At 67.4% G+C, this 55,155-nt stretch carries 54 protein-coding genes, 1 tRNA gene, 1 rRNA gene and 1 pseudogene; 18 read left to right on the forward strand and 39 right to left on the reverse strand.

Annotated elements, in window-relative coordinates; all coding sequences use genetic code 11:
- Together GH2_RS21475 and GH2_RS20375 are read left to right on the forward strand one after the other, a co-directional pair.
- The coding region (locus GH2_RS21475) for a transposase (protein ID WP_244885451.1) at nucleotides 1–285 on the forward strand (285 nt) is incomplete at its 5' end.
- Between the two features lie 682 nt (nucleotides 286–967).
- On the forward strand, nucleotides 968–1,264 hold the full coding sequence (locus tag GH2_RS20375) for a DUF503 domain-containing protein (RefSeq protein WP_066172286.1): 297 nt from the start codon (nucleotides 968–970) through the stop codon (nucleotides 1,262–1,264).
- Between the two features lie 28 nt (nucleotides 1,265–1,292).
- Here the strand turns inward: GH2_RS20375 and GH2_RS20380 are convergent, their stop codons facing one another.
- The 4 genes from GH2_RS20380 to GH2_RS20395 all read right to left on the reverse strand — a co-directional run bounded on the left by GH2_RS20380 (nucleotide 1,293) and on the right by GH2_RS20395 (nucleotide 6,952).
- Nucleotides 1,293–1,643: a VOC family protein gene (locus GH2_RS20380; RefSeq protein WP_066172288.1), complete on the reverse strand. Its 351-nt coding sequence runs from the start codon at nucleotides 1,641–1,643 to the stop codon at nucleotides 1,293–1,295.
- A gap of 65 nt (nucleotides 1,644–1,708) precedes the next feature.
- Nucleotides 1,709–3,103 carry an MFS transporter gene (locus GH2_RS20385; RefSeq protein ID WP_066172294.1) on the reverse strand — a complete coding sequence of 465 codons (1,395 nt, stop codon included), beginning with the start codon at nucleotides 3,101–3,103 and terminating at the stop codon, nucleotides 1,709–1,711.
- Nucleotides 3,104–3,172: 69 nt separating this feature from the next.
- The gene (locus tag GH2_RS20390; protein WP_157086176.1) at nucleotides 3,173–5,587 is read right to left on the reverse strand and encodes a Tex family protein; all 2,415 of its coding nucleotides are present in this window, start codon (nucleotides 5,585–5,587) and stop codon (nucleotides 3,173–3,175) included.
- 63 nt (nucleotides 5,588–5,650) lie between these two features.
- A complete protein-coding gene (locus GH2_RS20395; RefSeq protein ID WP_157086180.1) occupies nucleotides 5,651–6,952 on the reverse strand; it encodes an MFS transporter in 1,302 nt (433 codons plus the stop codon).
- Nucleotides 6,953–7,072: 120 nt separating this feature from the next.
- Between GH2_RS20395 and GH2_RS20400 the strand changes: the two genes are divergently transcribed.
- Nucleotides 7,073–8,092, forward strand: a complete 1,020-nt coding sequence (locus GH2_RS20400; protein ID WP_066172304.1) for a zinc-dependent alcohol dehydrogenase family protein — start codon at nucleotides 7,073–7,075, stop codon at nucleotides 8,090–8,092.
- Here the strand turns inward: GH2_RS20400 and GH2_RS20405 are convergent.
- Complete coding sequence (locus tag GH2_RS20405) at nucleotides 8,056–8,910, reverse strand: ABC transporter ATP-binding protein (RefSeq protein ID WP_066172307.1); 855 nt, start codon at nucleotides 8,908–8,910, stop codon at nucleotides 8,056–8,058. The two genes, GH2_RS20400 and GH2_RS20405, sit on opposite strands and share 37 nt — an antisense overlap.
- Nucleotides 8,911–8,950: 40 nt before the next feature.
- Entirely contained in the window at nucleotides 8,951–9,391 is a 441-nt protein-coding gene (locus GH2_RS20410) for a winged helix DNA-binding protein (protein ID WP_066172405.1), read from the reverse strand.
- A gap of 162 nt (nucleotides 9,392–9,553) precedes the next feature.
- Here GH2_RS20410 and GH2_RS20415 point away from each other — a divergent pair, with 162 nt between their 5' ends.
- Nucleotides 9,554–10,981: an MFS transporter gene (locus GH2_RS20415; protein ID WP_066172408.1), complete on the forward strand. Its 1,428-nt coding sequence runs from the start codon at nucleotides 9,554–9,556 to the stop codon at nucleotides 10,979–10,981.
- Between the two features lie 16 nt (nucleotides 10,982–10,997).
- Here the strand turns inward: GH2_RS20415 and GH2_RS20420 are convergent, their stop codons facing one another.
- From GH2_RS20420 to GH2_RS20430, 3 genes are all read right to left on the reverse strand, one after another.
- Entirely contained in the window at nucleotides 10,998–11,993 is a 996-nt protein-coding gene (locus GH2_RS20420; protein WP_066172309.1) for a glutathione S-transferase family protein, read from the reverse strand.
- A gap of 26 nt (nucleotides 11,994–12,019) precedes the next feature.
- Nucleotides 12,020–12,622, reverse strand: coding sequence for a hypothetical protein (locus GH2_RS20425; RefSeq protein ID WP_239589198.1), 603 nt, complete (start codon nucleotides 12,620–12,622; stop codon nucleotides 12,020–12,022).
- A 216-nt stretch (nucleotides 12,623–12,838) separates the two neighbouring features.
- Entirely contained in the window at nucleotides 12,839–13,366 is a 528-nt protein-coding gene (locus GH2_RS20430) for a M15 family metallopeptidase (RefSeq protein ID WP_239589197.1), read from the reverse strand.
- Nucleotides 13,367–13,473: 107 nt separating this feature from the next.
- Between GH2_RS20430 and GH2_RS20435 the strand changes: the two genes are divergently transcribed.
- Nucleotides 13,474–14,019 (forward strand): hypothetical protein, encoded by a 546-nt coding sequence (locus GH2_RS20435; protein WP_066172315.1) that lies wholly within the window; start codon nucleotides 13,474–13,476, stop codon nucleotides 14,017–14,019.
- Here GH2_RS20435 and GH2_RS22235 read toward each other — a convergent pair.
- The 3 genes and pseudogenes from GH2_RS22235 to GH2_RS20445 form a co-directional block, all read right to left on the reverse strand.
- The gene (locus GH2_RS22235) at nucleotides 13,961–15,388 is read right to left on the reverse strand and encodes a helicase domain-containing protein (protein ID WP_369692258.1); all 1,428 of its coding nucleotides are present in this window, start codon (nucleotides 15,386–15,388) and stop codon (nucleotides 13,961–13,963) included. The two genes, GH2_RS20435 and GH2_RS22235, sit on opposite strands and share 59 nt — an antisense overlap.
- Nucleotides 15,389–15,740: 352 nt before the next feature.
- Nucleotides 15,741–16,220, reverse strand: a pseudogene (locus GH2_RS22290) (AAA family ATPase); the annotation flags it as partial.
- A gap of 60 nt (nucleotides 16,221–16,280) precedes the next feature.
- Nucleotides 16,281–17,420 (reverse strand): alkaline phosphatase family protein, encoded by a 1,140-nt coding sequence (locus GH2_RS20445; protein ID WP_066172317.1) that lies wholly within the window; start codon nucleotides 17,418–17,420, stop codon nucleotides 16,281–16,283.
- A 95-nt stretch (nucleotides 17,421–17,515) separates the two neighbouring features.
- Here GH2_RS20445 and GH2_RS20450 point away from each other — a divergent pair, with 95 nt between their 5' ends.
- Genes GH2_RS20450 through GH2_RS20465 form a run of 4 tightly spaced genes read left to right on the forward strand, consistent with a single transcriptional unit; the run spans nucleotide 17,516 to nucleotide 20,100 of the window.
- Nucleotides 17,516–18,256: a uracil-DNA glycosylase gene (locus tag GH2_RS20450; RefSeq protein ID WP_066172320.1), complete on the forward strand. Its 741-nt coding sequence runs from the start codon at nucleotides 17,516–17,518 to the stop codon at nucleotides 18,254–18,256.
- A 26-nt stretch (nucleotides 18,257–18,282) separates the two neighbouring features.
- Nucleotides 18,283–18,798: a hypothetical protein gene (locus GH2_RS20455; protein WP_066172323.1), complete on the forward strand. Its 516-nt coding sequence runs from the start codon at nucleotides 18,283–18,285 to the stop codon at nucleotides 18,796–18,798.
- Between the two features lie 48 nt (nucleotides 18,799–18,846).
- Nucleotides 18,847–19,626, forward strand: a complete 780-nt coding sequence (locus tag GH2_RS20460) for a helix-turn-helix domain-containing protein (RefSeq protein WP_066172325.1) — start codon at nucleotides 18,847–18,849, stop codon at nucleotides 19,624–19,626.
- Between the two features lie 42 nt (nucleotides 19,627–19,668).
- Nucleotides 19,669–20,100 (forward strand): PaaI family thioesterase, encoded by a 432-nt coding sequence (locus tag GH2_RS20465; protein WP_157086177.1) that lies wholly within the window; start codon nucleotides 19,669–19,671, stop codon nucleotides 20,098–20,100.
- A 17-nt stretch (nucleotides 20,101–20,117) separates the two neighbouring features.
- Here the strand turns inward: GH2_RS20465 and GH2_RS20470 are convergent, their stop codons facing one another.
- On the reverse strand, nucleotides 20,118–20,432 hold the full coding sequence (locus GH2_RS20470; RefSeq protein ID WP_157086178.1) for a DMT family transporter: 315 nt from the start codon (nucleotides 20,430–20,432) through the stop codon (nucleotides 20,118–20,120).
- The gene (locus GH2_RS20475; protein ID WP_066172331.1) at nucleotides 20,429–20,782 is read right to left on the reverse strand and encodes a DMT family transporter; all 354 of its coding nucleotides are present in this window, start codon (nucleotides 20,780–20,782) and stop codon (nucleotides 20,429–20,431) included. Before GH2_RS20475 ends, GH2_RS20470 begins: the two co-directional genes overlap by 4 nt.
- A 168-nt stretch (nucleotides 20,783–20,950) precedes the next feature.
- Here GH2_RS20475 and GH2_RS20480 point away from each other — a divergent pair, with 168 nt between their 5' ends.
- Nucleotides 20,951–21,313 carry a hypothetical protein gene (locus GH2_RS20480; protein WP_239589191.1) on the forward strand — a complete coding sequence of 121 codons (363 nt, stop codon included), beginning with the start codon at nucleotides 20,951–20,953 and terminating at the stop codon, nucleotides 21,311–21,313.
- A gap of 39 nt (nucleotides 21,314–21,352) precedes the next feature.
- Here the strand turns inward: GH2_RS20480 and GH2_RS20485 are convergent, their stop codons facing one another.
- The gene (locus GH2_RS20485) at nucleotides 21,353–22,945 is read right to left on the reverse strand and encodes an ATP-dependent DNA ligase (RefSeq protein ID WP_244885452.1); all 1,593 of its coding nucleotides are present in this window, start codon (nucleotides 22,943–22,945) and stop codon (nucleotides 21,353–21,355) included.
- 58 nt (nucleotides 22,946–23,003) lie between these two features.
- On the opposite strand from GH2_RS20485, the gene GH2_RS20490 reads away from it, so the two are divergent.
- From GH2_RS20490 to GH2_RS20505, 3 genes are read left to right on the forward strand one after another with little or no spacing between them, the layout of a single operon-like run.
- Nucleotides 23,004–23,429 (forward strand): NUDIX hydrolase, encoded by a 426-nt coding sequence (locus tag GH2_RS20490; protein WP_066172333.1) that lies wholly within the window; start codon nucleotides 23,004–23,006, stop codon nucleotides 23,427–23,429.
- Between the two features lie 25 nt (nucleotides 23,430–23,454).
- Nucleotides 23,455–24,912 carry an ABC transporter permease subunit gene (locus tag GH2_RS21480; RefSeq protein WP_084247670.1) on the forward strand — a complete coding sequence of 486 codons (1,458 nt, stop codon included), beginning with the start codon at nucleotides 23,455–23,457 and terminating at the stop codon, nucleotides 24,910–24,912.
- Complete coding sequence (locus tag GH2_RS20505) at nucleotides 24,909–25,661, forward strand: amino acid ABC transporter ATP-binding protein (protein ID WP_066172335.1); 753 nt, start codon at nucleotides 24,909–24,911, stop codon at nucleotides 25,659–25,661. The genes GH2_RS21480 and GH2_RS20505 overlap by 4 nt, the downstream gene beginning before the upstream one ends.
- Here the strand turns inward: GH2_RS20505 and fdhD are convergent.
- The 4 genes from fdhD to GH2_RS20525 all read right to left on the reverse strand — a co-directional run bounded on the left by fdhD (nucleotide 25,645) and on the right by GH2_RS20525 (nucleotide 30,407).
- On the reverse strand, nucleotides 25,645–26,517 hold the full coding sequence (gene fdhD, locus GH2_RS20510; protein ID WP_066172338.1) for a formate dehydrogenase accessory sulfurtransferase FdhD: 873 nt from the start codon (nucleotides 26,515–26,517) through the stop codon (nucleotides 25,645–25,647). The two genes, GH2_RS20505 and fdhD, sit on opposite strands and share 17 nt — an antisense overlap.
- Before the next feature lie 364 nt (nucleotides 26,518–26,881).
- A complete protein-coding gene (locus tag GH2_RS20515) occupies nucleotides 26,882–28,234 on the reverse strand; it encodes an HNH endonuclease signature motif containing protein (RefSeq protein ID WP_066172341.1) in 1,353 nt (450 codons plus the stop codon).
- An 851-nt stretch (nucleotides 28,235–29,085) separates the two neighbouring features.
- Nucleotides 29,086–29,481, reverse strand: a complete 396-nt coding sequence (locus tag GH2_RS20520) for a hypothetical protein (RefSeq protein ID WP_066172343.1) — start codon at nucleotides 29,479–29,481, stop codon at nucleotides 29,086–29,088.
- A 245-nt stretch (nucleotides 29,482–29,726) separates the two neighbouring features.
- Nucleotides 29,727–30,407, reverse strand: coding sequence for a lysoplasmalogenase (locus GH2_RS20525; protein ID WP_066172347.1), 681 nt, complete (start codon nucleotides 30,405–30,407; stop codon nucleotides 29,727–29,729).
- A 258-nt stretch (nucleotides 30,408–30,665) separates the two neighbouring features.
- On the opposite strand from GH2_RS20525, the gene GH2_RS20530 reads away from it, so the two are divergent.
- On the forward strand, nucleotides 30,666–31,616 hold the full coding sequence (locus GH2_RS20530) for a mechanosensitive ion channel family protein (RefSeq protein ID WP_066172350.1): 951 nt from the start codon (nucleotides 30,666–30,668) through the stop codon (nucleotides 31,614–31,616).
- Nucleotides 31,617–31,706: 90 nt separating this feature from the next.
- On the opposite strand, the gene GH2_RS20535 is transcribed toward GH2_RS20530, so the two are convergent.
- On the reverse strand, nucleotides 31,707–31,988 hold the full coding sequence (locus tag GH2_RS20535; protein WP_066172353.1) for a nitroreductase/quinone reductase family protein: 282 nt from the start codon (nucleotides 31,986–31,988) through the stop codon (nucleotides 31,707–31,709).
- 89 nt (nucleotides 31,989–32,077) lie between these two features.
- On the opposite strand from GH2_RS20535, the gene GH2_RS20540 reads away from it, so the two are divergent.
- Complete coding sequence (locus GH2_RS20540) at nucleotides 32,078–33,109, forward strand: NAD-dependent epimerase/dehydratase family protein (RefSeq protein WP_066172356.1); 1,032 nt, start codon at nucleotides 32,078–32,080, stop codon at nucleotides 33,107–33,109.
- A gap of 12 nt (nucleotides 33,110–33,121) precedes the next feature.
- On the opposite strand, the gene GH2_RS20545 is transcribed toward GH2_RS20540, so the two are convergent.
- The gene (locus GH2_RS20545) at nucleotides 33,122–34,315 is read right to left on the reverse strand and encodes an MFS transporter (RefSeq protein ID WP_307825503.1); all 1,194 of its coding nucleotides are present in this window, start codon (nucleotides 34,313–34,315) and stop codon (nucleotides 33,122–33,124) included.
- A 243-nt stretch (nucleotides 34,316–34,558) separates the two neighbouring features.
- On the opposite strand from GH2_RS20545, the gene GH2_RS20550 reads away from it, so the two are divergent.
- On the forward strand, nucleotides 34,559–35,155 hold the full coding sequence (locus tag GH2_RS20550) for a recombinase family protein (RefSeq protein WP_066172362.1): 597 nt from the start codon (nucleotides 34,559–34,561) through the stop codon (nucleotides 35,153–35,155).
- Nucleotides 35,152–35,463 carry a hypothetical protein gene (locus GH2_RS20555; protein WP_066172364.1) on the forward strand — a complete coding sequence of 104 codons (312 nt, stop codon included), beginning with the start codon at nucleotides 35,152–35,154 and terminating at the stop codon, nucleotides 35,461–35,463. Before GH2_RS20550 ends, GH2_RS20555 begins: the two co-directional genes overlap by 4 nt.
- Nucleotides 35,464–35,567: 104 nt before the next feature.
- Here the strand turns inward: GH2_RS20555 and GH2_RS20560 are convergent.
- From GH2_RS20560 to GH2_RS20590, 7 genes are all read right to left on the reverse strand, one after another.
- Nucleotides 35,568–35,641 (reverse strand) — tRNA-Pro (locus GH2_RS20560).
- Nucleotides 35,642–35,820: 179 nt separating this feature from the next.
- Nucleotides 35,821–37,260 carry a ribosome biogenesis GTPase Der gene (gene der, locus GH2_RS20565; protein WP_066172367.1) on the reverse strand — a complete coding sequence of 480 codons (1,440 nt, stop codon included), beginning with the start codon at nucleotides 37,258–37,260 and terminating at the stop codon, nucleotides 35,821–35,823.
- On the reverse strand, nucleotides 37,257–37,955 hold the full coding sequence (gene cmk / locus GH2_RS20570; RefSeq protein WP_066172370.1) for a (d)CMP kinase: 699 nt from the start codon (nucleotides 37,953–37,955) through the stop codon (nucleotides 37,257–37,259). Before cmk ends, der begins: the two co-directional genes overlap by 4 nt.
- A complete protein-coding gene (locus tag GH2_RS20575; protein WP_066172373.1) occupies nucleotides 37,952–38,938 on the reverse strand; it encodes a pseudouridine synthase in 987 nt (328 codons plus the stop codon). The genes cmk and GH2_RS20575 overlap by 4 nt, the downstream gene beginning before the upstream one ends.
- Nucleotides 38,939–38,988: 50 nt before the next feature.
- Complete coding sequence (gene scpB, locus GH2_RS20580; protein ID WP_066172376.1) at nucleotides 38,989–39,693, reverse strand: SMC-Scp complex subunit ScpB; 705 nt, start codon at nucleotides 39,691–39,693, stop codon at nucleotides 38,989–38,991.
- Nucleotides 39,690–40,508, reverse strand: coding sequence for a segregation and condensation protein A (locus tag GH2_RS20585; RefSeq protein WP_066172379.1), 819 nt, complete (start codon nucleotides 40,506–40,508; stop codon nucleotides 39,690–39,692). Before GH2_RS20585 ends, scpB begins: the two co-directional genes overlap by 4 nt.
- Nucleotides 40,505–41,407, reverse strand: a complete 903-nt coding sequence (locus GH2_RS20590; protein ID WP_066172427.1) for a ParA family protein — start codon at nucleotides 41,405–41,407, stop codon at nucleotides 40,505–40,507. The genes GH2_RS20585 and GH2_RS20590 overlap by 4 nt, the downstream gene beginning before the upstream one ends.
- A gap of 240 nt (nucleotides 41,408–41,647) precedes the next feature.
- On the opposite strand from GH2_RS20590, the gene GH2_RS20595 reads away from it, so the two are divergent.
- The gene (locus tag GH2_RS20595; RefSeq protein ID WP_066172382.1) at nucleotides 41,648–42,550 is read left to right on the forward strand and encodes an LLM class flavin-dependent oxidoreductase; all 903 of its coding nucleotides are present in this window, start codon (nucleotides 41,648–41,650) and stop codon (nucleotides 42,548–42,550) included.
- 16 nt (nucleotides 42,551–42,566) lie between these two features.
- Here the strand turns inward: GH2_RS20595 and xerD are convergent, their stop codons facing one another.
- The 11 genes from xerD to rrf all read right to left on the reverse strand — a co-directional run bounded on the left by xerD (nucleotide 42,567) and on the right by rrf (nucleotide 54,973).
- Nucleotides 42,567–43,490 carry a site-specific tyrosine recombinase XerD gene (xerD, locus tag GH2_RS20600; RefSeq protein ID WP_066172385.1) on the reverse strand — a complete coding sequence of 308 codons (924 nt, stop codon included), beginning with the start codon at nucleotides 43,488–43,490 and terminating at the stop codon, nucleotides 42,567–42,569.
- 10 nt (nucleotides 43,491–43,500) lie between these two features.
- A complete protein-coding gene (locus GH2_RS20605) occupies nucleotides 43,501–44,127 on the reverse strand; it encodes an NUDIX domain-containing protein (RefSeq protein WP_066172430.1) in 627 nt (208 codons plus the stop codon).
- Between the two features lie 14 nt (nucleotides 44,128–44,141).
- Nucleotides 44,142–45,893 (reverse strand): CTP synthase, encoded by a 1,752-nt coding sequence (pyrG, locus tag GH2_RS20610; protein ID WP_066172388.1) that lies wholly within the window; start codon nucleotides 45,891–45,893, stop codon nucleotides 44,142–44,144.
- 165 nt (nucleotides 45,894–46,058) lie between these two features.
- Nucleotides 46,059–46,988, reverse strand: coding sequence for a copper transporter (locus GH2_RS20615; protein WP_066172393.1), 930 nt, complete (start codon nucleotides 46,986–46,988; stop codon nucleotides 46,059–46,061).
- Nucleotides 46,985–48,172 (reverse strand): putative cytokinetic ring protein SteA, encoded by a 1,188-nt coding sequence (gene steA / locus GH2_RS20620; RefSeq protein WP_239589192.1) that lies wholly within the window; start codon nucleotides 48,170–48,172, stop codon nucleotides 46,985–46,987. Before steA ends, GH2_RS20615 begins: the two co-directional genes overlap by 4 nt.
- Before the next feature lie 103 nt (nucleotides 48,173–48,275).
- On the reverse strand, nucleotides 48,276–50,018 hold the full coding sequence (gene recN / locus GH2_RS20625) for a DNA repair protein RecN (RefSeq protein WP_066172398.1): 1,743 nt from the start codon (nucleotides 50,016–50,018) through the stop codon (nucleotides 48,276–48,278).
- 7 nt (nucleotides 50,019–50,025) lie between these two features.
- Entirely contained in the window at nucleotides 50,026–50,994 is a 969-nt protein-coding gene (locus GH2_RS20630; protein ID WP_066172399.1) for an NAD kinase, read from the reverse strand.
- 14 nt (nucleotides 50,995–51,008) lie between these two features.
- Entirely contained in the window at nucleotides 51,009–51,911 is a 903-nt protein-coding gene (locus GH2_RS20635) for a TlyA family RNA methyltransferase (protein WP_066172435.1), read from the reverse strand.
- A gap of 39 nt (nucleotides 51,912–51,950) precedes the next feature.
- The gene (locus GH2_RS20640; RefSeq protein WP_066172402.1) at nucleotides 51,951–52,223 is read right to left on the reverse strand and encodes a hypothetical protein; all 273 of its coding nucleotides are present in this window, start codon (nucleotides 52,221–52,223) and stop codon (nucleotides 51,951–51,953) included.
- Nucleotides 52,224–52,235: 12 nt separating this feature from the next.
- Nucleotides 52,236–54,017 (reverse strand): HAD-IIA family hydrolase, encoded by a 1,782-nt coding sequence (locus GH2_RS20645; protein WP_084247671.1) that lies wholly within the window; start codon nucleotides 54,015–54,017, stop codon nucleotides 52,236–52,238.
- Between the two features lie 839 nt (nucleotides 54,018–54,856).
- Nucleotides 54,857–54,973, reverse strand: a 5S ribosomal RNA gene (gene rrf, locus GH2_RS20650).
- Nucleotides 54,974–55,155: the final 182 nt, after the last annotated feature.

A 55,155-nucleotide genomic window follows, 5' to 3' on the forward strand; every position in this document is an offset into this window, starting at 1 on the left:
ACCGCCAACAGCGGCCAAACCGTCAACCGTTACCGCCTCAACCGCTCCGGCAACCGCCAACTCAACTGGGCCCTGCACACCATCGTCTTAAGCCGAGCACGTCACGACCCCGCCACCCGCGCCTACATCGAACGCCGCACCGCCGAAGGAAAAACTCCCCGCGAGATCCGCCGCTGCCTCAAACGCTATCTCACCCGACAGCTCTACCGACTCCTCAACCAGCACTTAAGCCAGCCCGAGAAAACCGCCCTCACCACACCAGAAACCCCAGCTCAAGCCGCATAGAACCCCCACAAATCCGGCCTCTTGACAAACATAGGAGCGTCCGTCGCGAGTTTCGGTTGGGACCACGAGGCTTCGCGCTGCCATCGTGCGGTGATCTCAGGGCTTCGCCGACGGCTCTCGCTCTTCGACCGCCGCCGTGGCGCGGGGACAGGGATCGGTGTCAACGGGGCCAGGGAGGCATCGACGCACCAGTTCGCGTCGAGCCGCACCACGTCTCGCTCGCGCACTTGGTCGCGACCGAGTGCGGGAACCACAAATGGTGCGGCTCGCCGGGAAGTGGTGCGTGACAGTTTTTGCTGTGCACGGGTCGGCACGGGGCTGAATCGGGTGGGTGCCAGCGTTAGTTGCCGTGATCTCGATACGCCGCCGGCTCGCTGCGCTCGCGGGCGGCACTCGATCAGCGTGGGAGCGGCACCTCGATCGGCCTCGATCGTTGGCCGTACTGGCGAGTGTCAGTCGAGCGGGTTTCCGCCCTTTTCCTGAAGCGCCATCAGAGCCTGCCCCACGCTGGTCGAATGCCGCCGGCGAGCGGAGCGAGTCGGCGGTGGATCGAGACCGTCGCGAGTTCCGCTGGGTCGCAGGGTCTTCCGACACTGCGCGCAACTCTTGCCCGCGCCAGGCTCTCGTCCCCACGCGGAATTCGGTTGCGCCGATCCCGCGAATGCGTAGAGTCGACGTTCTCATGTGGATTGGTTCTCTGGAATTCGACATTCTTCTCGGCGACGTGCACTCCCTCAAGGGCAAACGCTCCGTGATTCGCCCGATCATCGCCGAGATCCGCCGACGGTTCGACGTCTCGGTCGCCGAAGTGGATCACCGTGACCTGCATCGCCGCAGTGTGATCGGCGTCGGAGTGGTCAGCGGCGACGCCGCACACGTCACCGAGATCCTCGACGCGGTCGAGCGATTGACGGCTGCTCGTCCCGAGGTGGAACTGCTGTCCGCCCGTCGACGCCTGGTCCAGACCGACGATCTGTAGGGGCGTTCGACGCCCCGGAGCCGAACCGTCAGTGAGTCGCGACGCAGAACTCGTTGCCGTCGGGATCGGCGAGCGTGGTCCAGACGAACCCGTCGCCCATGGATCGTTCCTCGATCACAGTGGCGCCTGCGGCGACCAGATCGGCGACGGCCGCCGTCCGGTCGTCGGCTTGCAGATCCAGATGGAGGCGGTTCTTCCCCGACGTCGGGTCGTCGACCTTCTGGAACGCCAACAGCGGTCGTCCCTCGCCGAGCGCCACGACGACGAACCAGCCGTCGTTCTCTTCGACGACGGTGCCACCGAGTGCGTCCGCCCACCAGGTGCCGAGTCGTCGGGCGTCGAGGGTGTCGGTCGTGATCATGCCGATGCTCAGGGTCATGCGTTCGAGCCTATTCGCTGTCCCTGTTCCGGGCCGGGCGTCGCACAGTTGCACTCCGCGGCAGTTCATTCCGCAGTCTGGTACGACGCGGACATCCGCCGATAGACCGACGTTCGGAAGGCGATGACGGCGATCAGGATCGTCACGACGCCGGTGATCGCGAAGATCAGCGCGATGCCGCGGGAATCGCCGTGGCCAAGCCAGGGAGCCAGGGCCGCCGCCCCCTCGTTCGACCGCGCCCACGGAATCACGAACTGCTCGGCCAGCGGGGCCACGACGAACGCGGTGAGCGGCGCGGCTGCCGCCTCCAGTGCACCGGCGAAGCCGAACACGCGTCCCTGCTGCGGCAGCGGGACCACCCGCTGGATCACTGTCTGCTCCGCCGCCTCCACTGCGGGCATCGTCAGCATGAACAACCAGACGCCGGCGATCGCCAGCCACGCCGATTCGCGGACCGCGAAGAGCGAACAGATCAGGCCGAGCGCGATCACGCCGAACAGCATGGTGCGGATCGGATTCGTCCCCAACCCGACGCGGCCGATCAGGGCGCCGCCGGCCAGGAAGCCGGTGGCGCCGAAGGCGAAGACCACACCCCACATCTGGACGGAGAACAACTCCAGGCCGTACGGGTCGAGCAGCGCCATGTAGACGCCGCCGGTGAAGTTGTTGAACATCGAGAACAGGATGAGGGCGATGAGACCGGGCACCGCGATGACGGCGACCCAGGCGCCGCGGACGTCGAACGCTCCGTGCGCGTCGCTCTCGGCGACGGTGTGTTCCTCCGGCATCCGGATCGTCAGCAGGTGCACCCAGCCGATCGCGGTGAGGACGACGGCGCAGACGATGGTCAACTCCATGCCGAGGAAGCCGATCGACAGCCCGGAGAACACGCTGGTGACGATGAACGTCAGTCCCTGCACCGCGCCGACGTACCCGTTCGCGTTGGCGCGACGGTCCGGGTGGATCAGGATCGTGACCGTGGTCGAGAGGGCGACGTCGCGCAAGACCTCGATCACCGCTCCGGCGAGAACGACGGCGGCGAACAGCCACAGCCAGGGCGAGGCCAACGACGCCATCTCGTCGCCCGCGACCGCGAACAACACGCCGGCGACGACGAACGCGACGGTCGTCGTCGCCGCCGACGCCCGCATCACTGTGAGCTTGCGATACCGATCGACGAAGGTGCCGAATGCCATGCTGCACACCGCGATCGTCAGCATGTAGCCACCGCCGATCACGCCCGTCGCGATCACGTTCCTGGTTTCGAGGTACACCCAGAAGGTGAGCGCGAAGAACAGGTAACTGGTCGTCAGATTCGCGACGGCGGTGTTGGCGAGAATCGCCGCGAACGTGCGGTGCCGTGCGTGCGCCGGTCGCGCGAACACGATGGCGTCCCCGGCGTCGGCGTCCCCGGCATCCGGGCGCTCGGCACCGTCGACGTTCACCGGCAGGTCAGGCATGCTCCCAGGGTAGGAGTCATCCGAACGTCCGACCAACCGATTTATCAGCGCATCGACGCGTCCGTCGGGTCAGCGACCGAATCCCGCGTCGCGTAGCGCCTGCGCCATCGACCCGCTCGCGGGCTTCTCGTCGCGCTGCTTGCCGCGGTTGGCGCCGCCGCGGTTGCCCGTGCGGTTCTTGCCGCCCTGGTTTCCGCCCTGATTGTCGCGGCGGTTTCCGCCCTGGTTTCCGCGCCCCTGACCGCCTCCGCCGCGGGCGCCCGCGCCGCGCTGGCCGCCGCCCTGCGCTTTGCCCCGCTCGGGATCGTCGTTCAGTCGCAACGACAGCCCGATGCGCTGGCGATCGACGTCGACCTCCATCACCTTGACCTTGACCACCTGCCCGGACCGCACCACCTCGTGCGGATCGGAGACGTACCGGTCGGCCATCGCCGAGACGTGGACCAGGCCGTCCTGGTGGACGCCGACGTCGATGAAGGCGCCGAACGCCGCGACATTGGTGACCACGCCCTCCAACACCATGCCGGGCTTCAGGTCGGAGACCTTCTCGACGCCGCTGGCGAACGTCGCGGTCGCGAAGGCGGGGCGTGGGTCGCGCCCGGGCTTCTCCAACTCGCCGATGATGTCGGTGACGGTGGGAACACCGAACTGCTCGTCGGCGAACTCGGCGGGCTTCAGGGTCCGCAGGGTCCGCGTGTCACCGATGAGCTCGGTGAGTTCGCGTCCGCTGCGGTCGAGGATCCGCCGGACGACGGGGTACGACTCGGGGTGCACGCCCGAGGCGTCGAGCGGGTCCGCGCCGTCACGGATCCGGAGGAAGCCTGCGCACTGCTCGAACGCCTTCGGTCCCAGGCGCGGCACATCGAGGAGCCCGGATCGGCTCTGGAACGCGCCGACTCGGTCGCGGTGCGCGACGATCGCGGTGGCCAGCGTCGCCGTCACTCCCGAGACGCGTGACAGCAGCGGGGCCGACGCGGTGTTGAGGTCCACGCCGACCGCGTTCACCGCGTCCTCGACCACCGCGTCCAGACTGCGGGCGAGGTTGGTGGCCGAGACGTCGTGCTGGTATTGGCCCACGCCGATCGACTTGGGGTCGATCTTCACCAACTCGGCGAGCGGGTCCTGCAGGCGGCGAGCGATGGAGACCGCGCCGCGGATCGAGACGTCGAGGTCCGGGAGTTCCTGCGACGCGTATTCCGATGCCGAGTACACCGACGCCCCTGCTTCGGAGACGACGGCCTTCACCGGTGCGGCGGCCCCCGATTTCGCGATGTCCGACACGAGTTCGGCGGCGAGCTGATCAGTCTCCCGCGAGGCGGTGCCGTTGCCGATCGCGATCAATTCCACACCGTGCCGGGCGATCAACGCGGCGAGCGTCGCCTTGGACTGGTCCCACTGCTGCTGGGGCTTGTGCGGGAAGATCGCGCAGTGATCGAGCACCTTGCCCGTGGCGTCGATGACCGCCACCTTAACGCCGGTGCGGTAGCCGGGATCGAGCCCCAGGGTCGCGCGGGTGCCCGCCGGAGCGGCGAGCAGCAGATCTTTGAGATTGGTGGCGAAGACGGCGACGGCGTCGTCCTCGGCGCGCGCCCGCAACTTCATGCGCGCGTCGATGGTCGCGGTGATCATCAGCTTGGTCCGCCACGCCCACCGCACCGTGCCTGCCAACCATTCGGTGGCGGCCCCCGGATCGGCGAGGTCGACGCCGAGGGTCGCCGCGACCATCGCCTGATAGACCTCGTCCTCGCCGCCGTCGAAGGCCAGGCTCAGCGCCTCCTCCTTCTCGCCGCGGAGCACGGCCAGGACGCGGTGCGACGGCATCTGCTCGAGCGGCTCGGAGAACTCGAAGTAGTCGCGGAACTTCTGCGCCGCGGGCGTGGCCTCCGCACCGGCCCGGACCTGCGTGCGCACGGTGCCGTCGGCCCAGAACTTCTCCCGGACCGCACCGACGAGTTCCGCGTCCTCGGATGCTCGCTCGATGAGGATGTGGCGGGCGCCGTCGAGCGCGGCCGCCGCATCGGCCACGTCGTCGCTCAGGTAGGCCGCCGCGGCCTCGGCCGGAGTCAGCGACGGGTCCGCGAGCAGCGCGTCGGCGAGCGGCTCCAGGCCGGCCTCCCGGGCGATCTGCGCCTTGGTGCGGCGCTTCTTCTTGTACGGCAGGTAGATGTCCTCGACGCGCGATTTGGTCTCGGCGGCGAGCAACGACGCCCGAAGCTCGTCGGTCAGCTTGCCCTGCTCCTCGATCGAGGCGATGACGGCGGCACGCCGCTCGTCCAACTCGCGCAAGTAGCGCAGGCGCTCGTCGAGCAGACGCAGCTGAGCGTCGTCGAGGCTGCCGGTCGCCTCCTTGCGGTAGCGGGCGATGAACGGGACGGTGGAGCCCTCGTCGAGCAGTTTCACCGCGGCGGCCACCTGGCCTTCACCGACGGACAGCTCCGTGGCGATTCGAGCGTTCACGGACTTCACGGGCACAGAGTTGGTCACCGCATGCAGGCTACCGAAGAGGGCGAGTCGGGTGTCGCACCGACCGGGCTGACGGGCGACCGCTCACGACATCGACGCGTCGCCTGCGGCGGGAATCTTGGCGAATCTGCCGAGCCTGCCGTCGGGTGACACTCCCCCGATCCCCTCCGACCGTCCGCGCTGGACTCGTGCGACCACCCAGGCCAGCACGACGGCGATCACCGCCACCTGCAGCACGCCGCCGCCGACCAGCGAGGCGCGGGGTCCGAACCACTCGGCGAACACGCCGAGCAGCGGGGCGCCGATCGGGGTGCCGCCCATCAGCATCGTCATGTACAGGGCCATCACGCGTCCACGGACCTGCGGATCGACGTTCATCTGGACGTACATGTTCGCGGCCGTCAACGACAGGAGCGCCGACAGTCCCACCAGCGGCAGCGCCAGTCCGTACGTCAGCGGCGTCGGTGCGAGACCGGACAGCACGTTGAACACGGCGAAGACCAGGGCCGCCGTGACGACGAATCGGAGTCCGGGCGCGGACTTCCGTCGCGCGGCCAGCAACGCACCGAGCAGCGATCCCACGCCCGACACGGTGCCGAGCAGGCCGTACATCTGCGCGTCGAGGTGGAACTCGTTGCGCACCATCAGCGCATTGGTCATCTGAAAGTTGAGCCCGAACGTACCGACGGCGAACGCGACGCCGAGTGCGATGAGCAGTTCGGCGCGACCGGCGACGTACCGGATGCCTTCGCGGACCTGGCCCTTGGCGCGCGGCAGCGGCTCGGTCTTGACCAGCTTCTTCTCGTTGAGCGCAAGCAACGCCACCAGGAAGGCGACGTAGCTGACACCGTTGGTCAGGATCGCCCAACCGCTGCCGAACGCCGCAATGATGAGGCCCGCGACGCCGGGGCCGATCAGTCGCGCGGTATTGAACGCGGAGCTGTTGAGTCCGATCGCGTTGGTCAACCGTTCGGTCCCGACCATCTCCGAGACGAAGGCCTGGCGGGCGGGCGCGTCGATCGCCGTCCCCATCCCGAAGACGACGGCGAACACGTACACATGCCAGGTCTGAGCCACGCCGGTCACGGCGAGGAAACCGAGGATCAGGGAACTGATCGCCATCCAGCTCTGGGTGACCATGAGCAGTCGCCGCTTGTCGAAGCGATCGGCGAGGAGTCCGCCGAAGGGCGAGAGGAACAGCGCGGGCGCGAATTGCAGCGCCGTGGTGATGCCGACCGCCATGGCCGACCCGCCGGACAACTGCAGCACCAGCCAGTCCTGCGCGACGCGCTGAACCCACGTGCCGATGTTGGAGACGAGGGCTCCGCTGACATAGGTGCGGAAGTTGGGTACGGAGAGCGAAGCGAAGGTCGATGATCCACGCAACGCTGCCAAATCTCCTCCTCGTGCCGACAAGTAAGTTCAACACCCGATCAGCGCTGAATATTCCGTACCGGCTCCTCGGGTCGCCGACACCGGAGGCCAGCAACACATAGGCTGAATCGCATGCGCGGAGTCATCATGCATTCACCCGGAAACGTCAGCGTCCAAGACCGGCCCGACCCGACCATCGAGAAGCCGACCGACGCGATCATTCGCATCGCCGCGACCTGTGTCTGCGGATCAGACCTGTGGCCGTACCGAGGCGCCAACGACGTCGACAACGCGCCCATGGGCCACGAGTACGTCGGATACGTCCAGGAGGTCGGCGCCGACGTCCGGACGGTGAAGGTCGGCGACTTCGTCGTCGGTTCGTTCATGGCGTCGGACAACACGTGCGAGATCTGCAAGGCCGGGTACCAGTCGCGCTGCGTGCACGTGGTGGGCATGGGCGGCGTCGGCACCCAGGCCGAGTACGCCCGGATCCCGTGGGCCGACGGCACGCTCGTCGCGACGCCCGAACCACCTGCCGAGGACTTGATTCCCTCGTACCTCGCCGCCTCCGACGTCCTCGGGACCGGGTGGTTCGCCGCCGACGCCGCGCAGGTGCGTCCCGGCAAGACGGTGGCCGTGGTCGGCGACGGCGCGGTGGGACTGTTGGGCGTGCTCGCCGCCCAGCAGATGGGCGCCGAGCGGATCATCGCGATGAGCCGTCACGCCGACCGGCAGGCACTCGCCCGCGAGTTCGGCGCCACCGACATCGTCGCCGAGCGCGGCGACGAGGGGGTGGCGGCGATCCGCGAGATGACCGGTGGGCTGGGCGCGCACTCGGTCATCGAGGCGGTGGGCACCCAGGAGTCGATGATGCAGGCCGTCCGATCCACCCGCGCAGGTGGGCACGTCGGCTTCGTCGGCGTCTCGCACGACGTCGAGTTGCCCGGCAACAAGCTCTTCTACTCCGCGGTGCACCTGCACGGCGGACCCGCACCGGTGCGCCGCTTCCTCCCCGATCTGATGGACCGCATCGCAAACCGCATGATCGATCCCGGCAAGGTCTTCGACATGCGGATCCCGTTGGAGCAGGCGGCCGACGCCTACCGCGCGATGGATCAGCGCGAAGCGATCAAGGTGCTGCTGACCGTCTGACCCCGGCGATCGCCGCGGACGGCGCGCGCACTCCATCGATGACCGTCGTACCCGACGTCGATCGGGTGGTCGAAGGCCTGTGTGATCACGTCCGAGGTGATGGTGGCGGCCGCCGGTCCGGCCGCGACCACCGTCCCGTCGCGGATCACGAGCGCGTGGCTCGTCGACTCCGGCAATTCCTCCAGGTGGTGCGTCACCAGCACCGACGCGACGGACGGTGCCGTGACGGCCAACGCGTCGACGGTCTCCAGCAGTTGCTCACGAGCCGCCACGTCGAGTCCGGTCGTCGGCTCGTCGAGCAGCAGGAGGTCCGGCGCGGCGATGAGCGCGCGAGCGATCAGCGCCCGGCCCCGCTCGCCCTGTGAGAGGGTGTGCCAGCCGGAGTCCGCCCGCGGGGTCATGCCGATGTCGTCGATCAGCGCCGCCGCCCGTGCACGTTGATCCTCCGTCGGCGCCCAGCGCATCGGCAGGTCGATGGTTCCGGTGACGCCGGTCAGCACCACCTCGGTGACGGTCAGATCGGTCTGCAGTCGGTGCCGCGGGTTCACGTGACCGATGTGCTTGCGGAGCACCGCCATGTCCACCCGCCCCAGCCGCTGTCCCAGCACATCGACCGTCCCGGACGTCGGGTGGGTCTGCGCGGCGCAGAAGCCGACGATCGTGGTCTTCCCCGCCCCGTTGCGACCCAGCAGCGCCCAGTGCTCGCCTGCGCGCACGGTGAGGTCGATGCCGTGCAGAATCTGTCGCCCGTTGCGGCGGAAGGTGACGCCCTCCAGGCGAAGCACATCCTCCTGCTGCGGTGCGGTGGGATCGGTCATGCGTGTGCCTCCTCGAGTCCGTCCAGGTGTCGTCGTCACCCTAGTCCTGGCGCTCGTAAGCGTCGTTGAAGGCTCGGAGTTGGGTCAGCAGGGCCTCCGGGTCGCCGGGTGCCAGATCGGCGAACACGCGGTTGAGCCGGTCGGCGCGACGCCGTCCGTCATGCCTGAACGCCTCGAGGCCGACGCTGGTGGGCCGATGCATCCAGCTGACGCAGCCGGAAACCTGGAAGCGCTCGAGGTAGCCCCGTCGCAGTGCGGCGTTGACCTGGCGATTGACGGTCGACTGCTCCAGATCCAGATCCACGCTCAACTCACGCAGGGTGCGCGCACGACCGTCCGACAGCAACCACAGAATCTGGAACGCCGACGAATCCAAGACCGCCTCCGGGTCGAGAACATGGCGTCGCCGACGCAGACGCAGCAGTTCCTCCACCACGTCGCGATGGACCGCGGAGGGCCAGATCTCGTCGCCGTTCTCCACCGATGTCACCCCGTTCCGGCATTCGCCGCAGTTCGGATTTCGAGTTGAGGATATGCACAGTGCATATGTAGGTTACATATTCTGATCGATTCTCCTGACACCACCGATGATGAAGGGCTCGTCATGACTCGCCCCACCGATCCGGCCGCCGCCGTCGACGCGATGCCGCCGAGCGCGCAGCCGAAACCGGGTGTGCCCGGCGCCGCACTCGCCACCGTCGTCACCCTCTGCCTCGGCGGCCTCGTCGCGTCGCTGATGCAGACGCTGATCATCCCGATCCAGCCGGAGCTCCCCCGGCTGCTGAACACGTCGATCTCGAACGCCTCCTGGGTCATCACTGCGACCCTGCTCGGCGGCGCGGTCGCCATGCCGATCGCCGGGCGTCTCGGCGACATGTACGGCAAGCAGCGGGTGATTCTCGCCAGCTCGCTCCTGCTGGTGGCTGGTTCGCTGATCTGCGCCGTCGGCGACACGCTGATCCCCATGCTGGTGGGCCGCACGGTCCAGGGGCTCGCCATGGGCTTCATCCCCGTCGGCATCAGCCTGATGCGGGAGGTGACTCCACCGCATCTGACGTCGATGGCGGTGGCCGCGATGAGCGCCACGCTGGGCGTCGGCGGGGCCATCGGGCTCCCGCTGTCCGCCTGGATCGCCCAGACCTGGGACTGGCACGCCTTGTTCTGGGCTTCCGCAGGCCTGGCTGCACTCATCACCGTTCTCGTCATCGTCGTGGTCCCACACGTCCCCGATCAAGCGGGTGGACGGCTCGACGTGGTCGGGGCGATCGGCCTCGCAGTGGGTCTGTGCAGCGCGTTGATCGCCATCTCGAAGGGCAAGGACTGGGGCTGGACGTCGGGCACCACCCTCGGCTTCTTCGTCGTCGGCATCGTCGTCCTGGTCGCGTGGGCCTGGTTCGAGCTCCGCCACGGCGACCCGCTGATCGACCTGCGCAGTTCCGCGAAACCGACGGTACTGTTGACGAACATCGCCGCCGTCGCGGTCGGCTTCGGCATGATGGCCCAGGCGATCGTGGTCCCGATGATGCTCGAGGTCCCCGCGGCCGCAGGCGGATTCGGCCAGTCGATTCTGCAGACCGGTCTCTGGATGGCGCCGGGCGGAATCATGATGATGCTGTTCGCACCGATCTCTGGCATGTTGATCAACAGACTCGGCGCCAAGCTGACCCTGGCGATCGGCGCCTCCGTCCTGGGCATCGGTTACCTGACGGCCTTCTTCCTGATGAATGCACCGTGGCAGCTCGCCGTCGCCTCGATCATCGCGTCAGCAGGCGTCGGCATCGGCTACGCCGCCATGCCGACCCTGGTCATGGGTGCCGTGCCACTCACCGAGGCCGGTGCTGCGGTCGGCCTCAACGGGCTCATGCGCGCCGTCGGCACCACGCTCTCGTCGGCGGTGATGGCCGTGGTCCTGGCGGCGTCGACCGTGTCCCTCGGCGGACACGCCATCCCGACGCACAGCGCGTTCAAGTGGTGCTTCCTGATCGGTGCAGTCGCCGCCTTCGTCGGCGTGGGCATCACGATGCTCATCCCGCGCGAGAAGGCGGCGATGCCGGAAGAGGCAGTCGCCTGACGCTCCCCTGCGGTGCTCAGCCGATCGGATCCGGCGCCGTCCCGTTCCCGAACGGACGACCCCCGAGGGATTCCCGACCGTGCGGCGTCTGCCAATTGGCGAGGTCGGGGCCCTTCGGCACGATGCCCGACGGGTTCACGTCGCGGTGCACCTCGTAATAGTGCGATTTGATGTGGTCGAAGTTGGTGCTGTCACCGAAGCCGGGAGTCTGGAACAGGTCCCGCGCGTACGCCCACAGGACGGGCATCTCCGAGAGCTTCTCCCGGTTGCATTTGAAGTGACCGTGGTAGACGGGGTCGAATCGGGCGAGGGTCGTGAACAACCGGACGTCCGCTTCGGTGATCGTGTCGCCGACCAGATAGCGCTGGTTCGCGAGTCGTTCGCTCAGCCAGTCGAGGCGCGCGAACAGCTGATCGTAGGCGGCGTCGTACGACGCCTGCGAGCCGGCGAAACCGCACCGGTAGACCCCGTTGTTCACGTCCCGGTAGACGACGGCGTTCACCTCGTCGATCTCACTGCGCAGATCCTCGGGATAGAGCTGCGGCGCGCCCGGCCGGTGGAACTCGGTCCATTCCAGTGAGAAGTCGATGGTGATCTGCGGAAAGTCGTTGGTGACGACCGCCCCCGACGGCACGTCGACGATCGCAGGCACGGTGATCCCCTTCGGGTAGTCCGGGAAGCGCGCGAAATAGGCGTCCTGGATCCGCGGGATCTTCAGCACCGGGTCCAGCCCTCCGGGATCGAGGTCGAACGTCCACGACCGCTTGTCGTGGGTGGGTCCGCACACGCCGAGTGAGATCGCGTCCTCCAAACCGAGCAGCCTGCGCACGATGATCGTGCGGTTGGCCCACGGGCACGCGTACGACACCACGAGGCGGTACCGACCCGGTTCCACCGGATAGCCGTCGGCTCCGTCTGCGGTGATGCGTGTCTCGATGTACTTGGTGTCGCGCTCGAACGACTGGTTCGGCACCACGTAGGCGGCCTGCTGCTGTGTCCCGTTGTCCGTCATGGCTCCAGGATGTCACCCTTCGGCGATCACAGCCCTTCGAATGCACGCCCCAATTCCACATCGACGTCGATCAACCGCGCTTTGCTCACTTCCGGCTTGTCGATCTCGGTCTCGACGAACCGCGCGATGACCCGACGGATCTCGTCGTCCACCTGTGCGAGGTTGCGGATGATCTCGCCGCGCATGTTCCGCGAGTTCACGTCGACGAACACGTCGCGGGGTCGGGGCGGGTCCACCTCGATCCGCAGTTGCAGCGGCGCGGCGCAACGGACGGTCATCGGCAGGGTGACGAGTCCGTCGACGTCGTAGCGGATCCGGTCCACTTTGAGGTCCACCGACAGCGCGATGTGCAGGGGCAGCTTCACGACGAAGGTGATCAGCTTCCCGACGTCACGGGTGATCTCCGGGTCTTCGACGCGAACTTTCGCGTGCACCTTGACCATGCCGCCCGGTCCGGAGGCGATGGGCCCGACCTCGAACTCCTCCCCCGCGATCGCGGTGAACGCGGTGCCGATGCGTTCCTCGGTGACAGCGATCTCGAAGAAGCTCCGGCCGAACTCCTCGTACGACATGTAGACCGGCTCGCCCTGGTCGGCGGGCTCGGCGTCGTCGACGATCGCCGCCTGCATGGATCCGACGGCCTCGACGACCTCGGCGACCTCGGCGTCGTTCAGTTCCGCCTGGTCGTCGACCTCGTCGGCGGGGTCCAAGGGTTGCGGGTTGGGCCCGGCCTGCTCGGCTGCGCTCTCCGGGTTCTCGTTCTCCGACACGGGTCCATCCTTACCTATCGGGCCCGAACTTCGTAGTCGGGGAAACGATCTCGATTCTCGTCGAACGGCGTCCGGTCAGCGATGGCTGGCGTCGGGGAGCCTGCGCGGGCACTGCGTGCCCGGCACGGCGACGAGCTCGAAGTGCCACCACTCGTTGTCGAAAGTTCGACACAGGCCCCATCGGATGCCGTTCCGCTGCAGCCACGCTGCACCGGCGCGCGGCCCCACGTCGATGGCCTCACCGGTGACGTGTGTCGACTCCCCGGGCGGGAGCACCCACCGCCGCGCGGCCTCCGGACTGCCGTACGTCCCGATGCCGTCCCGCCACAGGCGTGCCTGCTCGGCCCGCGACCGCTTGCCGGAGTTCACGTACATCGGCACTCCCGCCGCCTGCGCGGCTCGATGGGCGAGGGTGTACGCGATCCCCAACTGCGGTGTCAGCCCGGCGGTCCCGGGCGCCAACGGCACGCCGAGGACGTGCTGGCGGGCGGTGTCGGGTGCGGCCGCGGCCTGCGGTGCACACAGGCCGGCCACCATCAGCACAGCGGCGGCAGCGGACAGCAGCCGCGCCGCACGGGAACGGTTCCACATCCAGGTTCGCATCACGGATAGACGCTACTACGCGCGCGACCGCGATGCGCGGCCATCGTGATCCGCCGACCGCCCCCGGATCTCTTGCCTTCGAATCGCCCGGATGACACCGTGGACTGATGACCGTCACGCTGAGCAGCGAACGCATCGACACACCGAACACGTCGGAGTCTGCTCGGCTCGAACCATCGTCGACACGACGCCGGGTCGGCCGTTCGGTCGCCGGTCTCGCCGCCGCCATCGCGGTCGCCGTGGCGTACGTCGGTGTCGCGGCACCCGCGACGGCGGCGCCCGGTATTCCCGGTGTCACTGCGCATCAGGTGGCGAGCGCGCCGTACAGTGCGCTGTTCACCATGGGTGTCCAGGTGTACGAGCGGGTGCAGTACATCCCGGAGCCGGGCTCGCGATATCGCACCATGATCATGAAACGCCTCTACCGCCCGACGGACGGCAAACGCGGTAGCGCCCGCTACGCCTTCCTCGGCGACCGTCTGCCGTCGTCGTTCCTCGTCGCCGAACAGCCGAACAGCCATGGGCTGCCCGTCGGCCTGGCTGTGCCGTTACTCCGCGGTAAATCGCAGACGAACTGGAAGGCCATCGCCACGCTCACCGGCCGGGTCGGCGAGATCCGATCGATCGGCTGGGTCCACCGCTATCTGGGCTGAGCACCACCAGTTGCGACGTGGTCCGCGTCATCGCGACGTACCGGTCGACGGCGCCGGCGACGTCGGCACCGAACTGCGCCGGATCCACCAGGACCACCAGGTCGAACTCCAGTCCTTTGGCAGCGCTCGGCGACAGCGAGGCGACACGGTGATCGCCCGGGAACTGCGGGGCGCCGATCACGCACGCGGTGCCCTCCTCATTCGCCTCGGCCCAGTCGGCGAGGACGGCGGCCTGATCTGACATCGCGCGGAACGACACCGGAACGCCTGTTGCGCGAATCGATTCCGGAACCGCCACGCCCGGCAGCGCCTCGAGGATCCCCGGTCGCGCGACCTCCATCACTTCGATGGGCGTGCGGTAGTTCACCGTCAGGGTGGTGCGCCGTAGGGCTCCCACGCCGACGCGCTGCAACCGTTCCTCCCAGGTCTCCGGGAACCCGCTGCGCGCCTGCGCGCGGTCACCGACGATCGTGAAGCTCCGCGACGGGCACCGTGCCAGGAGCATCTGCCACTGCGCGTCGGTGAGGTCCTGCGCCTCGTCGACGACGATGTGCGCGAACGGCCCGGCCAGCGGATCGGCGTCGGACGCGGCCATGCCCGTCTCGTCGACGAGGACTCCGTCGATGTCCTCGCTGCGCAGCATGGTCACGAGGCCCTCGCCGTCGTCGCCGGCGATCAGTTCGTCGACCACGCGGGCGCGCACCCGACGCTGCTCGCCGATCTCGACGAGACGGCGCTGCCGCTGTCGTGCCGCTTCGGGATCGCCGAGCCGTCGCCGCGCGGTGTCGAGGAGCGGCAGGTCCGCGGTCGTGAACGCCGTCCCTTCGGGGCGCCGCAACAGGGCGGCCTGCTCCGCGGTGAGCCAGGGCGCGCAGAGGCGCAGGTAGGCGGGGACCGCCCACAGATCGGCGACGGTCTCGGTGGGGTCCAGCAGCGGCCAGGCTCGACCGATCGCAGCCTTCAGTTCGGGGTCGGCGCCCACCTCGGCCCGGACCCGTTCCGCGGCGACGTCGGCGCCCGTCGTCGTCTGAATCTTGACAGTGAGAACGTCCGCCAAGGCATCCCAGAGTTCGTCGCGAGCCTCGTTGTGCACGGTGCGACCGCCGACTGCGCTGAACACGTCGGCCCAGTCGTCGCCCGTCACCTCCACCTCGCCCCAGGCGGTCTCGACGTCGATCGTCTCGGTCGGCGGCTGCTCGTAGAAGCCGACCGCGGCGTCGATCGCCGCGACCATCCCCGCCGACGACTTCAATTCGGCGACGTCGGCGTTCGTTTCCGCCGCGAACTCCCGCTGCTCCGGGAACCAGATCGGCCAGCGTACAGGTGGCGACGCCCTCCTCCCCCAGGCTCGGCAGCACATCGCTGACATACGTCAGGTAGCTGCGATGCGGTCCGACGACCAAGATCTGACCGCGGTCGCCGCCCAGTCGCGGATCGGCGTACAGCAGATACGCTGCGCGGTGCAGTGCGACGACGGTCTTGCCGGTCCCGGGTCCACCGTCGACGACCAGCGGTCCGTCCGACGATGCGCGGATCGCCGCATCCTGATCCGCCGCGAGCGTGCCGAGGACCGACGACATCTTCGGCGAGCGCGTCGCTCCCAGACTCGCGATGAATCCCGACTGACTGTCGAGCGCCACGTCCTCCGGCAGCACGTCTGGGTGCAAGACCTCGTCCCAGTAGTCGACGATCGCCTCGCGCGACCACCGGTAATGGCGACGGCTCGCCACCCCCATCGGGTCGGCCAGCGTCGCCGCGAAGAACGGCGCCGCTGCCTCGGTACGCCAGTCGATCAACAGGTCGCCTCCGTCGGCGTCGGCGAGCCCCATCCGTCCGATGTAGGTGACGATGCCGTCCGCACGGACGACGCGGCCGAGGCAGACGTCGGCGCCGCTGCGCGAGAGCCTCCGGATCTGCGCGGACAGGCGCCGGATCTCGTGATCGCGCACGACTCCGGCCTCCACGCGCACATCGCTCGATCGGCGCTCGGCGTCGAGTCGGGCACGGGCCGTGGCGATCTGCTCGGCGATCCGGGCGTGAACGCGGGCCAGATGCGCCGTGTCGGCGGCGATGAGGTTCGGGCGGGCCTTGTCGGTGAGATGGTCGGGAAGTGCGAAGACGGCAGTGCGCAAGTCAACTCCGGTGCGGTGGGCGAGGACGATCCCTCGCGCCCGAACCCAGGCTGTCACCTGCGGATTCATGGCGCGAGGCGACCATTGTGCCTGCCGGTCGGGGCCTTGCCGCAAGCCCCGGGTGTCGCGTTATCCTGAAGTGGGAGCAGAAATCAACGGCACCAGTTGCTCATCGTCGGTCCACGCGCCGTGGTGGCCGGCCAGCGACGATTCCATCGGTTCACGCTCGGGTCGCACCAGAACACTGGTCCCCTGTGCCACCGCCATCACGTCACCGATCCGCGCGGCGATCGTCTCGATCGGCGGTGTGGCTCCGAACCAGTGTTCGTCGAGCGCCTGCTCGCGGGTCACCACCTGCGCGTGGTCGGCGAGCACCGTCGTCCAGACGGCCGCGACGTCGGCGACGGCATCGGTGCTGTCGGCGTACACGTGCCGCACCCGCGCCTCCCCGGAGATCAGTCGCACGTTCTGCTGGAGTCGGGGGTCGGCGTCCAGGTCCACGGCGTCGCCGACGGTGATCATGCCGTGGTCGCCCGTGATCAGCAGCGTGCACGTGGCGGGAAGGTCGGTCAGCAGCTCGGCGACCATCGCGTCGATGTCGGCGAGGACGCGCAACCACTCCGCAGACTCCGGGCCGTGCACGTGTCCGGCCGCGTCGAGCTGCGGGTAGTACGCGTACGCGAATCGGCGCGCGGTGTCTGGGTGCGCGGCGACGGACAGGATCCCGTCACGAACATCGTCCAGGTGCGGCGCGTCGTGCAAGGCTCCGGGCACGCCGAAGGCGGCGCGGGTCAATCCCGATCTCATCTGATAGCCCGGGACGACGAAGTGGATGTCGATTCCGGTCGACGCCAGGTGCGCGACGGTGCTCGTCGTGGGTTGGAACTCCTCCGGAACGATCATCGTCCGCGCGTCTGGACCGTCCGCATCACGCGTCCGCCATCGCAGAGCGTTGAAGTTCTCGGTGCCGTCGGACGTCGGTACGGCGAAGCTGTAGCCGATGATGCCGTGGGTGGCGCACGGCGCGCCGACGGCCAGGCTGGTGATGCTGGTCGCGGTGGTCGCCGGGAAGCCTGCGCGGAGCTTGGTCTGGACGTGCGCGGCCAGGGTCGGCGCGACGTGCGCATGACGGGCGAGCAGTTCGGCGCCGAGTCCGTCGATCAGCAGCACCACGACATCGCGTGCCGGTCGGACGCCGAGCGGATTGTCGGCGTCACCGCCGAACGCCAGCGCGACATTGGGCAGGACATCGGCAAGTGTGAACCTCATGACCTCACTATGCCGGGAGTGGGCGCACCATGCCGGAGCAGGTGCACTGCGCGGCATCGTTCCCGTCCGTCGAAGCACCGGACTACGTTGGGGCCATGACCTCGCGCGCTGAATCCGCTCCCGCACGGGCGCCGCGCGCTCGCACTATCGCCGAACTGGACCGGTTGGTGACCGGATGTCGTGCCTGCCCGCGTCTGGTCGCCTGGCGGGAGGAGGTCGCCCGGACCAAACGCGCCTCGTTCCGCGACGAGACCTATTGGGGGAAGGCCATTCCCGGGTTCGGTCCCGACGACGCCGGCATTCTCGTGGTCGGACTCGCTCCGGCCGCGCACGGCGCGAACCGGACCGGCCGCATGTTCACCGGCGACCGCAGCGGCGACTTCCTGTTCGCGGCCATGCACGCCGTCGGTCTGGCCAATCAGCCGCACGCCGTCTCAGCCGACGACGGACTCGCACTGATCGGCACGCGAATCACCTCGCCGGTCCACTGCGCACCGCCGGCCAACAAGCCGACCCCCGCCGAACGGAGGACGTGCGCGCCGTACTTGAACCGCGAGCTCGAACTGCTCGCCGACACGGTGCGCGTCGCCGTCGTCCTCGGCGGGTTCGGGTGGCAGGCGTTGATGTCGTCGCTGACCGACGGCGGGTGGAACATTCCGCGCCCGCGCCCGACGTTCGGGCACGGTGCAAAGGTCACGGTCAAGCACCCCGACGGCCGAGTGCTGACCATTCTTGGCTGCTTCCACGTCAGTCAGCAGAACACGTTCACCGGGCGTTTGACGCCGCCGATGCTCCAAGCGGTCCTCGGTGAAGCCAAGGCGATCGCTATGCTGTGATCCGACCACGGACGGGGGACGTCGTCATGCCATCGGAATCATCGGCGCAGTCGCCGCCATTCGTCGTCTCGTCACGCCTGCGCGGCGTCCGCGCGCTCGGGCACGTGTGCTGGTGGATCTTCGTCGTCACGCGCATCCTGCCCGAAAACCCGGCGACGGGCGGCATGCCCCGCCGCTACGCCGACTACCTTCCGCTCACCAGGGGAGACCACGGTTGGACCGCCTACTCGCCACTCGCGTCGCCCGGCTTCGTCGACCTGAACATCCTGGCAACGGCATCACTGATCGCCTTCGTCGTCACGGTCGGCGCCGCGCTCGTCGAGGCCGTCCTGTGCCGCCGGTGGGTGCCGGGCATCCTGACGGTCGTCGCACCGGTCGTCGGCGGCGCGATCGTGGCCGTCGGCAGCGCCGCGCGCTACGGCGGCGTGTGGGACGGCGTCTGGCTCCGACCGGCTCTCGCCGCAGGCATCGTCCTGATCGGCGTCGCGGTGCGTGAGGTCTGGGCGCGCGGCCGTGCGCCCGCGGCCGCCCGTCGATCATGACCTCGGAGGTCATGGTCTGGGCGCTGCCCCGCGACTAGCGTCAGCGGCATGACCACTGTCTCGACCACGCCGGGCGTCGGCGATCGACTGCGCCGGTGGCGGCATCATCGCCAACTCAGTCAGATGCAGCTCGCCGATGGTGCCGGCGTGTCCACACGGCATCTGAGCTGGGTCGAGAACGGACGGTCACACCCCACGCGCGACATGATCGATCGGCTCGCCGATCACCTCGACGTGCCGTTACGTGAGCGCAATCAGCTGCTCCTCGCCGGCGGATTCGCACCGGCGTACGGCACCGGGGACCTCTCGTCGCCCGAACTGTTCGCGGTCAGCGCCGCGCTGCAGTCGTTGCTCGAGGCACAGACTCCGTTCCCGGCACTGCTTCTCGACCGCTGGTGGGACGTCGTCGATTACAACGCACCCGTCGCCGCGCTGCTGTCCGGGTGCGCACCGCATCTGCTGGAGCCGCCGATCAATGCGGTACGGCTGGCCTTGCATCCCGACGGGCTGGCGCCGCAGATCGTCAACCTCGGGCAGTGGCGTCGCCATCTGATCGGTCAGGTTCGCAGTCGTGCCGATCGGCTCGCCGACCCGCGGCTCGCGGCCCTCGCCGACGAAGCCGCCGCGTATCCGGGCGACGATGTCGGCGTCCCGGACCGAACCGACGTCGTCGTGCCGATGCGGCTGGCGACACCGGCTGGTGAGCTGCGTCTGTTCAGCGTGCTCACTGCCGTCGAATCGGCGCTCGACGTCACGGTCGACGAACTGCGCGTCGAGTCGTTCTACCCCGCTGACGAGGCGACTCGCACGGCGTTCCTCGCACGCTGATCGCGAGTGACCCCGCTCACCCGTTTCGACAAGGAGATCCTCATGACCGCAACTCTCTCGACCATCGCCGACAGGTGGATCCACCGGGTGCTGCTCACCAGTCCCGTCGCCCGCACACTGGGTTTGACGCTCGTCTCGGCCACGCCCGAGTCGGTGACGATGGGGCTGCCCTATACGGATGAGTCGATCACGGTGCCGGGTGTGCTCCACGGCGGCGTCATCGCGACCCTCATCGACACCGTCGCCGCTGCGGCCTCGGCATCCGGGCTGGCCGACAACGCGGACGTCACCGGCGGCGCGACCAGCGATCTCACCATCCACTATCTGCTCCCGGGCACCACCGATCTGACGGCGACGGCACAGGTCGTGAGCCGCACGCGCAGCGCCACGTTGAGCGACATCTCGGTCCGCGACGTGAGCGGTGCGCTCATCGCGACGGGGGTCGCGACCAGCCGCTTCTTCCGCAGTCCGTGAACGGTGCGGCGTGCGGCTCAGCCGAGCTCCACCAAGACCACGCCGACGGTGATGATGGCGATTCCGATCATCATGCGCGCCGTCAGCGGGTCTCGCCAGATCGCGCGAGCCAGCAAGGCCACCAGGACGATTCCGATCGCCGACCACACCGCATACGCCGCGGCGACCGGCATCCCCGTGGCCAGCGCAAGCGCGAGGAACCCGAACGACACCACGTACGCGAGCACCACCGGTACCAGCCACCGACGCCGTCGGAAACCGTCCGACGCCCGGAGGCTCAGTGTGCCCGCGATCTCGGCGACGATGGCGAGCGCCAACCACAGGTAGCTCACCGACCCACCTCTACCGTCTCGTCCGGACTGACCGGGCGCGCGCTGGTCTCCACCACGAGCACGCCCACGACGATCACCCCGACTCCGACGATCGCCCGCGCGCTGAGCACCTCGTCGAACAGCACGGCGCCGAAAACTGCGGTCAGCGCGACACCCGCCGCACCCCAGATGCCGTAGGCGACACCGATCGCGACGCCGTGACGCAGAGTCAGGCCGAGCAGGGCGAACGCCGCGACGTACCCGATGACGACACCTACCGTCCAGACCGGGTGCTCAATACTCGCCCGCAACAGCATGGTGGCGGTCACTTCGGCGATGATCGCCCCACTGAGAAGAAGCCATTTGCGCACCGGTCCAGTTGAACACGGCCATGGTCATCCACCCGAATGGACTGCGAGCAGATTCGGGATATCCGACCGGGCGCTGGTCTAACCTTATGTCGGAAACCATAGCTCTTGCCTGATTTCGGGGTTTCCGGCAAGGGTTCGCGACGGCTCACTGCCAAGGACGGTGCCACCATGACTACTTTCGACCACGTCGCAACCGAACCGGGCGCCGATCCTCTCGGCGGACGGGTTCCAGACGGTCGAGCCCCGATCGACCTGTGCTGCCTGTTATGGGCGCGTCCGGACAGCGAGGGCGCGATGGCCGAGTACGAGGACCGGGTGCTCGGGTTCCTCCCCGACCACGGCGGCGAGATCCTCGCGCGCGCCATCGGCCCCGGACTCGATGGAACGCCGCACGAGACTCAGTTCATCCGACTGCCCGATCAGGATGCGCTCGACGCCTACCTCGGCGATCCGCGCCGCCGCGACTTCACGGTCGACCGTGAGCGGCTCATCGCGCGAACGGTGGTCTACCCGGTGCGCTTGACGCCGTAGGCCAGTCGGCAGGTCCCTGCGGCTTACGGCCTCGCTCTGCTACTCGCGCAGCAAGCCACGCAATGCGCCGATCGTGTCGGCGTCCGAGGCCGCCTTCGCAACGACGTCAGTCCGGTAGCGGCGCACACGCGCGAACCGCAATGCCACTCCGCCCGGATATCGGCTAGAGCGTTGGACGCCGTCGATCGCGACCTCGACCACCGTCTCGGGACGGACCCACAGCACATGGTGTGCGGGCGCGCCGTCCTCCGCGTCCGTCCCGTCGTCCAGCGCGATCGTCGGGAAGTACCGGGTCTGCCACGCCAGGATCTCGTCGGTCAGCCCTTTGAAGGTCTTCCCCACCATGACGAAGCCGCCCGGCTCGCCGAACTCCCCTTCCGGGTCACGGGCGCCCAGGTGCAGATTGGACCATTGTCCGGTCCGGCGCCCCGAACCGCGTTCCACCGCCAGCACCACCAGGTCGTAGGTGTACACCGGCTTCACTTTGATCCAATGACTGCCGCGGCGTCCGGCGGCGTAGTCGGACTCGAGTCCTTTGACGACGACGCCTTCGTTGCCTGCCGCCACCGCGTCGTCGAAGAACTGCGTGGCTCGTGCTGCCTCGTCGGGTCCGGCGACTTCGATCCCGCGGATCATCCGATCGCCGACGATCTCGGCGAGGAGCCGTCGGCGCACGCGCAGCGGTTCGTCGATGAGGCTCGCGCCGTCGGCGCACAGGACGTCGAAGAACCACGCCGTCAACGCGGTTCCGCGGGCCTCGGCGGCGTCGGAGCCGAACCGGCTCATCGTCTCCTGGAACGGACGCGCCGCGCCCGACTCGTCGAGGGCCAGGGTCTCGCCGTCGAGCACGAGGTTGCCGTGGGAGAACTCGGCCACGGCGTCGACGATCTCCGGGACCCGATCGGTGATGTCGGCGAGGCTGCGGGTGTAGACCGCGACCCGACCGTTCACCCGGTGCACCTGGATGCGGGCGCCGTCGAGTTTGGTCTCCACCGAGGCGGCGCCGACTGCGGCAACGGCGTCAGCAGGGGTCGCGGCCGTGGATGCGAGCATGGGCGACACCGGAACGCCGGGCCTCAACCCGACCCCGGTGAGGTCCTCGCCGGTCAGTGCCGCCCTGATGGTGGTGCCGAGGTCGCCGGACAGCATCGCGGCTCGCCGAACCGTGGCGAGCGGCACCGCGGACGCAGTGGCTGCGGCATCGGTGACGATTCCCTGCAGCGCACCGGTTCTCATCTCGCCGGTCAGCACCCGCACCAGATAGTCCTGTTCGTCTGCCGTCGCACGATGCATCAGCTCGGCCAGCGTCGCCGCTCGCAGCGTCGTCGATCCAGGCCCATGCGCCTCGGCGAGCACGGTGAAGGCGCGGTCCACGTCGAGCACGGTGAGGCTCGACGACGACGCCGGATCATCCTTCGCCGCCAAAGCTGTCCGCCAGCCGATGCCGAGTCGTCCCTGTGCCGGCCGCCCCAGCAGCAGACCTGTCGTCGGGACCACCTCGTCGGGGGCGAGCGTCGCGAGAAGCTCGGCGAGCCTGCTGGTCTTGGCGGATCGCGACCGGGTCGATGCCACGTCGGTCGCCGCATGCACCACGGACGCCAACGACGTCGCGTCCTCCCGGTCGCCGGTCACGACTTCGAGCTTAAGCGGCGCACCGGAACGAGTCTGGTGGATGACTTAACGTAGTGGTGTGAATCCAGTTCTGGCCGCCGGGGCGGTCGTCGTCGACGACGCCGGGCGCATCCTGATGGTCAAGCGGGGCCACGACCCGGAGAAGGGCCGCTGGTCCGTTCCCGGCGGACATGTCGAGGTCGGCGAGACTCTGCGCGAGGCCGCTGCGCGCGAGGTCTTCGAGGAGACCGGCTTCGAGGTGGCCGTCGGCGATGAGTTGTGGTGCGTCACCGTGCCTTACGACGGCTCCGATACCTTCGAGATCCACGACTTCTCGGCGACGGTGATCGGCGGCAGTCTGCGGGCCGGCGACGACGCCGACGACGCGCGCTGGGTGGCGCCCGGCGACCTGACGAACCTGCCGTTGGTCGCGACGCTCCGCGACCACTTCGCTCGCGCGGGAATCGGTGAAATGCGTCCGTGCGCGCCAGATCCTTCCGGTTAGACGCGGCACACGGTTTACTCGCTGTATGACTTCCCGACTGCGGGCCTTGGCGCCGCTGCTGGTGCTGCTCGCCACCGTCGCGGCGTTATTGGCCGCCTGCGGGAGCAGCGGCGACGACGACGGCGGGGTCCTGCGTGTCGGCACCGAGGGCACGTACGCGCCGTTCAGCTTTCACGATCCCGCCACCAACGAGTTGACCGGCTACGACGTCGACGTCGCGAAGGCCGTCGCCGACCAGCTGGGGATGCGCGTCGAGTTCACCGAGGCGCCGTGGGACGCGCTGTTCGCTGCACTCGGCGCAGAGCGCTTCGACGTCGTCGCGAACCAGGTCACGATCACGCCCGAACGCGAGGGCAAGTACGCGATGTCCTCGCCGTACGCGATCGGCGAAGGCGTCGTCGTCACCCGGGTGGGCGACTCGTCGATCGCGTCGCTCGACGATCTTCGCGGGAAGACCACCGCTCAGACGGCTACCAGCAACTGGACCGACGTCGCGCGCCAGGCGGGTGCGCGGGTGCAGACGGTCGACGGCTTCGCCGAGGCGATCACCCTGCTCAAACAAGGTCGGGTGGATGCCACCGTCAACGACAGCATCGCCGTCTACGCCTATCTGGCCGAGACCGGCGACACGTCGGTGCACATCGCAGCGAAGACCGGTGAGACCAGCGAACAGGCGTTCGCCGCACGCAAGGGCAGTCCGCTGATCCCGAAGATCGACGACGCGCTCGACGTGTTACGGGCCGACGGCACGCTCACCAAGATCTCCGAGAAGTATCTGAAGACCGACGCCAGCGGTGCCGAGTCCAGCGAGCCGAAACAGCGCAGCCGGTGGGAGCTGATAGCCGACAACCTGTGGCCGATGGCCAAGGCGATGGTCACCACGACCATCCCGCTCGCGGCGGTGAGCTTCATCATCGGCCTGGTGATCGCACTGCTCGTCGCTCTCGCCCGCATGGCGGAGAACGTGATCCTGTCGCGGCTGGCGCGGGTCTACATCTCGATCATCCGCGGCACGCCGCTGCTGGTGCAGCTGTTCATCATCTTCTACGGGCTGCCGGAGCTCGGGGTCAAGGTCCCGCCGCTGCCTGCCGCCGTCGTCGCGTTCTCCCTCAACGTCGGCGGGTACGCCGCCGAGATCATCCGCAGCGCCATCATGTCGGTGCCCGCGGGACAGCGAGAGGCGGCCCAGACCATCGGCATGGACTATGCGACGACGATGCGGCGGATCATCCTCCCGCAGGCGGCGAGGATCGCGGTTCCGGGTCTGTCCAACACGCTGATCTCCCTCGTCAAAGACACCTCGCTCGCGTCGACGATCCTCGTCGTCGAAGTTCTGCAGACCGCGAAGATCGCGGCGGCGCCGACGTTCGAGTTCTTCTCGCTGTACATGACCGCTGCCGTCTACTACTGGGTGGTGTGCCTGGTGCTGTCCGCGTTGCAGGGCAGACTCGAACTCCGATTGGGAAGGTTCATCAAGGCATGACCGAACTCATCCGCGTCGACGGGCTGCGTAAGTCGTTCGGGGCGACGCCCGTGCTCAACGGTATCGATTTCGGCGTCGACGCCGGTTCAGTGACTGCGGTGATCGGACCGTCCGGTTCTGGGAAGACGACTCTGCTTCGCTCTCTCAACGCGCTTGACGTGCCCGACGCCGGAGTGATCCGGGTGGCCGACGAGACCATCGATTTCGCGGGCACGTATTCGAAGGCCGACATCGCCCGGTACCGCAGTCAGAGCGGCTTCGTATTCCAGAGTCACAATCTGTTTCCGCACAAGACCGTCCTCGAGAACATCATCGAGGGACCTGTGGTCGTGCAGCGGCGCCCGGTCCGCGACGCGACCGAGGACGCCCGCACCCTTCTCGCCAGCGTCGGTCTCGCCGATCGCGGCGACGCCTACCCGAGCGAGCTGTCCGGCGGTCAGCAGCAGCGCGTCGGGATCGTGCGCGCGGTCGCGCTGAATCCCAAGGTGCTGCTCCTCGACGAGCCCACGTCGGCGCTCGACCCGGAGTTGGTCGGCGACGTTCTGCGCGTCATCGTCGACCTCGCCGCCCAGGGCTGGACGATGGTCGTGGTGACCCACGAGATCGGGTTCGCGCGCCAAGTATCCGATCAAGTGCTGTTCATCGACGGCGGCGTGGTCGTCGAGCACGGGGCGCCGGCCGACGTCATCGACCATCCGCAGCACGACCGCACGGCGGCATTCCTGCGGCGGCTCACCGACCCCCTGTGACCTGACCTTCGATGAGGGCCGCAGTCACCATGACTCGATCGGGTCGGGTGTACACGTTCATCGACTCACCACGAAGGAAGCCGATCAGGGTCAGCCCCGAGCGGTCGGCGAGTTCGGCTGCCAGCGACGACGGCGCGGAGACCGCTGCGAGAACGGGGATTCCCGCCATCACCGCCTTCTGCACCAGCTCGAAGCTCGCGCGTCCCGACACCTGCAGCACCGTGCCGCGCAGTGGCAGCCGATCGCGGTTGGCCGCCCACCCGATCACCTTGTCGACGGCGTTGTGACGACCGACGTCCTCGCGCAGAACCAGTAGTTCGCCGCTGCTGCCGTCGAACAGAGCTGCTGCGTGGAGTCCACCCGTGCTGTCGAAGACCCGCTGCCCTGACCGGAGCCGGTCGGGCAGGCTGGTGAGCACGTCGACGTCGACCGTGATCGGGTCGTCGGCGACGACGAACGACGACGTCGACTCGACCGAGTCGATGCTCGTCGCACCGCAAACGCCGCACGCCGACGTCGTCACGAAGTTCCGTCGCCGCGCCGGCGACGGTGTCGGCACGCCGACGCCGAGGGTCAGGTCCAGCACGTTGTAGGTGTTCTCGTCACCGCCACTGCCGGGTCCGCCGCAGTGGATCGCGCCCGCGAGGTGCTCGGCGCGCGTGATGATGCCCTCCGACACCAGGAATCCGGCGGCGAGCTCGACGTCGTTGCCCGGGGTCCGCATGGTGATCGTGTACGACTGCCCGGCGATGCGAATCTCCAGCGGCTCTTCAACCGCGAGCGTATCGGGACGCCTGCTCGGCTCACGCCCGAGCGTCACCTTCGTCACCGGCCATCGCGCTGTTATCCGTCCCACAGTCGCCAGGGTAGAGGTTCTGTCCCAGGTCCGGGTCGTCCGCGGAGCGAGAGCGCCTCGTGACCGCTCACTCCCCTCCGTTCGTGTTCCGGTCGGCTTTCCCCGACAGCGGTCGGCGATCGGTTGTATCGGCTGGTCATTGGTCGGCTCGCACGGGGAGCGGCGGAGTGGTCACGCCCGCGTGGCGAGCGGCGTGAAGCGTTACGCCCGCGCGGGGACGGCGGAGTGGTCACGCCACCTCGGCAGTCCTCGCTCCTCGGCTAGCGCCTCGTCCCTGCGGAGAGCTCGGCGGTCGTGACCACTCCGCCCTCCCCGCGCTGCTTCCTGCGTCGTACGAGTCGACGTCGTGCGCTTGTGCGGCGGCTTACGCTGCCGCCGTTGGTGCGGCGGTCAGCGTCCTTCTCGCGTTGGAGCGAATCGGTTCGCGGTGACGGTCCGGGTGCTGCAGGTCGAGCGGTTGGCGGAACCACGGGTGCCGGTCGTGACCGATGAACACTTCCCACCCGGTCTGATGGATCACCGTGTGGTGCATGCGGCAGAGCAAGACGCAGTTGTCGATCGCAGTGTCCCCGCCTTCCGACCAGGGGGTGCAGTGGTGGGCGTCGGTCCAGGAAATCGGGCGTCCGCAGCCCGGGAACGCGCAACCCCGGTCGCGGGCTTCCAGCGCCCGCCGGAGTCCCGCAGTCACCAGACGATGCTCGCGGCCCACATCCAGCGGTGCCGAGTTCTGGTCGAGGAGCACGCGGCGCATCGCTGCCTCGCAGAGGACCAGTCCGACAGTCGCCGGGGAGACCGGGCCGGTGAAACCGAGTGACGCGACCTGCGACGAGCTTCCAGCTGCACTGCTGTCACCACACTTGGTCGGGACGATCATCGTGACGTGCGGGAGCACCCCTCCCGAGACGGTCGGCCGCTCCTTCCCGTTCAGGTAAGTGCGAATGACCTGCGCGAGCGCATCAGCGCGACGTTGCTTAGCGGTACGCGGATCTCGCGAACCGTCCGGCTGCGGAATCGGCTTACACAGCGGGTCGAGCGCCTGGTTCAGTTCTTCGCCGGTCAGCGCGTCCAGATCGAGCGTCCCGGTGGTGCGGCCGTCGTCCCCGGTCACCAACGTCATCTCGTTGAGATCCGGATTCTCGGCGACCGGTACCGCATCGGGATCGGTCTCGTCGATCTCGGGCGCCCATTCCAGGGCGAGTTCCCGAGCCCGCTGGGACACATCGGCCGGAGTGACTTGGCAGGAGAGTCGCCGAGCCAGATCCGCGCGCCGATCCTCATCCAGCGGCACCCGTCGACCCACGAACGTGATGCCTTTCCCGATGGCATCGAGTTGTTCGACCGGAACGCCGCCGGTCCTCGCGTGCACCATCACGCCCGGCATCGTGTGCGCGGCGTGCCCGGTCCGCGCATACCGATGCGCGGCTGCCGGCGTGATCCCCAACTGCTTGAGCAGGTCGGTGCTGGTTTTGACTCGTTTCCGAGCCGGCAACCCGGCCCGACCGGCGGCGTCGGTCAACCCCGACATCGCCGTCCCAGCGAGATTGACCACCCGAGTCAACTGCACCATCGTCTGCCCGATGACGGCGTCATCGAAACCGACCGTCGAAGGACTCGCACACAAGGATGCGAGTTCTCCTCCTGGTGCAGCGAGGGTGGGTGGGCTGAGCGCTTCGATGAGCGCGTCAGCGAATTCAGTGATGACGTCGACAATAGCCACGGCAATCCCCCTTGCCTTCCTTAGCGAACACGACCCGATGCGGGCCACGATCTTGGCTGAGCACGCTCCGATACAGAGCGCACCCGAAATGTGAAGCGGAGCATCGCCTCCGGCCCGGGATCACCGAGCAGGAAGCGGGTGCGCCGCTGACGTTGGACAACACGCACGACACCGAACCCGACGCAAGCAGTCACCCCGCCGCCAGAACCACCCGTGAAACCCGAAACGGAGGGTGGTCTGGCGACGTCGCAGGACAGGCCGCCGGCCCGAAGGCCCGACACTAGATCACCCGAAACCGCCCGGCCCCAACCCAAGGGGCCGACTCGAGATGCGACTCCAACCCAAGGAGCCGACTCACGGCGATTCGGCGTCGATCCGCATAACCCCTGCCGGCCGAACCCTCGAACCGACGGCGGTCCTGCTTCCGTGCGCACCCACCGACCACCCCTTAAAGCCCCTTGCTACGGAAGCAGTCCGTGTCGCCTGTGCGCGACGGCTATGAAATTCTCAAACAACACGAAACGGCCTTCCAGTCATTCCGATCAAGCTGTACATACTATGTTACAACTCACATATATATTGCACAAGTGTTCTAATCCATGCTCGTCGCCATCACCTTGTCGGACTCCAGTTGTACTGTCGACGTCGACCGGTGGCTCCACGGGTGATGACACTCGCCAGAAATCAGACAGGCGCTCGCGGCCTTCACTCTCGACCGAGAGCGAAACCAGGTTCGGCAACAACCCGACACGCCACCGTCGTCAAATCATCACGATCCGCACCGACAACCAGCCCCCGCGGCGATCACGCACCGCCGTTCGGTCGACGCCGACAGCCTGTGTCGAGTGCCCCTATCGACGGTTCGGGGCGGGCGCCGTCCATCGGCACGCGGTGCCGTTGAGCCTGCGGATCAGTATCACGATCAGCGGAACTTGAGCGGCGAGCACGATGGCATGAACGATGAGGTGACCGGAGAAGCCGTCAAACCCGTCAACCATCACTGTCTGTGGAATCAGGCCGGCGAGCGCCATGATCACCATGACCCAGGCCGACAGCAAGAGCATCCAGCTCGCAGCCGGGCGCAACCGGGGCAAGAATCCTGCGAGCGCGAGACCGAGATACACCGCGAGCGGAACCCCGTCGGCAAGCAGATCGACGTTCGACCCCGCCAGATCCTCGTGATTGTGGACCAGAGTGCCAGCCGCACCGAGCAACGCCAAGAACAGCACCATCAGGTCGCTGCGCACAGTGACGCGAAGCGTCTCGTGCTTTGACGCAGCAACCGTGCGTGGTCCCGATGACAACGATGCTCACCCTTCATGTCGTGCGAAGCGGCCAATGAGTCCCCTACGAACTCCATCGCCGACGTGCGACGCATGCTCGACGCACATGGATACCCGTACTAAACAGGAAATCGCATTCCACCGGCCCTGACTAGGGACCAAAGTACGTACGTCGGCCTCAATGTTGGCCAACGACAGGCGATTTACTGCTATTGACCGATTTCACGACGCGCAGATTCGACGACCATTCCGCCAACCGCACGCCGCACCACCCCGGCGACGATCAACGCCTGCCCCGCAGTGTAAGTCGCCATCACCGCTGGACCGAACCATCCGGGTGCACTGTCGGGAAGGAACAATCGGACGGCCAGCAACGAGTCGCTTGTGAGAAAGAGCGCCCCGCCCAGCGCGACCGTCGCCGTGCTCCGGCTCGACATCGCTGCAGTCCCCGCAAGCACCACCCCGTAGAGCGCGACCGCCGGAAACAATGCGCCGGCATGACGTCCGACCACTGCCACCATGGCCATCCACCACAGCACGTACACCAACGCCCATCGCGGCGTCGGCCGGTCGGCGACACCGCGGACGAACAGCACGATGTAAACGACGTGCGCCGCTCCGAAGCAGACAAGCATCAACGGCAGCACCACGTCACCCTCGACGATCACGCCCACGCTGTCGCCGAGCCACGAGCACACGAGCGCCGCTAGCAGCGCAACGAATCGCCAGTCCGATCGCCAGTTCACCAGAACCGGCAGCGAGAGAAGCGGCATCAGGAGCATCTTCGTCGGCTCGGCGACCGGGCTGTCGGTCGCCAGTGCCACGACGTGAACCACCGCCGCGACCAGGTAAGGCGCCCACACGAAGATGTCGCGCCCGGGGATCGTCATGACTGCGACCCTATCGGCCACATCTCAGAATTGAGAAGATGTCACCGGATTCCATATTAATCACCTATCCACGCAAATGACCGTAATAGCCCGATGTGACCGGCTTTAATAAACATCTGATTTCGATCCGAGAAAATTACCGGACAATACTGCGTAACTCGGGCACCCAAATGAAGCGGCGCGCAGATCTCATCATTTACGGTGACGGTGATGTCAATCCTGCACATCGAATCATTGGCCGCGAAATAAGGAGTAGTCATGGTCACCAATGTCGCGATCGACTACGGTGCCGGGATATCCGACGCCTGGAGTTCGATCGCCAAGTTCGTCCCGAAGCTCGCCGCATTCCTGGTCATCCTCATCATCGGCTGGATCATCGCTAAGGTACTGGCCAAGGTCGTGACGGTGATCCTCCGCAAGGTCGGCTTCGATCGTCTGGCCGAGCGCAGCGGAGTATCTCGAGCGCTAGCGAAAAGCGAGTACGACGCGAGTTCACTCCTGGCGAAGATCGTCTACTACGCCGTACTCCTGATTACGCTGCAATTGGCGATCGGCGCCTTCGGTCCGAATCCGATCAGCGATCTGTTGACGAAGTTCGTGGCCTGGCTGCCCAAGCTCTTCGTCGCGATCATCATCATCGTCATCGCCGCCGCAATCGCCCAAGCGGTTCGCGAGATCATCCGAAATGCACTCAGCGGCGCCTCCTATGGTCAACTCGTCGCGACTATCGCTTCGGTCTTCATTCTGGGTGCTGGCATCATTGCCGCGCTCAATCAGATCGGCGTCGCGACGACTGTCACCACGCCGATTCTGGTCGCGGTCCTGGCAACTCTGGGCGGTGTGATCGTGGTCGGCGTCGGAGGCGGCCTCGTCAAGCCGATGCAGTCACGCTGGGAGACGGCGCTCGACAAGGTGGCTGAGGAGATTCCCGCACGACGGTCCGCCCGCGAGCAAGAGCAGGCGGCACGCAGTCACGCTCAGCACGCGGCCTACAGCCAGCAGCAGGCGACTGCGCAACCGTCCGCGGCGCCGACACAGGGCTACACCCCTCCGCCGACGCCCTACCCCGAGCAGCCCCAGTACCCCGGGCAGCCACAGCACTTTCCCCAGCAGCCGCAGTACCCTGGCCAGCCTCAACAGGGCCAGCAGTACCCGAATTACGGCGACCCGTCCCAGGACTACGGCAACGACCACCGGCCACCGCAGTAGCCACGAGCAACACCGCGGCCCGCACTCCATTGCCCTGGAGTGCGGGCCGCGGCTCGTTGTCGCACAGCTCACGCCATGCGACGTCGCCGCTCAGGCAGTGCCGCGCGGCGCCATGATCACGACGGGGATGTCACGCTCAGTCTTGTCCTGATAACCCTGGTAACCGCTGTTCGCTGCGACCAGCGTCGGCCACAGCGCGCTCTTCTCCTCCGCAGTCGCACGCCGCGCCGTCCATGGCGTCGTCTCGGCGTCCACGGTCACTTCGACGTCCGGATTGACCACGAGGTTCTTGAACCAGTCCGGATCCGATGAATGCCCACCCTTCGACGCGACGACCACGATCCGCTCGGGTTCAAAGACGGGCGCGGTCACCTCACTTCCACCGTGCTACGCTGATCAAAACTAGAACACGTTCTATATTTGTGCGGTGAGGGTCGCCGTCCCAAAGGATGAGGATGCATATGAAGGTCGCGGTCACCGGAGCAGCAGGGTTCGTCGGCACCAATCTCGTCAATCAACTCGTCGCCGACGGCCACGACGTCGTCGCCATCGACCGAGTCTGCCCCGACCACGCACTCCAGCATCCGAGCGTCACGTGGTCGTCGATCGACATCTTCGACCAGGACACGCTGACCGCCGCATTCGACAGCGTCGACACGGTCTACCACCTGGTCGCCATGATCACGCTGAAGCAGAAGGACGAGACGGCCTGGCGCGTGAACACCGAGGGCGTCGCCTCCACCGCGCGCGCCGCACTCGCCGCCGGCGTCCGCCGGTTTGTGCACTGCAGCTCCATCCATTCGTTCGACCAGTACACCGACTCCGGCATCGTCGACGAAACATCCGCGCGGTCGGAGAATCCGTCGCTCCCGGTCTACGACCGCTCCAAGTGGGCCGGCGAGCAGGAACTGCAGAAGGTGGTCGCCGAGGGGCTCGACGCCGTCATCTGCAACCCGACCGGCGTGTACGGTGCCGTCGATCACGGACTCTCCCGCATCAACGGGATGCTGCGCGACGCCGCCCAGGGCAGGGTGCCGATCTTCGTCGAAGGCACCTTCGATCTGGTCGACGTCCGGGACGTCGCACGAGGCCTGACCCTGGCTGCCGAACACGGCCGTACCGGCGAGAATTATCTGATCGGCGGCGCCGATGTCCGCCTCTTCGACGCGATGCGGACCGTCGCCGAGCTGTGCGGCCGGTTCCAGCCGCTGTTCGCCGTGCCGCTGGGCATGCTGAAGGCAGTGGTGCCGATCGCGGAACCGATCAGCCAGCTCTTCGGGTCCGATCTCGTCTCACGAGCGTCGATCTCCGCGCTGGTCGCTCAGCCGACGGTCGACGTCAGCAAAGCCCGCGACGAGCTCGGTTACGCACCGAGGCCGACCGCCCAGACGCTTGCCGATCTGGTGGCCTTCCTCTGGGATTCCCACCAGATGGGGTCGGCCAAACCGAAGTCCGGCGATCACTTCGAGTCGATCGTCCCCCAACTGGTGTGACCCGAGCGCGACTCAGGCCGCCCGTCGCGCCTGAATCCCTCCGATCGCCGCAACGAGGGCGGCGACCACGATCGCGAAGATGAGGCCTGCATGACGCAGGCTGACGACGGTGGCGAGCAGCCCAACGCCGATCGCCGGAAGCGCGAGCAGGACGTAGAGGCTCGCGAAGTATGCCGACGACACTTCTCCACGCGTCGACTCCGGGACCCGTTCGACGGTCAAGGCGAGCCCCGCGTTGACGCAGAAGCCGCCCGCGAGCCCGAGGAGGACGGCCGCCGCCACCAGCGGAGCAAGGATCGTCAGTCCCAGCGCCGCCATCAGTAACACCACGGCCACCAGCAACCCCGCACATCCCACCAGCAGCGCCCGCTCCGGCGGCACACGCCCGGCGATCACCTGACCGGCCGCCATCGTCGCGAAGATGAGGAAGACGATCGCACCGGGTACCCAGTGCGATCGAATGTGCAGATCCTCACTAAGAAACAATGCCGTGACCGCGGTGAGCACGCCACTGACGGCGAACGCCGACCCGCCGGCAAGGACAGCGCGGACGAATGCCCCGCGAACTTCCGCGGGTACCCGAAGTCGCTGGATCCGCAAGCGCACGCTGCTTTGCGTGGCCGGGCGCGGCGTCAGCATCCACAGTCCGATGATCGCCGCGGCCGTCAGTCCCAGGTGTACCGCGAACGGCGTGATGAGCGCCGCCGAACTCACGGTCGCAAGGACGCCACCCAACAGGTTCCCGGTCGCTAAGCCGCCCGAGTTCGCGGCAACCGCGAGCATGCCGCCAGATGCGCGCCGCAGCTGCGGAAACAGGTCGATCACCGCGGCAGTGCCCGCGCCGCTCATGAATCCCGCACTGAATCCGGAGATCACCCGAGCCACCACCAAGAGCGCCAAGGACGGCGGCAGCATGAACAGGATCGAGCTGATCGCCGCGCACACCAGCGCAATGAGGAGGACCGGGCGTCGTCCGATCTGATCGGAGAGCCGACCGAACACCAGGAGCGCGCCGACGACGCCGATCGCGTAGACCGCGAACAACACCGTCACCGTCAACGACGAGAAGTCGAGATCCACGGCGTAGATCGAATACAGCGCCGTGGGAAGTGTCGTGCCGACCATCGTCGCGAAGAAGGCGAATGCGGTTGCCGCGATGGCCCAGGTCCGGCCGGCGCCGCGCATGTCCGGAGGGCTCAGAGTCACGCGCCGAGTCTACGGCCCCGGCACCCAGGCGCCGATCCCCCACTCGAGAGAATCCCAAAATAATCTTGCCGATCAGGTTATAATGAGACTATTTTGCGACACTTCGAGAGTTCACCGAGTGACGACATATACGCTTAATACTTAGATCTTCAGGTACCAAACACCTCATGCATCCATCAGAATCTCGAATATTTCGAGAGTGTCGCACAACCATCAAACCTATATTGAGATAGTGTCTGCTCCATGTCCACCACCTTGGGAGGCAGTAACCCGTACCAGCTCGGCTATGCCCGGGCCGGCGGCGACCGCTACAGCCTCGAAGCTCAGATCGACGCCCTCACCAACGTCGGCGTCGAGCCAGCGCGGATTTACAGCGACAAGACGACCGCCGCCTCAGCATCGACGGACCGTCCGGGCTGGGCCGCACTCCTCGCCTACGCCCGCCCCGGCGACACCACTGTCATCGCGGGCATCGATCGACTCGGCCGTTCCGGTCCGGAAGTCCTGGCGAGCGCACTGGAACTGTCGCGTCGCCGCATCGGCCTCCGTTCACTCCGCGAAGGACTCGACACCAGCGACCCGGTCGGCGCGATGATCGTCGGCGTCTTGTCCTCGCTCGCCGAGCTCGACGAGGAGGTCGGCGCCCGACAAGCACGATCCACCGTCGGCCGGTCGCATGCGACTTCCGTCGGCCGTCCACGCGCACTGTCTGCTGCCCAGGTCGACGTCGCCGAGCAGATGAAGGCCGCCGGCCGTTCCGTGCCTCAGATCGCGACTGAGTTGGGCGTCAGCCGCGCCACGCTGTATCGCACCCTTGCCGAGAGGCGTGCCACCCGATGACTGCACACCGCGCAGACGACGCCGACATGCCCGAACTCGACATCGTGACCGAGCACGGCATCGTCACTCGCTTACCCACGTCGTTTCCTCTATTGGATCCCGAGCGGGACGCCGACCTCGATCCAGACCGATTCCAGCAGGGCTTCGATGACGCCCTCGCTGATCTCGATCGCATGCCGCCGAGGTGGGCGCGCCACTACGCGACGTCGATTCTCGACAAACCCGCGCCGCGCCACGACAGCGATCGAAGCCACACCCGCGGATACCGCGCTGGGCTGTATGGGTTCGTTCACCATTCGCCCCTGTGAGCGTCGCGCCGTAACGGAGCACCTGACCTCGACAAGGCCCCAACGAACGTTGGCCTTTAACCCCACAAACGACTGTGACCAGCACATAAGTGCTGGTCACGACGTCGGGCTGACAGGATTCGAACCTGCGACCCCTTGACCCCCAGTCAAGTGCGCTACCAAGCTGCGCCACAGCCCGTTGCCCCGTTGGACGAAGCGAGTTTACTTTAGCTCACGCGGTGTCCTGACTGCTAATCGCCTGCACTGCGCGGGTTTTCATGTGCCTCTGGAGTGATCTGCGACATGCGAGACCGCTTGGAAGTGACGACGAGCGGTCGAGGACTTCCGCTCTCGACCGCTCGTCAGTTCTGAGTTCGTCTACTTCTTCCGGTCGCGCTTGTCTCGCACGCGGACGTTGATCCGGACGGGCGAACCGTCGAACCCGAACTGCTCGCGCAGTTTGCGCTCCAGGAAGCGGCGGTAGCCGGCCTCGAGGAAGCCTGTAGTGAACAGAACGAACGTCGGCGGACGCGTCGCGGCCTGCGTGGCGAACATGACGCGGGGCTGACGACCGCCGCGCACCGGCGGCGGCGTGGCCGCGATGATCTCCTTGAGCCAGGTGTTCAGCTGGCCGGTGGAGATCCGCTTGTCCCACGACTCCAGAGCACCTTCGAGCGCCGGAACCAGCTTCTGCACACTGCGTCCGGTCAACGCCGAGATGTTGACGCGACGCGCCCACGGCACGCGCGCGAGCTCCCGGTCGATCTCGTTGTCGAGATCGTGACGGCGGTCCTCGTCGACGAGGTCCCACTTGTTGAACACGACCACCAGTGCGCGACCGCTGTCGATGATCATCGACAACACCCGAAGGTCCTGCTCGGTCACCGTCTGACTGGCATCGATCAACAGCAGCGCCACCTCAGCGGAGTCCAGCGCCGAGCGGGTACGCAGCGACGCGTAGTACTCGTGCCCGGTGGCGTGACGGACCTTGCGGCGCAAACCTGCGGTGTCGACGAACTGCCACGGCCTGCCATCCAGTTCGATGACTTCGTCGACCGGGTCGACGGTGGTGCCCGCGACGTTGTCGACGACGGCGCGCTCCTCGCCTGCGAGCTTGTTCAGCAGCGAGCTCTTACCCACGTTGGGCTTGCCGACCAGCGCGACGCGACGCGGACCGCCCGCGGCGAACCGCTCGCGCGGCGTCTCCGGGAGCGCCTCAAGGATCCGGTCCAGCAGGTCGCCGGTTCCGCGGCCGTGTGTGGCCGAGATGGTGTACGGCTCCCCCAGCCCCAGGGACCACAGCGACGCTGCCTCGGCCTCCAAGCGCTCGGAGTCGACCTTGTTCGCCGCCAACAACACCGGCGTCTTGGACCGGCGCAGGACCCGTGCGACGGCTTCGTCAGTCGCCGTGGCACCGACGGTCGCGTCGACCACGACAACGATCGCGTCCGCAGTACGCATGGCGTGCTCGGCCTGCGTGGCGATCGCCATGCCCATGCCCTTGGCATCGGGTTCCCAGCCGCCGGTGTCGGTGACCATGAACTGCTTACCGGTCCACTCGGCCTTGTACGACACGCGGTCGCGCGTGACGCCGGGGACGTCCTCGACGACGGCCTCGCGGCGACCGAGAATGCGGTTCACCAGCGTCGACTTGCCCACGTTGGGGCGGCCGACGATCGCGACCACGGGAAGCACTGCGGCCCCGCCGGCCTCGCCGTCGGTGAGGAAATCGGACAGGTCCCAGTCGCCTTCGTCCGACCAGGTGCCGTCGCCCGCCAGATTCGGGTCGGCGTATTCGGTGGAGACGTCGTCGGTCACGGTCGGACTCCAATCCGTTCGACGACCAGCTCGGAGAGCCGGTCGATCACTTGCTCAAGGGTCATGTCGCTGGTGTCGACAGTGACGGCGTCATCGGCCGCCCGCAGCGGCGATACCGCGCGGGTCGAGTCCAGGTGGTCCCGACGGTTCACACTGTCGAGGACCTCCGACACGATGCTCTCGCGACCCGCTGCGATGTTCTGACGGTGCCTGCGCTCGGCGCGCGCTTCCGGCGTCGCCGTCAGAAACACCTTCACTTCGGCGGCGGGGAAGACGACGGTGCCGATGTCCCGCCCCTCCACCACGAGAAAGGCGTCGGCGGAATGAGCGCGCTGCAATTCCACCAGCTTGGTCCGGACCTGCGCGTTGGCAGACACCGCGGACACCGCCGCGGTGACCTCGTCGGACCGGATCTCCCGGGTCACATCGTCCCCGTCGAGGTAGACCGTGGTCTCCCCGTCGCCGACGGTCAGTCGGATGTCGGTATCGTCGACGAGCGGGCCGACGGCGTCGTCATCGGGCGCGACGCCTGCGCGGAGAACAGCGAGCGTCGCCGCGCGGTACATCGCGCCGGTGTCGAGCATGTGCGCGCCCACACGCGCCGCGAGCCGCGACGCGACCGTCGACTTGCCGGTCCCTGCCGGACCGTCGATCGCGACGACCGCCGCGTTCGGCGCTGCGTTCTCCGCGGTCACAGGCCGACCCCCTTGTACAGCGCGCCGATCTCCTTCTTGTCGAGGACGCGCAGGCTGCCGGGGCGCTGTTTGCCGAGCGCAACGGGGCCGATGTCGGTGCGCACCAGCCGAATGACCGGGAACCCGACTTCGGCGAGCAGCCTGCGGACCACGTGCTTGCGACCCTCGTGCAGCGTCAGACGCAGCAGCGACTCACCCTGGTAGACCTCGAGCAGCGCAAACGAGTCGACGGCGACGGGGCCGTCGTCCAACTCGATGCCCTGCCGCAGTTGGCGGCCCAGTCCGCGACCGACCTCACCGCGAACGGTGGCCAGGTAGGTCTTCGGCACCTCGTACGACGGGTGCATCAGTCGGTGAGCCAGCTCGCCGTCGTTGGTGAGCAGCAGCAGTCCCTCGGTGTCGGCGTCGAGTCGGCCGACGTGGAACAGTCGCTGCCCGGACATGACCCGCTCGGCGACCAGATCGCCGATGCACGGGCGCCCGTGGTCGTCGCTCATCGTGGAGTGCCAGCCCTTGGGCTTGTTCAACGCCAGGTACTGCTTGGTCTCGTCGATCACCACGCGGGCGCCGTCGACCTTGATGATCGCGGTGTCGGGATCGATGCGAAGGCCCTGCTCCAGGACGATCTCACCGTCGACCTCGACGCGACCGGCCGCGATCAGTTCTTCGGCACCTCGTCGTGAGGCGACGCCGGCGGCGGCGAGCACCTTCTGCAGGCGCATGCCGTCGGCGACGTATGTGGCGCCGTCACCCTCGACGTCGGCCGACTGGTGTCGTGCCGGCTTGGAATTGTTGAGGCGGATCTTGCCTGATTCGACGTCGACGCGCGAGGTGCCCTTGCGGTGCGGCTTGCGGGACGACGGATGCTGTCCGGGGCCGCCTCGTTTCGCGGGGCCACCGCCTTTGCGCCCGGCGGCCGAACCGCCGCGGTTGCTGTTGTCTCGTCGTCTTCCCGGTGTGCCGTCTCGGCTAGCGGATGCCATGAAGTGTCCTTCAGCTGTATTTGATTTCGTCGGTCGACGTCTGCGATGCGCTACTGCTCGTCGGCGTCGGCGAGCGCCTGCGCCGAGACGTCAACCTCTGATTGTGCCTGGCCACCGGCCAGTTTGGCGAATCGCGGATCGTCGAGGAGCTCCTCACCGAGGTCGTCGATGGCGTCTACGCTCGGCAGCAGCGGTGCGATGTCAGGTAGATCACTCAGCGACGCCAGCCCCAGCCGTTCCAAGAACAGCTCGGTGGTGACGTACAGCGTTCCGTTGGTGGTCTCGTCTGCTCCGGCATCGCTGATCAGCCCGCGCGCCAACAGCGTCCGGACCACGCCGTCGACATTGACGCCGCGGATCGCACTGACCCGTGCGCGGGTCACCGGCTGGCGGTAGGCGACGACAGCGAGGGTCTCCAGCGCGGCTCGAGTCAGCTTGCTCCGGGTGCCGTCGAGCAACAGCTTCTCGACGTAGGGCGCGTAGTCGGCGCGGGTGTAGAACCGCCAGCCGTCCCCCGCGTAGCGCAGGTCGATCCCGCTGCCCGCTTCGGTCAGATCGGCGCTCATCCGTCTCACCATGAGCCGCACTCGGCGCCGGTCCTGGCCGACGGCCGACGCCAGTTCCTCCACGGTCACCGGGGTGTCGACCACCAGCAGCACCGCCTCGAGCGCGGCCCGCAACTCGTCGTCCTCGAGATGTTCTCCCTCGTCGATCTCGTCGACCCCATCGTCCGGCACAGCGTGCTCGTCGGTCATCCGTAATCCTCCGACTTCTCGATGTCGATCTCCTCGGCGTCGCGGTCGCCGGTCCACGTCACTTGCAGCTCACCGAGCGCTTCCGGCTGCTCGAAGAGCACTGCGCGCTCGCGATAGAGCTCGAGCAGCCCCAGGAAGCGCGCGACCACCTCCAGCCCGTTGGCGCATTCGGCGACCAGCTGACCGAACGTCAGCCATTCGCCGGGTGCCGCGGTGAGCAACTCGGTCAGACGTTTCGCCTGTTCCGGCACCGACACCGCCGACCCGTGCAAGTGGTCCAGGCCGACGGTCGGTGTCGGCTTCGGAATGAACGCGGCGGCCGCGATCTCCGCGAACCGCTCTGCGGTCACTCCGAGATCCACCTCCGGCAGCAGTGCGGTGAACCGGTCCTCCAGCGACACCGCGCGCGGATAGCGTTGCAGCGCAGCGGCTTCCAGCTCGCCGAACAGGACGGCCACCTGCTTGTAGGCGCGATACTGCAGCAACCGCGCAAACAGCAGGTCACGCGCTTCGAGCAAGGCGAGGTCCTCGGGATCCTCGACTTCGCCGGAGGGCAGGAGTCGAGCGGCCTTGAGGTCCAGCAGCGTAGCCGCGATCACCAAGAACTCGGTCGTCTGTTCCAGATCCGCATCGGGGCCCAGCGCCTTGGTGTACGCGATGAAGTCGTCGGTGACGACATGCAGCGCGACCTCGGTGACGTCGAGACGATGCTGACTGATCAGGTTGAGCAAGAGGTCGAACGGTCCAGAGAAGTTCGTGAGCTTGACCTCGAACCCGGTCCGCTCGGGAGCTGCCGTGCCGTCTACGTCGGTCACGCCGTGTTCTCGTTGTGCGCGATCACCTCGCGCGCCAGGTTCCGGTACGCCTGGGCCCCCGACGACTTCGGTGCCCACGAGGTGATCGGCTCGCCGGCGACGGACGTCTCCGGGAATCGGACAGTCCGGTTGATCACGGTGTCGTACACGGCGTCGCCGAACACCTCGACGACGCGGCTCATCACCTCGCGCGAGTGGAGGGTCCGCTGGTCGAACATGGTGACGAGGATGCCGCCGAGCTCCAGCCGCGGATTGAGACGGTCGTGGACCTTGTCGATCGTGTCGGTCAACAGGGCGAGTCCACGCAGACTGAAGTACTCGCACTCCATCGGGATGACGACGTTGTCGGCACACGCGAGTGCGTTCACGGTCAGCAGTCCCAACGACGGCTGGCAGTCGATCAGGATGTAGTCGTACCGATCCGCCACCGGATGCAATGCCCGCGCCAACGCCTGTTCGCGCCCGACTTCGGTGACGAGCTGAATCTCTGCGGCGGAGAGATCGATGTTCGACGGCAGCAGGTCGAGGCCGTCGACCCGGGTCCGCATGAGGACGTCGTCCGTCGCCGCGTACGGCGGAACGAGGAGGTTGTGCACCGTCTCCTCGAGTTCGTGATGGGCGACGCCGAGACCCGCGGAGAGGGCGCCCTGCGGGTCCAGGTCGACGAGGAGCACCCGGCGACCCCATTCGGCGAGCGCAGCGCCGAGGTTGATGGTCGACGTGGTCTTGCCGACCCCGCCCTTCTGGTTGCACATCGCGATGATGACGGCGGGACCGTGCTTGTCACGAGGACCGGGATCGGGGATGTCGCGGTACGGCCTGCCGGTGGGTCCGAGCTTCTCGGCGGGTACGTCGAGCTCACCCTGCTGTGCTTTGCTGCGGGGTTTGGATGCACTCACCTGTTGATGCTCCTCCCCGGTTGTGCACGCTGCGAAATCGATCATCCCGATCCTAGTGCGTGACTGGTCACCGACTCGGCAGGCGCTCCGCAGACCCGCAGGAACCACCGACGGAGACCGGATCGTCCGACGTCGCAGCGCATTTCCGCGCTGTTGCGGCGTGACCGCAGTCCTCAACCTCGTGTTGAGGCCTAGAGTATCTGCTGCGGGATGCGTGTCGCCCGTCGTAGGCTCGCGTCCATGGGCGATTACGGTCTCGACCTTCAATTCGGCGTCTTCGTCACCGGCTCCTCGACGGCTCCGCACCAGGTCGTCGACCTCGCGCTGACCGCCGAGGATGCGGGCATCGACCTGGTGACCATCCAAGACCATCCCTACCAACCGGCGTTCCTCGACACGTGGACCGTGCTGAGCTACATCGCCGCACGAACCGAACGCGTCCGGTTGTCGGGCAACGTCCTCAACCTCCCGCTACGACCTCCGGCGGTCCTCGCCCGGGCGGCCGCGAGCCTGGACCTGTTGTCTGGCGGGCGCTGCGAGATCGCCTTGGGCGCAGGCGGCTTCGCCGATGCGATCGTGGCGATGGGCGGTCCGCGCCGCACCGCGGGTGAGAGTCGGCGGGCGCTCGAGGAAGCCGTCGACGTGATGCGGGCGCTGTGGGACACGTCGGTCCGCGGCGGCGTTCATCTCCCGGGCGACTTCTATCCCGTCGACGGCGCCAAGCGCGGACCGGCGCCTGCGCACCCCATCGGCATCACCGTCGGGGCGTACGGGCCCCGCATGCTCGATCTGGTGGGTCGCAAGTGCGACGGCTGCCTGCCGTCACTGAGCTACTTGACGAACGGCGCCTCCGACCTGACCGCGATGAACGCCGCGATCGACGCCGGCGCTCGGTCCGCCGGCCGCGAACCGGCAGCGATTCGGCGGTACCTCAACCTGGGCGGCCACTTCAGCGACGCACGCAGCGGCCTGCTGAGCGGTCCGCCGGAGTCGTGGGCGGACGACCTCACCTCACTCGCCCTGGACTACGGCATCTCCGGTTTCATCTTCGCGACCGACGACGCCGACGAGATCGAGACCATCGGCACGCAGGTCGCCCCGGCGACCAGGGAACTCGTCGCACGAGCACGCGAACAGCACTGACGCCGTTCGACGCTCGCTATCGTGCCCGCGGGTGCGCGGTCGCGTACACCTCGCGCATGGTGTTGACCGTGACGAGCGTGTAGACCTGCGTCGTCGTGACCGACGAATGCCCGAGCAGTTCCTGCACCACGCGGACGTCCGCGCCGCCGTCGAGCAGATGGGTCGCGAAGCTGTGCCGCAGGGTGTGCGGCGAGACGTCTTTGTCGACACCGGCGCGTTCTGCGGCGTCGACCAAGATCTGCCAGGCGCTCTGCCGCGACAACCGCCCACCGCGGACGTTGAGGAACAGCGCGGGCGTGGATTTCTTCGCGAGCGCCGGCCGACCGCGGACCAGGTACGCGTCCACCGCGTCGATCGCTGGACCCCCGACCGGAACCATCCGCTCCTTGCCGCCCTTGCCGCGGAGGATGACGGCACGATGCTCCAGATCGAGGTCGTCGACGTCGAGCGAGATGACCTCGGAGATGCGCGCACCGCAGCTGTAGAGCAGTTCCACCAGCGCCCGGTCGCGGAGGCTGCGCGGTCCGTCGCCCATCCCCGCCGCGTCGAGGATCGCGATGACGTCATCGACCGGAAGCGACTTCGGCAGGCGGCGAGGCGGTTTCGGCGGCGACACCGAGTGCGCGACGTCGGTGCCCACCAGTCCCTCGTCCGCACAGAACTTGTGAAAGCCGCGCGCGGCGACGAGGGTCCGGGCGACCGACGAGTCGGCGAGCCCCCGAATCCCGCGTTCGGGATCTCCTCGCCGCAGCGCGACGAGGAACTCCCGCACGTCCTCTTCAGTGACGGCCGACATCACGGCGATCCCGCGGCCAGTGAGAAACACGTGGTACCGCTGCAGGTCTCGGCGGTACGAGGCGATGGTGTTGGCGGCCGAGCCACGCTCCACCGTCAGATGATCGAGATACCGCGCGATCGCGTCGCCGACGGTGGTGGCCATCTCCTTGCCGCTATCTACGCGCCGCGAACGCCGTGGGTTCGTCCCGCCACGGAGCGTCGGTGCCGCGCAGCGGCGTCTCGGACGCGTCAGCGGCCGCAGCGGCAAGGACGCCGGCCGCGGCCGTCGCATTGACGATCTCGCCCGACAGCACGTGGCGGACGGCCTCGGCCAGCGGCACCCATTCCAGCACCAGGTCGGCCTCTTCGTCCTCCCGGTCTGCGGGCGGCAACTGCTGGAGTCCGTCCGCGAGGTAGACCCGCAGCGCCTCGTCGGTGAATCCGGGCGAGACCACCAGGTCGACGAGCACTCGCCACCGATCTGCGGCGAGATCGGCCTCCTCGGCCAACTCGCGCTGCGCGGCCGCCAACGGATCCTCGTCCGGCCCGCCGTCCAGCAGTCCAGCAGGCAGTTCGAGCAGCCGACGACCGATCGGATGCCGATACTGCCGGATCATCGCGATCCGCCCGTCGTCATCGCGTGCGACGATGGCGACCGCACCGTGATGCTCGACGACCTCTCGCTTCGCCAGACGACCACCAGGCATCTCGACGTCATCGACCCGGAGCGCGAGGATCGCGCCCTCGTATTCGGTCCGGGAGGAGTGCGTGACGAACTCGTGCGAGCCTGCGCCGACCATGGACGTCTCCTGGTTCACTCGCCGTCCGCGACGGCGACGGCATCGGCGGTCTGGCCGTCGGCGACGTCGGTGGCGTCGTAGCCGTCGAGCTCCACCGGGAGCCGGACCGCGGTCTTGTACTTGATCGCCGCTTCGATGAACGCCTTGAACAGCGGGTGCGGGCGGGTGGGGCGGCTCTTCAGCTCCGGGTGCGCCTGCGTGGCGACGAGGAAGGGGTGCACGTCCTTCGGGTATTCGACGAACTCGACGAGGCGACCGTCCGGTGAGGTTCCAGAGAACACCAGCCCCGACTCCGCGATGGTGTCGCGATAGGTGTTGTTGACCTCGAATCGATGGCGGTGACGCTCACTGACCTCGGTGCTGCCGTAGGCGCGCGCGACCTGCGATCCGGCTAGCAGGGTCGCCGGGTACGCACCCAGGCGCATGGTTCCACCGAGATCGGCGTCGCCGGCCACGGCAGCCTCCTGATCGGCCATCGTGGCGATGACCGGCGACGGGGTCTCCGGGTCGAACTCGGTGGAGCTCGCGTCGGCCAGTCCGGCCTGGCGCGCGGCCTCGATCACGACACACTGCAGGCCGAGACACAGCCCGAGCAGCGGGATGCCGTTCTCGCGGGCGTAGCGGATGGCGCCGAGCTTGCCCTCGATGCCACGGATTCCGAATCCGCCGGGCACCAGCACCGCATCGACGTCGCGCAATGCGGCGTGCGCGCCCTCGTGGGTCTCGCAGTCGTCCGACGGCACCCACGAGATCTCCGTGCGGGTGCGGTGCGCGAAGCCGCCCGCGCGGATCGCCTCGGTCACCGAAAGGTAGGCGTCGGGCAGGTCGATGTACTTGCCGACCAGCGCCACGCGCACGGTCTCGCGCGGGTTGTGGACGCGTTCGAGAAGATCGCCCCACACGGTCCAGTCGACATCCCGGAACGGCAGGCCCAACTGGCGCACCACGTACGCGTCGAGCTGCTCCGAGTGCAGCACCTTGGGAATGTCGTAGATCGACGGTGCGTCGGGAGTGGAGATGCAGCCGTCGATGTCGACGTCGCACATCAGCGCGATCTTCTTCTTGAGGCCTTCCGGCACGGGACGGTCACAGCGCAGGATCAGCGCATCCGGCTGGATGCCGATGCTCCGCAGCGCGGCCACCGAGTGCTGGGTGGGTTTGGTCTTGAGTTCGCCCGACGGCGCCAGGTACGGCACCAGCGAGACGTGCAGGAAGAAGACATTGCCGCGACCCAGGTCGTGACGGATCTGGCGCGCTGCCTCGATGAAGGGCTGCGATTCGATATCGCCGACCGTGCCGCCGATCTCGGTGATCACGACGTCGGGCTCTTCGCCGCTCGCATCGGCCTCGTGCATCGCCAGCATGCGGCTCTTGAGCTCGTCGGTGATGTGCGGAATCACCTGGACCGTGTCGCCGAGGTACTCGCCGCGGCGTTCCTTGGCGATGACCGTCGAATACACCTGACCGGTGGTGACGTTCGCCGATCCCGACAGATTGCGGTCCAGGAAACGCTCGTAGTGCCCGATGTCCAGGTCGGTCTCCGCACCGTCCTCGGTGACGAAGACCTCGCCGTGCTGGAACGGATTCATGGTGCCCGGGTCCACGTTGAGGTAGGGATCGACCTTCTGCATGGTCACGCGGATTCCGCGGGCGGTGAGAAGTTGTCCCAGGCTCGAGGCGGTCAGCCCCTTGCCGAGCGACGACGCGACGCCGCCGGTTACGAAGATGTGCTTGGGAACGGCGCGCTGGTCACGCAATGATCGCAATGTAACTCCCGTCGGGCGGTTCAAGCCGGAGTGGATCTTGAATACCTACGGGACTTCAGCCTAACAGCACTCGGGGGCAAAGCCGCTACGCGCGCCGAAGGCCCGGAGTGTTCGGTGTGTCGCACCCGCGTCGCCGGGAGGCTGTGCCCCCGGCGACGCCTGCGACTACTTCTCCCCTTCGGCGCCGACGGTGATGGCCGTGGCGCCCATGCCCGTGCCGAACGCGCCCGACCGCCCCTGCGACTCCTCGCCGAACGCCAGCACCGTCGTGACCTGGCCGGTCCCCTGGTCCACGTTGTCGACAGTGCTGATCGTGTTGTTCAACGACGGATCCGAGCGCACCACGCCCAGCGGCGATCCGCCCGACGCCGAACCCGTACGACCGGCGAGGACGCCGCCGGCACCGCGCGCGGCCATCGCCGCCGCGAATCGTCCGACGAGTTGTCCCTGCGCGCCGGAATCCCCGGGCATCTCGCCGCCGGTGAGCACCAGGACCAGGTCGGCGGGCTTGATCGAACCCGCCGCGTATTCGATGAATCCGCCTTCGGCGAGCGTCTGCAGCGTCGTCGATCGAACGTCTGCGGGTTGCGGACGCTGCCCGTTACGCGTCAGCAGAGTCACGCCGAGGAGGTCGCCGAGCCGCGACCCGGAGTCGGTGAAGTCCACGCGGAGCTGAGCACCGGTCGGAATGGACTGGTCGACGATGGTCCGCAGTTTCGACGCCTCTTGGTCCCGCACCAGTGTGGTGGTCATCGCGATCTGTCCCGACACGGTGCCGCCGGCGTCGTTGATCAAGCCCTTCAGGGCCTCGGCGTCCGAGTCGGCAGCGTCCGGCGCGGTGATGATCAGGACGCTCTGTTTGGTGAGCACGCCGTTGACCAGTCGCGGAGTCACTCCCTTGATGAAGGCGGTGTCATGGCCGGCCTCCTTCTCGAGCGCATCGCGCTCGTCCTGGAGATTGCCGATCTTGTCGCGATCGGTGCCGGTGAGGGCATTCATGCGGTCACCAATGAACCCTGACCCCAGGAACAGCCCCAAGGCCAGGGCCAGAAAGACGGCGATCAGCGAAATCGCGTGCTGACGCAATGAGATCATTGAGCGTTCCACACCCCGCTGACCCAGCCGGTCAACGCATTCCACTGGGCGACGATCCAGTCACTGGCCGCAGCTCCGCCGCCCTGCGTTATGACGACGGCGGCGATGATCGCGATCAACGCGGCGATCATCAACATCGCGATGAGCGCGCCGCTCACGCGGCTGCGGTAGAGCGTGGCGACGGCCTTGGCATCGACCAGTTTGGCTCCGACCTTCAGCCGCGTCAGGAACTGCGACGGGATCTGGTCACGCAGAGCGCGATCGAAGAAGTCGTTGAGCGACCCGCTGTACCCGGCGGTGACGATGAGATCCGCGCCGTGAAAGTCCGCGAGCAGCAGCGCCAAGTCGGGCGCGGTTCCCGCAGCGGGGAACGTGGTGGCGCCGATGCCGAGGTCCTGGATCCGCTCCAGGCCCGGAGCGTGACCGTCCGGATCTGCGGGCAACACCACTTCGGCGCCGCTCTTGAGTGCCTCGGTGCTGATGTCGTCGGGGTCTCCGACGATGACCGCCGGTCGGTAACCAGCCTTGAGCAGGCTGTCGGCGCCGACACCCACTCCGACCAGCACCGGCTGGTACTCCTTGATGAACGGCTTGAGCGATTTCAGCTCGGCGACCCGATGGGCGCCGTCGGCGACGATCACCACGTGCCGATGTTCAAACGACACGGTGACCTTGGGGACGCCGACGCCATCGATCAGCAGCGGCGATTCGCTGCGGATGAATTCGATGCTGTTTCCGGAGAAGGCCTCCAAATGGTCGACGAGACCGGTCTTGGCGTCGAGCATCAGGTCGGCGACCTCACGTTCGCCGAGTTCGGTGCCGCGAGCGATGACCCGCTCGCCGATATATAGCTTCCCCTCGTTGAGGCGGACCCGGGTGCCGTCTTTCACCCGCGAGAAGACGTCGCTGCCGACGTCGTCGATGAGCGGGATGTTCGACGCGGCGAGCACCTCCGGGCCGAGGTTCGGGTAGCGGCCGGTGATCGATTTCGAGACGTTCAGCACCGCAGCCACTTCGGCTTCGACGAGCGCGTCAGCGGTGACGCGATCGAGATCCACCTGGTCGAGGATCACGATGGCACCGTGATCGACGCGATTCGCCAGGCGTTTGGAGTTCTTGTCGATCCGGGCGATGCCCGTGATTCCGGGGAGTTCTTCGGTCTTCCGCGAGAGCAAGGCAGGCATCCTCATGCGTCCCATAGTGACCTTGCGGCTCATTGGTCACACGGAGGCGCGCCGTACCATCATCAACTTTCGTAACATTTGCAACACAGGATCGCCGTACGGATCAGTTCTCCGCGCGCGTGCGTTCCGCGGTCGACAGGAGTTCCTCCGCGTGTGCACGCCCGGTCTCCGAATCACCGAGGCCTGCGAGCATGCGCGCGAGTTCCGCCACACGCTCGTCGCGATCGAGGGTCGTCAGCGTCGAGGTCTGTCGACCGCGCTCGCCTCCCCCGGACTTGCCGATCACCAAGTGATTGTCGGCGAACGCCGCCACCTGCGGCAGATGCGTCACGACGATCACCTGATGCCGCCGCGCCAACCGTGCCAGGCGTGCACCGATCTGCACGGCCGCTGCGCCGCCCACGCCGGCGTCCACCTCGTCGAACACCATCACGCCACCGGAATCCGGTTCGGCGAGCACCACTTCCAATGCCAACATGACGCGTGAGAGCTCACCCCCCGACGCGGATTTCGCGATCGGCAGCGGCGCGGCGCCCTTGTGCGCAACCAGTCCGAACTCCACGCGGTCCACGCCGTCGCCGCCTGCGTGCGCGCGCTTTCCATCGATCTCGACAGCGAGTCGCTCGTCGTCTGCGGGCAGCAGTGAGACCGACACCGCGAGCGCGCTGCCGCCCATCGCGAGACCGGTCAGTTCGGCGGACACCTTGCTTGCCAGGCTCTTGGCATACTTGGTGCGCTGCGCGTGCAGTTTGGCGCCGAGAGCCGCCACCTTCTCGCGTGCGGCGCTGGCTGCGACTTCGAGCTCTTCGACGGCGCCCTCCGGATCCTCGATCTGTGTCAGGCGCTCGTTGGCCTCCTCGCGCCACGTGAGCACACCGTCGATGTCCGCGGCATACTTCCGGGTCAGCGACTTCAGTTCGGCCTGCCGATTCAGCAACGCGTCGAGATCTCCCGCGTCCTCGGGCAGTCCGCCGAGGTAGGAAGTCAGCTCGGCACCGAGGTCGGTCACGACGGTCAACGCCTCGGCGACCCGTGGCTGCAGTTCGCGCAAGGCGTCGTCCGACGCCGACTCCAGGAGCGAGCGCACCGTTCCCAGCCCGTCGACGACGGACGCGTTCTCGGACCCGGCGATGATCTCCTGTGCCGTCAGCGCGGTCCGGCGGATGTCTTCCAGGTCGGTCATCCGGCGAATCGTGGCGATCAACTCGACGTCCTCGCCGGGCTCTGGGGCGACGGCGTCGATCTCATCGACGCCGAACCGAAGCCGGTCAGCCTCCATCGCGATGTCACGCGAGTTGGCCCGGAGGCGGTCGAGTTCGTCGAGAACCTCGACCAGTTCCGTTCGAGCGGCACGGTACTTCTTCAACGTCGACGCCGCCGCCGCTCCCGCGTAACGGTCGAGTGCCCCGCGTTGCTGCTCCGGACGAATCAATCGGAGTTGGTCGTTCTGACCGTGAATGGCGAGGAGCTCGCCGGTCAACTGCGCCAGCGTGCCGACCGGAACCGAACGTCCGCCGAGATGCGCGCGGGATCGGCCGTCGGCGTTCACCGTACGCGCGGCGATCAAGGTCTCGTCGTCATCGATCTCGGCGCCCGAATCCTCGAGGACCTCGGCGATCGCCGTCCGCTCCTCCGGCAGTCGGAACCGTCCTTCGACGACGGCCTTGGCGTCGCCAGTGCGCACCCGTCCCGCGTCCGCTCGGCCTCCCGAGAGCAGCCGGAGACTGGTGACGATCATGGTCTTGCCTGCGCCGGTCTCACCGGTCAGAACAGTGAACCCGGGGTGGAACTGGGCGTTCGCGGATTCGAGGACTCCGAGACTGCGGATCGACAGCTCTTCCAGCAAGTGGGATTCAACTCCTTCCGCGCCAACCGGTGACCGGCAGCGAGAACTTGGTGACCAACCGATCGGCGAACGGCTCCGAGTCGATGCGGACCCACCGCAGGGAACGCTGAGCGCGGACCACCTCGACGCGGGAGCCGGCGGGAACGTCGATGATGCGACGGCCGTCGCACAGGGCCACCCCATCGCGGCCCTCGCGATACACCTCCACGGCGACGCGCGATCGCGGACTGGTCACCATCGGCCTCGCGAACAAGGCGTGCGCGTTGCTCGGCACCACCAGGATCGCCTCCAGGTCGGGCCACATCACCGGCCCTCCGGCGGAGAACGCGTACGCCGTCGATCCGGTCGGTGTCGCGACCAGAATGCCGTCGGCACCGTAAGCGGCGACCGGCCGGCCGTCGACCTCGGTCACCAGTTCCAGGACTCCGTTGTGCGAGGTGTTCTGAATGACGACTTCGTTGAGCACCCAGTCGCGCGAGCGTGGCTCATCGGAGCCGGGGTCGATAACGGACACATCGAGGACCATGCGGTCGACCACTCGATACTCGCCGCCGATGAGGCGATCGAGAACCTCGTCGATACGGTGCGCCTCGGCTTCGGCGAGGAAGCCGATGTGCCCGAGGTTGATGCCCATGAGCGGCACTCCGGCCGGGTAGGCCAGTTCCGCCGCGCGCAGGAACGTACCGTCTCCGCCCAGCACCAGGACCAGTTCGCAGCCCTGCGCCGACACGGAGTCGGCGTGGGTCACTTCCACATCGGCGCCGGTGTCGCGCAGCATCTGCGGGTCGACGGGGTGCGCCTGGACGAACGGGGGTGCGGGACGCCGGGTGTCGTGATCGACGACGCGCACCGCGATGTCGGCCTCGCCGCATCGTCGCGCGATCGCCACCAGTGTCTTGGTCACCTCGTCCCGACCGGTGTGTGCAACGACCAGAAAGGTCCGCCGGCCGTTCGGGGCAGCATTCGATTGGTCCATCGACGATCCCTTCCCTACTGCGGTCCGTCAGCGACGGCGCGATCGATCAACGCGCGGACGCGTCGTCCCTCTCCAGGATCGGTCCAGCGGATCATGGTTTCGGTGTCCACGGTATCGCCGGTCGACGAGGTCTGCTCGCCCGGATCCGCCGCCACCTGGTCGGTGTCGCCGGATCGATGCAGCCAGAGGAAGAATTCGACGTTGCCCGACGGCCCCGGCAGCGGGCTGGCGACGACATCACGCGTGGTCAGACCGAGTGTGTCGGCCATCGCCGCGACCGCCTCGACGGCGTCGGCGCGCAGTGTCGGGTCCCGAACCACCCCGCCGGCGCCGACACGGTCCTTGCCGACCTCGAACTGTGGCTTGACCATCGGCAGCGCATCGCCGCCCGGACGCAGGCACGCGGCCAGTGCGGGGAGCACCAGCTTCAGCGAGATGAACGAGAGATCGCCGACGATCAGGTCCACAGGCCCCCCGATCGCCTCCGGTGTCAGATGCCGGACGTTGGTGCGGTCGTGGATGTGCACGCGATCGTCCGACTGCAGCTTCCAGACCAACTGACCGTATCCGACGTCGACGGCCTCGACCTCGCGCGCGCCACGACGGAGCAACACATCGGTGAAGCCGCCGGTCGACGCGCCGGCGTCGAGACACCGCTTGCCGTCGACGGTGACGCCTCGGGGTTCGAATGCCTCCAGGGCCCCGAGCAGCTTATGCGCGCCCCGGGACGCCCAGTGCTCGGACTCCTCTTCGATCACCAGGATCGGCGTGTCCTTCGCGACGTTCGTGGCCGCCTTCGAGGCGACGGTTCCGTTCACCTTGACCGAGCCCGCTGCGACGAGGTCACGTGCCTGCTCGCGGGAACGGGCCAGACCGCGTCGTACCAATTCGGCGTCGAGCCGTGCACGTGCCGCCATCATCGCCTCTTCTCTGGACTCGTGGCGCAGAAACCGCCCTCAGCCACGTCCGGCGTCTTCCAACGCCGCCGAAAGCCGGTCGTGCGCTTGCGTCAACACTTCTGCTTGTCGTGCCAGTGCGCCGAGATCAAACTGTTCGTCAGCCGCCTCTCGGACCATGCTCGCTTCGACCAGCAGGTCCTCCGCGGCCACGATGGACGAATGGTCTGCCGGCTCACCGGGACCGGCTGCACGGACCGCTGCGTCAGCGGCCAGCGTGGCCGGAGTCGGACCGGGCGTCGGCGTGGGACGGGGTGTGTACGAGTCGGTCATAGCCCTTCAAGGCTAACGCAGCGCGGAAAGGCCGAGTTCAGCGAGCGCCGCGGCCGACGCGTCGTCCTCCGCAGCGATCCGGAGATCGAACGATCCCACGTCCGCGGTCCACACCGCGTTCGCCAGCGCCGCGGCCAGTCCCACTGCGTCGCCGTCACCCCGCGAGCTCACCGAGACGTGTTGGGCGTTCACTTCGATGTACCACTCGGGACGCGGCCCGATCATCGACGACGACGCCGGGTCGGCGAGTGCGCCGAGATCCGCCGCGATGTAGGTGGGCCGTTCCTCGGGGCGTGCGGCGAGCAACTCCACGCCGGTCGTCACCCCGCTCAGCACCAGCAGACTGTCGATGCCCACGGTATGGGCGCCTTCGATGTCCGTGTCGAGACGATCCCCGATCATCAACGGGCGCTGCGCATTCGATCGCGCCAACGCAGACCGCATGATCGGGGCAGCGGGCTTGCCCGCGACCCGAGGCGTGGCTCCGGTGGCCGACGCAACAGCCGCCACCATCGATCCGTTGCCGATCAGGAGTCCGCGTTCGGTGGGCAGAGTGGTGTCGACGTTGGTCGCGATCCAGGTCGCGCCCCGCCGGATGGCGAGCGCGCCCTCCGACAGTTGTGCCCACCCGGTGTCGGGGGAATGCCCCTGCACCACGGCAGCCGGCTCATCGTCGGCGGATTCGACGACGGTGAGGCCCTGCGACCGGATCTCGGCACGGAGCGCCTCCGACCCGACGACGAGGACTTTCGATCCGGGATCGACTGCTTCGGCGACCAGTGCGGCGCCCACCTGGGCACTGGTGACGACTTGGTCTTCGCTCGCCTCGAATCCGAGCCCCGTCAGATGCGCGCACACCTCAGACGGCGTGCGGCTGGCGTTGTTTGTCACGAACAGGGCGGTGCCGTCCGTCGCCGCCACCGCGGCAATCGCCTCCGGCACCGGCTTGGTGCCGGTGTACAGGGTTCCGTCCAGGTCGAGCAGCAGAACGTCGTACTGGTCGCGCAGTGGAACGTCCGCACCTTCGGGCTGCACCTCGTTGTCGACGCTCGCATCGCCATCCAGGAGATCCATCAGGCGGAACTCGGCATCCGTCTCATCGTCGATGTCGGCAGACGCTGCATTCTGGAACCAGGTGATCGCGTCGTTCCGCCGGCCGACGGCCTCGAGGGTGGATGCATAGGCGAAGAACAGTCGTGCGGCGTCGGTACCGGTTCTACCGGGGGTGAGATCTTCGGCTGCGAAGGCTCGGACGGCGTCTGCCGCTTCCCCCATGTCCAGCAGAGCGCCCGCTTTGACGATCACCATCTCCAGCCGGGTGTCGCCGGTCAGATTCCGAGCGTCGTCGCTGTCAGCGATCTCGACGGCGCGGTCCGGATGTCCCAAGCCGCGTTCGCTGTCGGCGATGAGCGGCAGCAATGCATCGCTGCCGCTCATCCGTCGTGCCGCCCGCAACTCCGTGACGGCCTCTTGCCATTCGCCGACCGAATACGCGACGATGCCCGCAGTCTCTCGGACGACAGCGATTCGAGCTGCCCGAGCGCGTGCTGCCCGAGCATGCGCCAACGCCTGTTCCGGTGCCTCCTCCAAGAGGTCGGAGGCCATGACGAGATGCCGCGCGACGCGGTCGGCCGTCTGCTTATCGAGAGCTTGGAGGTCGCGTCGGACGTCTGGATCGAGATCGGAAGCCTTCACCTCGTCGGAGATCCGCGGTTCCGACGAATCGTGCTTCTCCGCGGCCCGTCGCCCGTTCCGCTTACCGCCCGAATTCCGCCCGTTACCAGTACTGCTCATAACCTTCTAATCTATTCGCCGACCACGGAACATACCAATTCGAGATCCCAAATCAGTCGACTCTGTCGCCTCTCCCTACGTTGGTCGAGTTCGTCGCCTCTGCCCTTACGTTGGTCGAGTTCGACGCCTTCCCCTACGTTGGTCGAGTTCGCCGCCTCTCCCCCAACGTTGGTCGAGTTCGACGCCGCGAACGTAGTGAGCGACGACGAGAATCGAGACCGCCGCGGGCAGGGGCTGCAGACCACGCGTACCCAGTTCATCGGTACGGCGATCTCGATATGCAGCTTGCTCGCTCCGCTCCCAGGCAGCTACTCGATCAACGTGCGGGACGTTGGTCGAGTTCGACGCCGCGAACGCAGTGAGCGACGACGAGAATCGAGACCGCCGCAGGCAGGGGCTGAAACACCCGCATATCCAGCCGGGCGTCCGCGGCGATCTCGATACGCAGCCTGCTCGCTCCGCTCCCACGCAGCTACTCGATCAACGTAAGGGAGTCGCATCCCCATACGTTGGTCGAGTTCGAGGGGACGCCTCCCTCTACGTTGGTCGAGTTCGACGCCGCGAACGTAGTGAGCGTCGACGAGAATCGAGACCGCCGCGGGCTGGGGCTCGTGCGCACGCGTGTCCAGTCGGGTGTTCGCGGCGATCTCGATACGCTGCCTGCTCGCTCCGCTCGCACGCTGCTACTCGATCAACGTGGGACGCGGCACTTGATCAACGTAGAGGGGCGGTTACTCGATCCACGTCGGGACGGGTTACTCGATCACCGTAGGGGTGCCGGCCCGGGGAATGCGGGGAGCCCCCGACCGTGACGGTCGGGGGCTCCCCGGGAATGTTGTGTTCGGCGGTGTCCTACTCTCCCACACCCATTACAGTGCAGTACCATCGGCGCAGGTGGGCTTAGCTTCCGGGTTCGGAATGGGACCGGGCGTTTCCCCACCGCTATAGCCGCCGTAACTCTATGAAACTGTGAGCTTTCCGACGAAGGACGAAACCGAACAGTTTCCTAGAAGCAAACACCGAAAACGATTTCAGTGTTCACCCCACCTCCTCCGCAGGAGCTGTGTTGTTTCAGAAGTACATAGTGGATACGCGCTCTACTGTGCGTCACAATAATTTCGACTCACCACAAAAATTC

The organism is Gordonia hydrophobica NBRC 16057 (assembly GCF_001592365.1).
Taxonomy (GTDB): Bacteria; Actinomycetota; Actinomycetes; order Mycobacteriales; family Mycobacteriaceae; genus Gordonia; species Gordonia hydrophobica.

Excerpts from the sequence above, each read along its gene's own strand:
- GH2_RS20630 (WP_066172399.1), bottom strand. The coding sequence starts at position 50,994 with ATGGACCAATCGAATGCTGCCCCGAACGGCCGGCGGACCTTTCTGGTC.
- GH2_RS20575 (WP_066172373.1), bottom strand. The coding sequence starts at position 38,938 with ATGGCATCCGCTAGCCGAGACGGCACACCGGGAAGACGACGAGACAAC.
- GH2_RS20420 (WP_066172309.1), bottom strand. The coding sequence starts at position 11,993 with ATGACGGACAACGGGACACAGCAGCAGGCCGCCTACGTGGTGCCGAAC.
- GH2_RS20435 (WP_066172315.1), top strand. The coding sequence starts at position 13,474 with ATGACCGTCACGCTGAGCAGCGAACGCATCGACACACCGAACACGTCG.
- scpB (WP_066172376.1), bottom strand. The coding sequence starts at position 39,693 with ATGACCGACGAGCACGCTGTGCCGGACGATGGGGTCGACGAGATCGAC.
- GH2_RS20540 (WP_066172356.1), top strand. The coding sequence starts at position 32,078 with ATGAAGGTCGCGGTCACCGGAGCAGCAGGGTTCGTCGGCACCAATCTC.
- GH2_RS20385 (WP_066172294.1), bottom strand. The coding sequence starts at position 3,103 with ATGCCTGACCTGCCGGTGAACGTCGACGGTGCCGAGCGCCCGGATGCC.
- GH2_RS20595 (WP_066172382.1), top strand. The coding sequence starts at position 41,648 with ATGGGCGATTACGGTCTCGACCTTCAATTCGGCGTCTTCGTCACCGGC.
- GH2_RS20375 (WP_066172286.1), top strand. The coding sequence starts at position 968 with ATGTGGATTGGTTCTCTGGAATTCGACATTCTTCTCGGCGACGTGCAC.
- steA (WP_239589192.1), bottom strand. The coding sequence starts at position 48,172 with ATGCCTGCCTTGCTCTCGCGGAAGACCGAAGAACTCCCCGGAATCACG.
- GH2_RS20645 (WP_084247671.1), bottom strand. The coding sequence starts at position 54,017 with ATGAGCAGTACTGGTAACGGGCGGAATTCGGGCGGTAAGCGGAACGGG.
- GH2_RS20450 (WP_066172320.1), top strand. The coding sequence starts at position 17,516 with ATGACCTCGCGCGCTGAATCCGCTCCCGCACGGGCGCCGCGCGCTCGC.
- GH2_RS20635 (WP_066172435.1), bottom strand. The coding sequence starts at position 51,911 with ATGGCGGCACGTGCACGGCTCGACGCCGAATTGGTACGACGCGGTCTG.
- GH2_RS20525 (WP_066172347.1), bottom strand. The coding sequence starts at position 30,407 with ATGACGATCCCCGGGCGCGACATCTTCGTGTGGGCGCCTTACCTGGTC.
- GH2_RS22235 (WP_369692258.1), bottom strand. The coding sequence starts at position 15,388 with ATGTCAGCGATGTGCTGCCGAGCCTGGGGGAGGAGGGCGTCGCCACCT.
- GH2_RS20380 (WP_066172288.1), bottom strand. The coding sequence starts at position 1,643 with ATGACCCTGAGCATCGGCATGATCACGACCGACACCCTCGACGCCCGA.
- GH2_RS20550 (WP_066172362.1), top strand. The coding sequence starts at position 34,559 with ATGTCCACCACCTTGGGAGGCAGTAACCCGTACCAGCTCGGCTATGCC.
- GH2_RS20505 (WP_066172335.1), top strand. The coding sequence starts at position 24,909 with ATGACCGAACTCATCCGCGTCGACGGGCTGCGTAAGTCGTTCGGGGCG.
- GH2_RS20445 (WP_066172317.1), bottom strand. The coding sequence starts at position 17,420 with ATGAGGTTCACACTTGCCGATGTCCTGCCCAATGTCGCGCTGGCGTTC.
- GH2_RS21480 (WP_084247670.1), top strand. The coding sequence starts at position 23,455 with ATGACTTCCCGACTGCGGGCCTTGGCGCCGCTGCTGGTGCTGCTCGCC.
- GH2_RS20555 (WP_066172364.1), top strand. The coding sequence starts at position 35,152 with ATGACTGCACACCGCGCAGACGACGCCGACATGCCCGAACTCGACATC.
- GH2_RS20530 (WP_066172350.1), top strand. The coding sequence starts at position 30,666 with ATGGTCACCAATGTCGCGATCGACTACGGTGCCGGGATATCCGACGCC.
- GH2_RS20415 (WP_066172408.1), top strand. The coding sequence starts at position 9,554 with ATGCCGCCGAGCGCGCAGCCGAAACCGGGTGTGCCCGGCGCCGCACTC.
- GH2_RS20640 (WP_066172402.1), bottom strand. The coding sequence starts at position 52,223 with ATGACCGACTCGTACACACCCCGTCCCACGCCGACGCCCGGTCCGACT.
- GH2_RS20480 (WP_239589191.1), top strand. The coding sequence starts at position 20,951 with ATGACTACTTTCGACCACGTCGCAACCGAACCGGGCGCCGATCCTCTC.
- xerD (WP_066172385.1), bottom strand. The coding sequence starts at position 43,490 with ATGGCCACCACCGTCGGCGACGCGATCGCGCGGTATCTCGATCATCTG.
- GH2_RS20460 (WP_066172325.1), top strand. The coding sequence starts at position 18,847 with ATGACCACTGTCTCGACCACGCCGGGCGTCGGCGATCGACTGCGCCGG.
- GH2_RS20405 (WP_066172307.1), bottom strand. The coding sequence starts at position 8,910 with ATGACCGATCCCACCGCACCGCAGCAGGAGGATGTGCTTCGCCTGGAG.
- GH2_RS20430 (WP_239589197.1), bottom strand. The coding sequence starts at position 13,366 with ATGCGAACCTGGATGTGGAACCGTTCCCGTGCGGCGCGGCTGCTGTCC.
- GH2_RS20400 (WP_066172304.1), top strand. The coding sequence starts at position 7,073 with ATGCGCGGAGTCATCATGCATTCACCCGGAAACGTCAGCGTCCAAGAC.
- GH2_RS20615 (WP_066172393.1), bottom strand. The coding sequence starts at position 46,988 with ATGATCTCATTGCGTCAGCACGCGATTTCGCTGATCGCCGTCTTTCTG.
- GH2_RS20425 (WP_239589198.1), bottom strand. The coding sequence starts at position 12,622 with ATGCAGGCGGCGATCGTCGACGACGCCGAGCCCGCCGACCAGGGCGAG.
- GH2_RS20455 (WP_066172323.1), top strand. The coding sequence starts at position 18,283 with ATGCCATCGGAATCATCGGCGCAGTCGCCGCCATTCGTCGTCTCGTCA.
- GH2_RS20465 (WP_157086177.1), top strand. The coding sequence starts at position 19,669 with ATGACCGCAACTCTCTCGACCATCGCCGACAGGTGGATCCACCGGGTG.
- GH2_RS20605 (WP_066172430.1), bottom strand. The coding sequence starts at position 44,127 with ATGGTCGGCGCAGGCTCGCACGAGTTCGTCACGCACTCCTCCCGGACC.